This is a genomic window from Rhizobium zaerense, from assembly GCF_051810725.1.
Taxonomy (GTDB): domain Bacteria; phylum Pseudomonadota; class Alphaproteobacteria; order Rhizobiales; family Rhizobiaceae; genus Rhizobium; species Rhizobium leguminosarum_I.
This window is the reverse complement of sequence record NZ_JBPWQY020000002.1, coordinates 340784-396609: the sequence shown is the minus strand read 5'-3', so window position 1 is coordinate 396609 and position 55826 is coordinate 340784. Positions and strand designations below refer to the sequence as shown.

Here is a 55826-nt window from a genome sequence, read left to right as displayed (position 1 = left end):
CCTTTGCTCGCTCCTTTGCCCGCCGCGCTGGCGACCTCGCCGGGTTCGCCGAGCAGTACGGCTGCTCCGGCACCAGCCGCCGCCGTCAGGGCATTTGCCAATACGCCGCGACCGATATCGCTAGACAGCAATGCTTTCAGCATCGGCGACTTCCGGATTGTTTTCGGAATTTTGTAACCTGCGACCTTCCTGGGAATCCTGTTTTTCTTCGCCATAACTCAAACCTCCTTTAGTGGGGCTTAACATGCGCGCGCGCTCTTGGTTCCGATGGCGGATGCTGCTTGTCGTCCCTGTTGGATTGGAACCTCGAAACCCCTCGAATGTTTCGTCAGAAGTGAGAAAGGGTTCAGCGTAAATGGCATCCGAGATCGAGCGAAAATTTCTGGTCGTCGATGAAGGCTGGCGGGCTAATGTCGGCTCTCGTTTCGAAATCGCCGATCATCTGATCGCGCGTTTCGACAACGGCAAGGCGAGGATTCGCTTCTGCGGTGAACAGCCGATGCTGACGATCAAAGGGGCCAGACGCGGCCTGAAGCGCAGCGAGTATCATATTCCTTTGGCGGACGAGGACGCGCGAGCGATAGTCAAAGAATTCAGCAGCGGCCCAGCGCTGGAAAAGATTCGGAACGAAGTCGACGTCTGCGGTCTCATATGGCAGGTGGATGAATATCTGGGTTTACTTTCTGGCTTGGTCACAGCAGATGTTGAACTACCCGACGAGGACTACCCGCTTGTTCTGCCCGATTGGGCCGGTCCAGAAATTACCGCAGACCCAAGGTTCAGCTCAGGTTTTCTTGCCGATGCTGCTGCATCGGGGGGACTTGCGGCTCGGAATCTTGCTGAGCGCGAGACGGGACGGAATATCTCGAACCACTGATCTCACGGTACTGGGAGCTGATATCCGCACACGGCCAAATAGCTGGTTCAGACGGCGGCGGAGAGTTGATAGCGCCTAATGACGGGTCGCCGGTTCAATCCCAACAGGAACTCCTACGGGGCCGAGCGGCTCTCGCGGCTGGCCATCTCGACGGAAAGGATTTGCCGCCGGCCATCCCAATCAATGCCGACGGCGATCAACACCGCCTGGCTCCTGACGACGCCGGCCTCTCTGACCTTCTCATAACGGGCATCGAGGATGAGGTAGGGAAAGGGCTCTTGAAGCGGGCGGCAGGCAAAGGCCTTCAGGCTTTCATCGAGCCGCTTGTTGATCGCCGAGATCGATGAGGCCGAGAACGCATGCCCACACAGTTCTTCGGTGATCGCCTTGACCTTGCGCGTCGACGCCCCCTGCACATACATCTCGGCCGGCGTGGCGACCAGCGCCCGCTCCGAGCGCTGGTAGCGTTCGAACAGCTCGGTGGAGAAGTGCCCCGAGCGGTCCTGTCGTCGCTCTGCGCGAGAACTCAATGGAGCGGGATGTTGATGTGTCATCGATACGGTGCGGGACTGGTGCTCACAGCATCATTGCACCATCCGTAGCCGTTCCAGGTGGATGATGAGGTCCACAAGTTGCGCGAAGACATGAACGTTCGAATTTTCTGGGGAACATCGATAGGACCCAGAGGTTCGACGAGAGTTTCACAAGGAGATCTGATCATGGCTGAAAGACTTGAAGGTAAGGTTGCAATCATCACCGGTGCAGGTGCGGGCATTGGAGAGGCGATCGCCCATAAATTCGCAAGCGAAGGTGCAAGACTCGTTCTTGCCGGGCTGCCGAACGATCCGGTTGAAGACGTCGTTTCTGCCGTTTCGCGGCACAATGGCGAGGCGGTCGCTTGTACCGGCGATCTCTCCGAGGAGGCTCATGCCCGATCCTGCGTCGAGCAGGCGGTGCGGCAATATGGAAAGCTCGACATCCTCGTCAACAATGCCGGTATGTTCCTCGAGGTCGCGGAATGCCAGGACTATTCTATCCAGAATTTCGACCTGACGGTCGCCAACAATATCCGCTCCGTTTTCCTGATGACGAAATTCGCGCTTCCCCACCTGCAGAAAAGTCGCGGCGTGGTCTTGTCGGCCGGCTCTGAGGCTGGCGAAGTCGGTGAGCCGAACAATGCGCCTTATGGCGGCACAAAAGCATTCGTTCATGCCTTCATGCGTGGCGTTGCCTTCGAGCAGGGTAAATACGGTGTCCGAGCCAATTGCGTCTGCCCCGGACCAATCGATACGGCTTGGACCCACAAGGAAACGGGGCCGATGGACGAGCAGATGGAGGAGATGACACTCGCCGGAACGGTTCTCGGCCGTCGCGGCACACCCGAAGAGATCGCCAATGTCTATGCATTCCTGGCCTCCAACGAGGCAAGTTATGTGACCGGCGCGCTCTGGTTCGTCGACGGCGGGACCACGATCGCAAAAGGCGGGCCCGGCCGGCAGGTGCAGGATTTCGTCAAGGTGCAGCCGACGCCGACGCTCGATCTTTCGCACAGCCACGATGGTCTCAAGAACAAGCAGACCATAAACCGTCTGCAGTGATCTAATTTTGTAAGCGAATGGCGGAGGAATATATGCCTGGAGCCTCGCGACGGTGAGCAAGAAAGTCGAAGAATTCGTCGCGTGGTGGATTAGGACGCCCTGAGCAGCTCTTCTGCCGACCGTTCGGCGGCAGGGAAGCTAGTTGGCTTCCTTGTCCGCGCCGGGGCTGTCCTTTTGAAGGTAGAGCGCCAGCGAGCCGTCCGCGTCCTCCTTCACTGCACTATTCTCCGTCTGATCCGCAGGCTGGCGGCGAGCCAGGCTGAGGTCACCTCATGCGTCGGAAGATGACGGAACGGGCCGGAAGAAGAAACGTATGTTACAGTAGCGTACAGCCTTCACGGGGCGTATGAGGCGTTGGAGACCCTGAACTCGGCTTCGACATCCGTGGAGCTGGGCACTGGCAGTCCAGCCCGTCGAAGCGCTGCGATGATGCGCAGGCTGTCCTTCGGCGGCAGGTTTCTCTTCCGGTTCTCGGCCACGATGTTGGGCAGATAGTCGGGGCGCATTTTGATGAACACCTCGCCCTCGCGCTTCGCCTCCGCCAACAGCCCCGCCTCGGAGTAGATGACGGCCGCAACGCCATGGAAGAGCGGAAATTTCTGCAGGTCGGCTTTACGGATCAGCCGCACCGCCATCTCATGATCGTCGAGCATGCAGGCGATCAGGGCGCGCGTCCCAAAGTAATATCCGGCTCCGCCCGGATTGAGTTCGATCGCACGATCCAGCAGTTCCGCGCCGCGTTTCCATTGCCCGGAGAACGCGACTCGCGTTCCGAGCTCCCCGAGGAACTCGGTGTCGTTCGAGTTGGCGGAGAGCGCCGCTTCGCCGACCTCGAACGCCTCTTTCATCTCGTTGTTGAAGAATAGAGCCGTCATCAGCGCCTGCAGGGCGCGCGTGTTGTCGGGTTCGAGCAAGACCGCCCGCCGCGCCGAACCCAGCGCGCGCTCCATCGCGGGTCCCTTGTCGCTCTGCGGATTGAAATCGAACCGGCCCTCGTCGAGATGGATGAACGAGAGCATCGACCAAGCGGTCGCGTAGGCGGGGAAACGCGCAACAGCGTTCTGAAGACAGTCGCGCGCGATCAGATGCGTTTCCGGATTCAGCTCCTCGCGGTAGGCGTAGAAGCGCAGCGTGCAGTCATAGACGCCGACATCGTCCGGCGGCGGGTTGGCCGCCAACGATTTCGCGATGATGCCGTAAGGCTGGGCGATCGCCGTCGCCACCTTGTTCGCCACATCCGTCTGAATGAAGAAGAGCTCATGCGCGTTCAGGTTCTCGTCGTAGTCCTGCGACCACAAAATGGAACCGTCGGAGGTGTCGACGAGGCGCACGGTCACACGGATCTTGTCGCCCGCGACGCGGACCCCGCCTGCGACCAGATAACGAGCGCCAAGTCCCTCGCGCACCTGCGACGCCTCGACGCCGGGAGGCAGTGCCTTCGATGTCTCGCGGCCGAGGACGGTGATCTCCTTGAAGCGGGGCAGGGCGGTTAGAAGCTCCTCGGTCAGCCCGGCTGCATAGCGTGCAGCTTGCGAGCCATCGCCGAGGTCCGCGAAGGGCGCGATCACAAGGGTCGGCTCGCCCGGAATTCGCCCCCCGGAACGATCGGTGGCCGGCCCCGTCAGAACGCCCGCGTAGTAGCCAAGTCCCGCACAGACGAACACCACGAGCGCGGCCAGCATGGGCCAAGCGAGACGCCGTCCCGCGAAGGTCCGGTTCTCGACGACGTCTTCGTTCAGCGCATCCCCGGCCGCTTCTGTTGGCGCATGGTTCCACTTAAAGGTTGGCACATAACCGCCCTTGGGGATGTCGATACGGATTGGATCGCGCTGGCCTGCAACGAGATAGTAGCGTTCGATGACCCGGCGAAGACGTCCGGCCTCGATCCGGACGACCGGATCCTCCTGAGAGAAGCCTGCACTTCGGTTGAACACCTCGATGGCGATCGAATACGCCTTGAGACGCTGTGCCCGGCCTGCAAGCGTCTCCTCGGTGACATATTTCAGGAAGGCAGCGCCACGTCCGGCGCTGGGAAACTCGCCGCTCGACAGAATCCGTTCAAGTTGCGCCCTGACCTCCTCATGAGTCGGACAGGGGCGCTCGGCCCGGTCGTCACGCGTAGGCACCGAGGTGTGCATTGCATCCTCCACCCCGTCACACGGATGCGCGACAGTTACAGCTTGTATTGAAATCCCCTGATGCAACCTAACCCCCGGAGAGCGTTTCGTCTACCTGAAAGAAGTTTCAACTGCTATCGCTGCTTCCGGCACGCGTGGTCGGCCGGCGTCGCCGCGCAGTTCTTGACTGCGATCTTCTGCGTTCCGCCGTCTAGTCCGGTCAGACCGCCGACATGATTGGCGTAGTTGCTGCGAGTATCGGCGTCGACCACCGCGACGGGCGCGGTCAGTACGAGGCCCGCGGCGCTTCCGGCCGCCGCCGCGACGTTCGTCGTCCCCGCAAGGATGGTGTCGCCAAGGCCGACCCGGCTGTCGGTCAGCGTCTGCCCTTCAGACAGCCGCTGACCGATGAGTTGGACGACTTCAGGCGATTCCGCGAACTTGCTGTGATTGAGGTCGTCGCTGACCTTGATCTTGGTCAGATCAATCACGGACACCTTGTAGTCGGCGAGTTCGCTCTTGTACGGCGCGGTTTCTGGATCGATCGAACCGAGCCGCGGGATGTTCCCCCAGACCCGCCGCGAGAAGGCGAGCGCCTTGTCGTCGCGCGAGACGAAGAGCGTGAACTGCGGATGGGGGTCGCCCATATCCTCGATCTGCGACCGGAAGACGTCCACGTCGACGTCCGGAGCGGCGAGCATGACGTTCTTGAACTTCGCCGGAAGACCGCCGTTGCGGATCGCCATCTGCCGGAGCGCTTCCAGCGCCAGCCAGTTGCCCATCGAGTGGGCGAGCACGTTGACTTCCTTCACGCTCCCGTCTTTGGAGAGATACTGGAACAGCGTCTCGATCGCGTTGCGCGTGTAGTTGGTGCTCTCGCGGTCGTAACCGTAGGCGAGCAGGCTGCCGCGCGACGGCCAGGTCACGAGGACCGGCGTGCTGCGGACGTTGGAATCGTGGACGATCTGAGCGAAGCGGTAGACGCTGTCCTCGAAGCGATTGTTGAAGCCGTGGATGAAGACCAGGACGCTGTGGTCGCGGTTCCTTTTGACCGAGGCGTTCAGCCAGCCTTTCGCCCCCTCGAGACTGAGCTCGTCGGCCTTCAGCGTGGCGAAGTCGGTCTCCGGATTCGAAGGCAGCTTCTTGGGCCAGGCGACGTCGCCCTCCTTGCGGACCTTGGGCAGTGAAACTCTCATCTGCGCGAAGGACGGCGTCCGGGCGCGCTCTCCCGTGAACATCTCGCCCGGAACAGTCGACCGGGCGCGCGTGGTCGCGACCAGCATGTCGACGCGACTGGTATCCGGCACCGTGTCCGCAACGGGGGAGAGCACGTCCTTCGGATGTCCGCCGCAACCCGCGATCACGACCAGCGCGAGACATGGAAGAAGTCGCTGGAGAAGACCAGCAGTCAACGAACCAAACAAGCTCAAGTCCCCCATCGCCATTCCGGCTGCGTCACCGCTGTCTGTTTAAATCGATCGACGTGCTCGATGCTCTGACCGATCATTACGCGTTATCGTGGACAAACATCCCAGAAGCCTGTCTTCTTGGTGCTATCGGTATAGTACCAGCACATGCCGGACTTCGGTGGCGTCCCGGCGACCGAGGCCGCCGCGGCACCCGCGATGAAGCCGATGGCGGCTCCAGCCGCGATCGCACCCCGGCGGGCCAATAGCGGCGAGGATTCACGACGACGACGCCGCGCCTGACGGGCGCACGAGGGACGACGACGGCGCCACGATTACCAACGGCCGCACATCCTCTCGCTCCGCAGCCGACCGCCGCACTGCGGGCCTCGGCCGAGGTCGGAGCGAGCGCTGGCGCGGCCACCATCATCAGGATGGCCGCAGCCGTCGCGAGGTTCTGAATGTGCTTGATGAGGTTCATGAGTTCGGTCCTGGTTAAGGGCATGGGCGAAGCTTCGCCGATGGATTCCTGACAGGGCGGACCATGCCTCAATCACCGCGTTTCCCCTCGTATGTTACTGTACGTTACGGCCTGGCGACGACCACCGGGAATGGTACGCCGAGACGGATTGCCTTCGAGAAGTCGGGCGACAATCCATCTGCCCGCGCCCGCACGTCGATCTTGGCAATCTCCCGCAGGCGGGCCAGCGGCAACGACGTGTCGATGGCTCCCCGGTCATAGGCGTAGTTAGGAAGATAACCGTTGACGATCAGCCGCCAATCGAACGGCACCTTGTCTCCTGCGACCCGCATCAGCTTGGCGACGGTCGTCGTGCAGTTCGTCGTAATCGAGTTGTAGAACTGCGGCGTCCGGGCGAGCGCGTTGGCCTCGGCGACATACTCGAGCAGCAGGTTCCGCGCCTGTTCGGGACTGGCTCTCAGCCGGTAGATCTGGACATCCTCGCCACGCACGTTGGAGCGGACGCCGACGACGTCACGTTCGTCCGCAGCAACAACCACCAGTGGGTCGTTCTTGAAGAGATCGGCAAGGGGAGAAAAGCCGCCGCCGACCTTGTGGCGGACCTCGATCGACCAGGCGAGCTGTTCGCCGCCTTCGAAGCCGAAGCTGAAGATGACATGCGCGATCTTCGGCCCCGCCCAGTATGACATGAAGAGGTCGACGGTCCTCACCTTGCTGACATCGTAGGTTCGTGTCGTCCAGCGCTCCGTAAAGTCGGAATTGCTTCGCCACTCGAAGTCCCGGACATCGCTCAAGGTCAGCGAATTTCCGTCGACACGACCCGTCACCTGCCGGGCGACGTCCGGCGCCCATGCGGCGTTGGCTTCCGGCTTGATCGAGTTCCACCAGAAGAGAACCAGCGCGAAGACGACCGCGAACGAAAGGAGTGCTTTGACGCGCAGCCGGCTGGCAAGCGCCGCTGCAGAGAAAAGACCGAAGAGGAGGAAGACGCCAGCGCCGATTGCCCGCCCGCCATCAGGCAGGGACAGGCGATACCAGAGGGCCAAGGAGCCCCAGGCGGTCAAAGCCGCCACGATGACGGCGACCGCGAAGATCAAGATGGTCGCCATCAGTCGAGGCATGTTGTTCCTTTTCCGTAGCCGTCGAAGTACCGATGATGCGGAGATCGCGCTTTTATCTGGCGGCCGGGAATGGCACGACCTTGGCAAGATCCAACATGGTGTGAATTTCCTTGCCGAGCCAATCCCTGAGTTCGAGCGCCTCGGCGTAACGTTCGTCTCGCCCCGGAGCCGTAGACGACTCCCAATCCCGCACGAGCTGGTCCGCGATGGAAAAGTCGTGGCAAAGTTCCCGAAAGCTTTCATTGCGGGAGGTAAGCGCTTCGATCTCCAGCGCCTGCTCGGGAAACCTGCGCTTGGCGAACTCCGTGTCATATTGCATTGCATCGCTCCCGCCCAGGCGACGCGAAGGCTCCCGCACATCCGCGTAGTCGTCGTGAAGATGGCACAGTACCCGGCCGACACCATGTAGGTTACAGTAACACACCGCGAGTTTCTTGCGGTCGGCGACGCATGTGTGGTCCATTCGGTCATCGGCCCGGTGGCGGGCCAGCCATGCGAGGACCTTACCGTGAAACCCATCCTGATCTCCGTCACAGCGCTGCTGATGTCGACCGGACTGGCGAGCGCAGCCGAGCCGATCGTCGGAAACTGGAAGACGACGCTCGGCGACACCGCCGCGATCGAGCCGTGCGGCAGCGGTTTCTGCATCACTCTGAAGAGCGGCAAACATACGGGCGAGAAGATCGGCGCGTTCGAAGGCAACGGCGGCAGCTATTCCGGCAAGATCACCGATCCGGACGCGAAGAAGACCTATGACGGCACCATCAGCGTCTCCGGCGACACTGTCACCCTCAAAGGCTGTGTGATGAAGGTCGTCTGCGAGTCGCAGAAGTGGTCACGCCAATAGTCCGCGGGAACCAACGGATACGGTAACATACGGGGTGTTTCCGGCGTGACCGGCTACCCCTTGCGCCCGGATCATTTCCGGCCAACGCCGGAGCCATAGGAGATCGGGGACTGCTGCATGATTGAAATGAAAAGCATCTATTGCGGGTTGGCTCTGGCCCTGGCGGCGGCGCCCGCGGCCGCCGCCGACATGGCGGAACCCCGACCGGGCGTCGTCGACAGCGGCTGGAAGTTCCAGGTCACGTTCGACGGCTGGCTGGCGGGTTTGAATGGCGACATCGGCGTGCGCGGCCTACCGGCGGCGGCGGTCGACGTCTCGCCCATGGACGTGCTCGAGGATCTGGATGGGGTGTTCGCAGGATCCTTTCAAGCAGCAGGCGATAGCTGGCTTCTCTATGCGGATGTCATGTGGGCCAAGATTTCGACCGACGCCGACTTCGGCCCCTTCGGCGGAACGGCCGACTTCGAACAGACGCAGATCGTGGCGACGGCCCTCGTCGGCTACGAGCTGCCGGTCAACGTGGCTAACATGCAGCTCTACGCGACGGGCGGACTTCGCTACCAGCACAACAAGGTGGAACTCGGGATCGATCCCGTATTCTTCCCAGCGGTCGACCGCAGCGGTTCGCAAAGCTGGGCCGATCCGATCGTCGGGCTCACCATGCATTATGACGTCAACAGCAAATGGTTCGTGGACGTCATGGCCGATGTCGGCGGCTTCGGCGTCGCCTCGGACATCACGCTGCAGGGCACCGCGACGGTCGGCTATAACTGGACGGACACTCTCGCTTCGTCTCTCGGCTACAAGGCGCTCTACACCGACTACGAGGACGGCGGCTTCCAGTACGACGCCACCCAGCACGGCGTCTTCACGCGACTGGCGGTGAAGTTCTAGCCGGAGTCCGGCTGCGGCCCGCCGCAAGCTACGGCAGTGTAACCGTAACATACTTCCCTTCGCGCCGCCGAATGCACACAGATTGGCGACCTCATGACAAACGACCGACGGGGCGGTCGACAAGGAGAGAGCAATGAAACGCGCGACGAGACGGGTTTACACTACTGCCGCGGTGCTGCTGATGGGCTGGGGGGCCGCGTACGCCGAAGCACCGAAGACGAAGATGGCCACGCCGATACCGGATTCGATCGTCACGCCGGAAAGCGTCGACACCAGGATTGGCAAGCTGAATTTTTTCGACGGCTTTCCGGACGACGCCACTTCGGAGAAGGTCTATGACAATCTCGATTTCATGCGAGGCGTGGATGCTTTTCTCAATGCGATGCCCGGTGCATCCGTCGAAGCGATGCGGGTTGGACTGGCCAGCCAGGGCGCCGACAACAACCAGACGATCCTGATCTTCGAAAACCTCATGGACTCGCATTCGCTGTTCCTCACAGGCAACACCGAAAGCATCTACAATCTCATGTGGCTGGACACCAAAGCCGGTCCGCTGGTCATCGAGACGCCACCCAACATTCTGGGCATGATCGACAACCATTGGTTCGAATATGTCGGCGATGTCGGCAATGCCGGCCCGGACAAGGGCAAAGGTGGAAAATACTTGCTCTTGCCGCCGGGCTACGACGGCGTGATCCCCGAGGGTTATCACGTATTGCCGTCCTCGACCTACGGGAACCTGTTCTTCTGGCGCGGCTTCCTCGAAAACGGCAGCACGACGACGGCCGTCGAAAACACCAGGAAATTCGCCAAGGTCTATCCGCTTTCGGAAGCCGGCAATCCGCCGCCGATGAAGATCGTCAACGTCTCAGGCAAGGAGTTCAACACGATCCATGCCAATAATTTTCATTTCTACGAGGAAGTGAACGACATCGTCCAGTATGAGCCGAACGAAGCCTATCATCCGGAAGTGCTGGGACAGCTCGCCTCCATCGGCATCGTAAAGGGCAAGCCCTTCGCGCCAGATGCGCGTATGAAGAAGATCCTCACCGAAGCGGTGGCCGTCGGCAATGCGACGGCGCGCACCATCACCTTCAAGACGCGCATGAAGGACGCCTATTATTATCCGAACAGTGCCTGGTTCACCGGCTTTGTCGGTGGCAGCTACGAGTTTCTGCTGCAGCCCGGCGTTCGCTATCTGGATGCGCGCGTCCTGTTTCACTACTACGCGACGGGCATCACGCCGGCGATGGCGATAAAGCGCGTCGGCATCGGTTCGCAATATGCCGGCGCCACGACCGACAAGGACGGCAAGCCGTTCGATGGCGGCAAGACCTATAAGATTCACATGCCGCCAAACATTCCTGCAAAGGAATTCTGGTCGTTCGTGGCGTATGACAACCAGACGCGTTCGATGTTGCAGACGGACCGGCAATTCCCCAGCATCGGCAGCGACAAGAAGGACATCGTGATCAACGCGGACTCGTCCGTCGATGTCTGGTTCGGTCCGACCGCGCCGAAAGGCCATGAGGCCAATTGGGTCCAGACAGTGCCCGGCAAAGGTTGGAACGTCCTTCTTCGCCTCTATGGGCCGCTTGAGTCATGGTTCGACAAGACGTGGAAGCCAGGCGAGTTCGAACCGGTCGAGTGACGCTGGAATACCTGGTGAAGGGATCGCCATATGCGCCCGGCCTCCTGCTGGATTCACCTCCAACGCCGATCCGGCTGGTATGTCGGATCGGTATTGGCCGGAACTGCGCCGTACATGAGTGCGCCGGCGGCATTAGCCACGGCGGTTTGAGCATTCTGGCGCATGCGCTGTAGCAACGATTAGCAGGACTGCGAGGAGGCGGAGCTTGAATTCAAGATCAGGGCCGTCGGAGCCATGGATCTACGTGGGTCTCCTCGCCGCTCAGACCGCAGCGGCCTTGATCCTGTTCTGGATCGTGTTCCCTATCTTTCATGGCTTGGTCACAAACCTCGGTGAACGGCAGGCGCTGGATCTCTCGGACCAGGTCGGGATTGTTGCCAGCGCCGCACTGCTCCATTGCTGTTACTGGACACGGTTGAAATGGGTGCCGGTCACCTCGCCGTTTCACAGTGTCTTCGTGGCGCATCTGCTCTTCTTCGCCAGCCGGGTGAGTTTCTTCTTCGGCGGTGCGCTCTTCTCGGCCATCTTCTTCAGGCATCTGCCGGAACTCGACGCCTTTCCGCCGCTCGCCCAGGCGTTCGTGAAGAGCCTGTATTTCGCGGCGACGCTGTTCGGACTATTCTGCTACTCGCTCGAACTGGATCGCTTCGGGAGGGCCGTGGAGGATAGGCCGCCAGACCGCGGCGAGTAGCTTCCAAATCCATCGCTTCGGCGACGCGTTGAACGCCGTCTCGTACGGTCCGTGTAACCGTAACATACTTCCCTTCTCACCCCCGATAGCGCACCAAATGCGTGCGGAGAGTTTCTCTGACGATCAATCGTTCACGACGGGGGTAGCATGTCGACGAGAACCAGACTGTTAGGAGGGGCGTTGGTCGCGTTCCTGGCGCTCAGCGGTGCGGCCCGTGCCGACACCATCAGCTTTGCCGACGCGGTGAGCACGCTCGCCAACGACTGCGGATCCGACATCAAGAAGTTCTGCAAGGGCCTGAACCTCGGGAGCGGCCGCATCCAGAACTGCCTCGAATCCCATGCCGCAAAAGTCTCGCCGACCTGCACCTCGACACTGGCGAGCGTCACCACCTCGATCGGGCAGCGCCTTGCCGCCCAATCGTCGTTCACTGCGATCTGCAAGCATTACGTCGCGCAGTTCTGCAGTGGGGTGGTGGGCGAGGGCAATATTCTTTCCTGCCTGAACAACGCGACACGCGTGAACCAAGGCCAGTGCGGCCAGGCGATCACCGACGCCGGCTGGCGGTGAACGATGTTGAAGGGACATAGGACAATGAAGAGTTATCGACTTGCGACGATGTTTGCCGCCGGGCTGCTGCTGGCACCCGGCCACCCATTCGCCCAGGAACTGAGCGGCCCACAGGTGGTGCGCACGCTCGACAGATTGCAGGGCGGAGCTCCGGCCATCGACCTCGCGTTGCTTATGGAAGAAGCGGCGGCGAGCGCAGGCAAAGGCGCCGTAGCGCTTCCCGACTGGCAGAAACTTTCGAAGCTGTCGCAGCTCATCGTCGAGATCGACTTCGAGAACGACTCCGTCGCCATCGAACCGAAATCCTATCGCACCGTCGGCCTGATCGCCGACGCCCTGCATCATCCGAACCTGCGGCGCTACAAGTTCCTTGTCGTCGGACACACGAGCTCGACGGGTGACGCCAAGCACAATCTGGACCTCAGTCAGAAGCGGGCGAACGCAATTACGGAGGCGTTGTCGACAACATTCGCCATCGCCTCGGACCGTCTGTTCGCAATCGGCGTCGGCGAGGAGTGGCCCGTGGATCCAGCGAACCCGCAGGCCGCCGACAATCGGCGCGTCCAGCTCGTGAACCTCGGTCTCGTGAACTAGCAAACAGGAGAATTCTCCATGAAACGCCATATTCGGATCGGCACTCTCGCCGTAGCCTGCCTCGTGTCGTTCGCAGGAGCGGCGCAAGCCGAAGACGCGATCACCGCACCCGCCGCCAAGACTATTGGAGCGACCACGGCCACGAAGATGGTGCCGTCGCTCGCCGTCCTCAATTCCGGCGGGGCGACGCTGGTGGACGGCAAACTGACGATGACGGGAATTACCCCGAACTCCATCGTGTTCGCCGACCGTCCCGTACGATCGGCCGGACATGTTCTCACGACCGAGTTCATCAAGGAGTGGGACGAGGGCAAGGATAGCTTCGCCGTCGACCCGCCGAACGCGACGATCTCCGTCTTGAGCAGCGATGGCACCGCTGTTGAAGACGCGGTCGTGGTCCTGACCAAGCCCAAGCTGGACGGCGGCACCCTGACCTTTGACGTGCAGGTTCTCGAGGGCGACATCGCAAAGGCCAACGGTCCGGCTTCGCTGTTCATCGACATGTTCGTGGCGCGCGCCGGAATAGGGCGCGTCGGCGTGGTCGGCGTGGGTGCGGTCGGATTCCATGGCGGCTGGTATGCGCACCCTGCGGCCCGCTACGGCGCCGCTGTCGCGACGGGCGCGGCCATCGGCGCCGCGGCGGCCTCCGCGCCATATTACTATCACCCCCCTTGCGGCTACTACCCGTATCCGCCCTGCTACTGAAGTCGGGAGCGGCACATCGCAATGGAACAGGGGAGAAGCAGTCGAGGCAGATGGAAGTCGGCTGCGGGCGTTCTTGCCGCCGTCCTCGTGGCGTATCTGCTCATCTGCTACCTGGTGATGCCGGAGCTTTGGATCTTCCGCGACCGGAGCACTGTTGCCGATCTCAGCCGGATGGTCACCACGACCGGCGACGACATTCCGGGCGACCCGATCAACGTCGGCGTCGTTGGCCCGAAGCAGCAGGTGATCAAGGCCTTCGCCGCCTCGGGCTGGGATCCGGCCGACAGGATAACATTGCTCTCCTCGGTCGAAATCGGCCTGAGCGTGGCGCTTGATCGGCCGGATCTCGATGCGCCCGTCAGCCCGCTGTTCTTCGACGGCCGGAAGCAGGATCTGGCTTTCGAAAAACCAGTCGGACGAAGCGCGGACGAGCGCCACCACATACGCCTCTGGCAAACGGCGACCGTCGGCGCCGACGGCCAGCCCCTGTGGTTGGGCTCCGCCAGCTTCGACCGTGGCGTCGGCGTCAGCCACGACACCGGGCAGATCACCCACCATATTGGACCCGATCTCGACGCCGAGCGCGAACTGGTGATCGGCGACCTCAAGGCCGCCGATCAGATCTCCATGACCTACGAGCGCGCAGGCGTCGGTGCGACAAGAGATGGTCGGAACGGCGGCGGGGATCCGTACTTCACCGATGGTCGAATCCTTGTAGGGGTGCTGCGATCGGCCGAAAAGGCAGCAGCCTCCGACTCCCCGACGGCCATCATAGCCCGCGCCATTGTCGAGACCTATGGCGGCACCATCCGTGCCGACAACCGCCCGGAAGGCGGCGCGGTCTTTCGTGTGGCCCTGCCGCTTGCCCGCCGACAGGAGCGATCGAGATGAAACCGGTTATCCATATGGTCGATGACGACAAATCCTATCGGACGGCGACCGCAAGGCTGCTTTCCGCACATGGTCTGAGGGTCGAAGTCTATGAATCCGGAGACGAGTTTCTCGCCCGGCTTTCCGCTTGCGAGCCGGGTTGCGTTCTCCTCGACCTGCAAATGCCCGGCCAGTCCGGCCTGCAGATACAACGCCGCCTGCGCGAGCTGGCGCCGCACTTGCCGGTCGTGTTCCTCACGGGGGAAGGAGACATAAGGGCAAGCGTCGAGGCGATGAAGGCGGGTGCCGAGGATTTTCTGGAGAAGGGGTCGACCGCGGCGACATTGATGGAGGCGATCGATCGGGCGCTCATCCAATACGAAAGACAGCGGGCCGGACACGACCGTCTTCAAGCCCAGCAGGCCCTGGTGGCGGGCCTCAGTCCGCGTGAGGCCGAAGTGTTCCAGCTCGTCATTCGCGGCCGTCTCAACAAGCAGATCGCTTATGCACTCGGCATCTCCGAGCGGACGGTGAAGGTGCATCGCCACCAGGTCATGGAAAAGCTCGGCGTACGCTCGCTGGCCGAGGCGGTGTCGATCGCCGCAAGTATCGGTCTCATCGACTAGGATACGGCATCGCCGGTGGGGAGGGCCTTCAAAGTCGCTGCTGGCGATGATTTTGAATCGCGCACATGAGGAGCGCCATGACAGAGTGTCATGCACTCTGCGAGCAAATCGGCTTGCTGCTTCGCCGAAGCCATCCCAGGAATAGCGGTCCAGATCCGGCAAACTCCGATGAGTTCACGACATCGAGAAACGGATCGCGGCGCACGAAACCAAAAGTATCGAGAACCCGTCACTAGAAGCCGTCAGCCTACAGCGCGACGAACCCATTCTGTCTGCCTGGGCGCCCGACCGGGAGAACCATCTGCGGTTCCGTCTCCTCGATCAGTCGCCGGTACTCCTGCTCCGGCACGCCGTAGCACCCGCCTGCAATTTCGATCAGCTTGTTGCGATCCAGGATGCGGACGTTGCCGCGCGTCGATTTGATGGCGTGCATGCCTTCGAGAATGTGCAGCTCATTAGTGACGCCAGCCCGCCTGATGCCCAGCATCAGCGCCAGAAATTAGTGCGTCAGCGGCAGATGATTTCCATCGATGCGGTCGTGGCACATGAGCAGCCAGCGCGCGAGCCGCTGATGCACGTTAAATTTTGCGGCCGCAAGCGCGCTGTGGGCAAGCTGCAGTTCGCAGGTATGCACATAGCGCAGCAACAGTTGCCGCACCTGTGGATGATCAAGGATCGGAAGAAAATCTTCGGTCGCCACTTGAAGCCCGTGGCCCGGCACCTGCATGAAAGTCTTGTTCGGCGTGCGGTCGACGCCGAGGACGACCGGGTATCCGGCGATGCCCTCGCGTCCGATGTGGCGGATCTCGACGCTTCTGCCGTCCGAGCTTTCCGCAACCATCGAGGCGAGGCCGCTCTCGATAAAGCAGACGTGTTCTATCGGTTTGCGCGCTCGCACCAGCGAATGGTTGACGGGAAGCTCGATGGGCTCGAAAAGCGGCTCGAGAAGCTCGAAGGCGGCCTCCGGAAATCGCCGCAACAACCTGTTGCTCACCTGCCTCTGCTGCAATTCTGTCATGGCGTCGCCCTCGTCGAACGGGAGATGATATTCCTATCGTTCGGGAGCTTCAGGCTCTGTGCGATTTTGACATTATGGGCTTCTGAGCGCCTGCGCCCAAGGCGCTAGGTCAACTGAACCGCCGACCGGAAGGGAACCGTCGCGACCAACGTGCCGTCTTCCGTCATGATCTCAAACACGTCTCCGTCGACGGGATTGCCCATGCGGATCCGCTCCGCGACGATTTCGCGGGCGGCGGCGGTTGCTTCCTCGCGTGCCTGTTCGGGTGAGGCCAGGTCGATGCCCTCCAGATCTTCTTCGAAGACATCGTTCCTGCGGACATGCAGAAAGTATTTCGGCATGGTGTACTCCATCAAAGACGGCTGCCCAACCTCCCGAGCGACAAGTTGTTCCCCGGCTCACCGCCACTCAAAAGGGCTCCGATAGGCGTCGACGGCGGTCGCGGTGGCTCGGCGCCGTCAGCTTCTAACGCGGCGTCGGAGGTTCTCGAACTTGGAGCACTCGAGATGGATGACCAAGGCTCCGAAATGACGCCGTTAGGACGGCGAAATCACTTCGCGGCAGTGCTATCCCGCTTCGAGAATAGCGTCGTCTGGCCCTGTTGTTGGCGATTGCAATCGATCATGGATGAGGCCGATTCTGGAATATGAGGGGAATGCCTCTCCCTAGGTTGGCGGGAACTTCTTGAATCGACGACCGTTTCCAGTGATCGATATCATCAGGAGATATGAAGATGGCATCCACTCCCCGAGGTCGCGCTCAGGATCGCGCGAAGGTCGCTGGCGGACAAGATCACGAGGTTCGCTACGAGGCGAAGAAGGAAGGCGTAACAAAAGAATCGGTCAAGAAAGCCGTGAAGACTGCTGGGAATTCTCGCAAGAAGGTCGAGGCGGAAATCAGCCGGCACTGAGCCGTGAAGCTCGCGACGTACAACGTCAACGGCGTAAACGGCCGCCTCCAAGTCTTGTTGAGATGGCTTGATGAAGCCAGGCCGGACGTCGTCTGCCTCCAGGAGCTGAAGGCCCCGCAGGAGAAGTTCCCGATCAAAGCGATCGAGGCGGCCGGCTATGGGGCAGTCTGGCACGGCCAGAAGTCATGGAACGGCGTAGCCATCCTCACAATGGGGCAGGAGCCGCACCTCACCAGAAAGGGGCTGCCTGGCGAGCCGGAGGACGAGCACAGTCGGTACATCGAAGCGATCGTCGATGGCGTGGTGGTCGGCTGCCTGTACCTCCCGAACGGAAATCCCTATCCAGGCCCGAAGTTCGACTACAAGCTCCGCTGGTTCCGCCGTCTCCACGATTACGCGGCCGAACTGCTCGAGCTCGAGGTGCCTGTCGTCCTCGTCGGCGACTACAACGTCATGCCTACCGAGTTGGACGTCTATAAACCCGAACGCTGGACGAACGACGCCCTCTTCCGGGTCGAGGTCCGGGAGGCCTATAGGAAGCTTATCGACCAGGGCTGGACGGACGCGCTTCGCCATCTGCATCCGGACGAGCGCATCTACACGTTCTGGGACTACTTCCGAAACGCGTTCGTGCGCGACGCCGGCCTTCGCATCGACCACTTTCTCCTAAGTTCGGAGGCGGCCACACGGCTGACGAAGGCGGAGGTCGACAAGCACGTTCGCGGTTGGGAGCATACCAGTGACCACGCGCCCGTATGGATCGAGCTTCAGGACGAACTCGTCAAGAAGAGGAAGACGAAATGAGCCAGGAAGATTGGAAAGAAAGCTCCGCCTGAAGCTGGCGGACTCGCTGACAGCATTCTGGTGAACGGCACCAGGCGCGCTTCTAGGTGATCCGGGAGACGGGTAGGAGGCCTTCGCGAGGCGCTCGAACTCGATCCTGATCCGGCCAACGGCGAAGCGCCGCTGTCGAGGAACCCGCCAACGAATGGCCGGGTGCCACAGGACAAGGCGCCAGCTCAGTCGAAGTCGCCGATCTTCCCGCTCTGGAAGACTACCACGGGATCGCCTTCCTCGCCCACCACAGGGTGTCCCTCCCGTTTTACCACGAGTGCGCCCGCGTGCGACCTTGCAGCAGCCTTAGCTTCTTCGACGGCCTCCGCCTCTCCTCCGTCGTAGACCGTTGTCCATGCCCGGACCGGCCGCCCGCGATCATCGACATCGAATGCGAATATGCTGATGGAAGTGAACGCTCCGGGCATCGGCAAACTCATGCGATGCCGCGCTGGGGCTTCTCGACCTGCTCGTCGATTTCCGCCTTCACCTTCTTTCGGGCGTCGCCTTCGAACTTCGCGCGGATGCGTTCCGCTTCCTGGTCGGTCGCCTCGATGGGTTGACCGGAATCGTCCGGGAGGCCGGGACCGCTCTGGGCGATGGTGGAATCCTTCGGGCGGTCATTGAGTCCGTCTGTGATCTTTGACATCGGAAAACTCCTTTCGGAGCCTAACGACTACGAGGATCATTTGTTCGGTGAATCGTGAAAAGCTTGCCGAAATCCGTCTGAGGGAGGGAGGTAGACAACTGATACCGCAGATCTCGCGCTTCACCGGAAAGGCTTTCGAACTCATGGCCGGGATGCCCTCAAACGACGGGCCGGGTGCTCTGCGTTAAGGGGAATAAGGAAGGCCGGGGCGAAACCGCACCGACCTTTCCAATATCGCTTTCAACACCAGTGCCAGTACATCCGTGGTCAAAAGTAAAAAAGCGACTTCGGCAGTCGCGAACGCTCTCGTGGGGCACTCACCAGCAACGCCGATGACTTGAAGATAGTCGAGCACTGCGTCCGTTTCAAGGCATCGCATACGAAGCGGCCGGAGATTGCCTTGCTGTAGCAGCGACCCGCAAATTATGGCGAGGAGCTTAGCGGAACCGATATCGTCAGCTTCAACCTCTATCGATTGGCTGGCCTGCCCTGGGTCGATCCTGAAGCCGTGCGAAATGCCCTCCGCCAAGGTGATCGAGTTCTCGGTTTCGAGCCAAGCATAAAGAAGCCTCCGTCTCCAATGTGGCCGAAAAATGAGCACAGGATCCATATTGCATTGCAACATACGCACGGCTGCACTGCGATCTGAGCGCTGGCGGTCGGGGCAGCTCCTGGTATCTTTAGATCAACGAAGCAATGCACCTCCTCCCGCAGAGCTTCGTGTTTCAGGCGACCCATTCCTCCTCCCAAAGGGCGCCTGACGGAACAGCGGCACTCCTCCTCCCAGCCGTTGTTCAATTTTTTGGAAAAGCCTGCCGCACCTCCTCCCGCGGCAGGCTTTTTCGTTTCTCCGAGATATTCAAGTTCTGAGTTCAGGCGCTAAAGCAGAATGCCCTGTTCCACCGGTTCGCCGGATTTGGAAACGATCATCGATCCGTACGGCTCGCGCGACGAAATGATCAGGGCGTCGTTCGGTAGTGGACGGGCCAGTTCCTTGGCTTCATCCCATGGCGCCCGCATCCAGGTGTTCGTCTCTTCCTTCGTCAGCAACAGGACGGGCATGGCCTTGTCATGGATCGGCTTCACCAGGTCGTTGGGATCCGTGGTCAAGAAGCCATAGAGGTCGTCGGTGGTCAGCCCGTCCCTGACCCTTCGGACGCTCTGCCATTGCGGCACATGGAGACCGGCAAAAAACATAAGCGGTTTGGCTGCGTCGCGGGCGAACCAGGCATTGGGGACGTTTCCGCCATCCTCCTGGCTGGCCGGATCCGGTTCCGCGAAACTGGTGACCGGGACGAGACATCTGTTTCCGACGCCAAACCATCGCGTCCAGTGCGGAAAACTGAGCTTGCGCACGTTGGTAGTACCGCGGTCGGCTTCCATGCGGATCAGTTCTTCGAGATCTGACGGCTTGCCCTTGGCCGCAAGTTTCTCGGCCTTGACTTTCGCCGCCTTCTCAAGGGCGAAGCGCGGCGAGGGCAGTCCCCAGCGCGCATGGACCAGTTGCTTCTTGCCGTCGGCGGTGTTGCGGACGATCGGCCCCATCTGATCGGGGTTCATCTGGTAGGCGGGCATCAGGTTGATCAGGCTTTCGGCGTCCCGGGCCCATTTGGCGACCCAATCCTTGTCTTCCATGCGATAAAGATTGCACATTTTGAGCCATCTACTCCGCTTGAGCTCGAATGGCGGACAATCTAGCGGATGGCGCTGATTTCGCTAGTCGAGCCGGAAGACGTCGGCGTTGTCCTGCCGTTCTCGCAAGCCCTTGTAGGATGGATGGCGCAGTTTTCCGTCTGTCGTCCAGGCGCGAAACTCGATCTCAGCAATCAGGGTCGGTTCCACCCAGACAATATCGGCACTTCCGGAATAGGGCAGGGGCGGCTGCTTTCGCTTCCATCGCAGCGTGTCCAGCATCTTTCGCAGCCTGATGGTCTCGGCTTGCCCGAATCCAGTGCCGACGCTTCCGACGTGGATGAGCTCATCACCACGATACGCGGCGAGCACCAACGAGCCGAAGCCAGCAGCGAAGGTCGCCGACCTCTCATAGCCGACGATGAAGAACGCCTCGCTCTGGATGCATTTGACTTTCACCCAATCCCCGGTCCGGCCCGAACGATAGGGCCGATCGAGGTGCTTGCCGACGATGCCTTCCAGGCCGAGGCGGCAGACATGCTCCAGCAGGACAGTCGGTTCGGCATCGAGTGTTTCCGATAGCCGAATGGCGCCGGCTTCATCATTGTTTGCGACGTTTAACGTGTCCTCGAGAAGGTGTCGGCGCGAACGGTATTCGACACCGCGCAGATCGTGGCCGTCCAGATAGATAAGATCGAAAGCGTAGAGGACGGCGTTGGAGGCACGGTTGCCAGCCTGTTTGCCGGATGCGCCCAGCGATTGCTGCAGCAGCCCGAAATCCGGCCGCCCCTCTTCGTCAAGCACGACCGCCTCGCCATCAATGATCATCGTCGCCGGCCCAAGCGCTCGGGCCGCCTGCTCTATGGCCGGGAACCGATGCGTCCAGTCATGGCCGCCACGCGTGAGGATCCGGATCCCCTGCGGCTCGACGTGAACGGCAAGGCGATAGCCATCCCATTTCAGCTCCCAGCTCCACTCGCTTCCCTTTGGCGGATGAGACTTCAATTGCGCCAGCGCGGGCTCGACACGCTCGGGCATGGGATCGAACAGCAGCTGTGGCTGGGCTGGATTTCGCTTGGCCCGCGGCCGGGAACGGATCGGGTCCTCGGTGTCACGAAGGAGGGGTTTTGATTTCGGAAGCTTTGGCATCCCGACAGTTCAGCAGAAAAACCTTAAAGACACTGTGACGATGCCGACTTGCCCCCGCAATTCACACAAAGGGATTAGCGCTGGAAAACGCTCGTAAAAAAATCCACCGGCCGCTATCGGGCTGATTCCCATGGGTATTCTGCTGATTTCTAATGTTCAGGATAATATTCCCATTCCTCCGGTTGCTTGACTCTTTTAGTGGGCGGGAACAGAAAGAGAACATCTGCATTTGTTCGACATGATGTCGGCCGCCAACACGACCTTGAAGGGAGCCGTGAACGATGACTGCTGCCCGTGACAGGGTGATTTCCGATTTGCGCGAGCGCATTGCATCGCTGGAGGGCGTGTCAGCCAGAAGGGCTGGCTGTCTGTCCTTCGGCGTGCCGGAGATCGATGCGGTTCTGCCGGGAGGTGGCCTGGCCCATGGCGCCCTGCACGAATTTGCCGGCGGCGGGTCGGGTACAGTGGACGGGGCGGCGGCGGCGCTGTGTGCGGCGGGGATTGCAGCGCGGACCAAAGGTCCTATCGTCTGGTGCCTGACGCGCCCCGATCTGTTCTTTCCGGCGCTTGCCCAGGTCGGCCTCCACCCGGACAGGGTGATCTTCGTCGAATCCGACAAGGAGGAAGACGTTCTGGCAAACATGGAGGAAGGGCTGTCCTTTGGCGGGCTCGGCGCCGTCGTCGGTGAACTCGTTCGCCTGCCGATGGTCGGCTCGCGCCGGCTGCAGCTGGCGGCGGAGCGCACCGGCACGATGGCGCTTGCCGTCCGGCGCTGGCGGCGACAGACGGAGGCGAATGACTTTGGGCAGCCGACGGCGTCGACCACCCGATGGCGGGTGAGCGTCATGCCGTCGGAGGAATTGCCAGTGCCAGGTGTGGGGAGAGCCCAGTGGTTGCTGGAATTGATGCGCGTGAAAGCGGGTGAATGTGCTGAGTTTCTCGTGAGGGCGTGCGATGACAAGGGTTGTCTCGATCTATCTTCCGGATCTGCCGACGGATCGCATTCGTCGCGCCGATCCGTCTATTCCGCCTGAACAGGCGATCGCCGTGATTGCCAGGAGTGGCTCGAAACGCTGGGTATCGGCCGCCGACGCCGCCGCCAGGAAAGCCGGCGCTCATGTCGGCATGCCGGCGGCCAAAGCACAGGCGCTGTTCCGCGGCCTGATGCTGGTCGATGCGGATCCTGCAATGGATGCCGCAGCACTCGAACGCATTACCCTTTGGGCGCTAACGCTCTATTCGCCGATCGTCGCGGTCGATGGGATCGATGGCATCGTCATGGACACCGAGGGTGCCGATCACCTGCAGGGCGGCGAGCTCGCCATGGTGACGAAGATCGTCAATCAGTTCCTGGCCAAGAAGCTTACTTCACGTGTCGCCATTGCCGACAGCTGGGGTGCGTCCCACGCCTGTGCCCGTGCCATCAGCCGCGAAACGGTCATCGTGCCTTCAGGTGAGACCGTCCGCGCCGTCGAGAAGCTGCCGATATCGTTGCTGCGCCTTCCCGGGAAAATCGTCAGCGATCTGCGCACGCTCGGCTTCCAGACGATCGGCGAATTGGCCAACACGCCGCGCGCACCGCTGACGCTCCGTTTCGGTCCGGAGATTGGCCGGCGGCTGGACCAGATGTTGGGCCGCGTCTCCGAACCCATCAATCCGATCCGCACCGCGGAGCTGATTGAGGTGAGCCGCGCCTTTACCGAACCGATCGGGGCTGCCGAAACCATCAACAAATATGTCGGCCGGCTGGTGGTGCAACTGATCGAAGAGCTGCAAAGGCGCGGCCTTGGTGTTCGGCGCGCCGACCTGATCGTCGAAAAGGTCGACGGTACGCGGCAGGCAATCCGCGCCGGCACGGTGAAGCCGGTGCGCGATGTAGTCTGGCTGACGAAGCTGTTTCGCGACCGGACGGAAAAGATCGACCCCGGCTTCGGGATCGAGAAGCTCACCCTGGTTGCGGTCATAGTCGAGCCGCTGCAGGAGCGCCAGAAATCCTCCTCGCTGGTCGAGGAGGAAGTGAAGGACGTGACGCCGCTGATCGATATCTACGGCAACCGCGGCCAGCGTGTGTATCGAGTGGCACCCGTTGCCTCCGACGTGCCCGAGCGCGCCGTCCAGCGCATCAGTCCTGCTGCCGATCCGGTCGAGGTCACCTGGGTCAGTCATTGGCGCCGGCCGGTCCGGCTGCTCGCCCGTCCCGAGCTGATCGAGGCCATCGCCTTGCTGCCGGACCGGCCGCCGGTCTCGATCACCTGGCGCGGCAAGCGCCGGAAGGTCAAGCGCGCCGATGGTCCGGAACGGATTTTTGGCGAGTGGTGGCAGCGCGACGCTGAGATGGAGGCGGTGCGGGATTACTTCGTCATCGAAGACGAGGCCGGCGAACGTCTTTGGGTGTTTCGCTCCGGTGATGGCATCGATCCGGAAACCGGAAGCCACCGCTGGTTCTGCCATGGGATCTTCGCATGAGCTATGCCGAGCTGCAGGTCACGACCCATTTTTCCTTCCTGCGCGGCGCGAGCTCGGCGCAGGAACTGTTCGAGACCGCCAAGGCTCTCGGCATCGAAGCCCTCGGCGTTGTCGATCGCAATTCGCTTGCCGGGATTGTCAGGGCGCTTGAAGCATCGCGCGCCACCGGCTTACGCCTCGTTGTCGGTTGCCGGCTCGATCTCGCCGACGGCATGTCGGTGCTGGTCTACCCGACCGACCGGGCTGGCTATTCCCGGCTGACCCGGCTTATCACGCTCGGCAAATCACGCGGCGGCAAGAACAACTGCATCCTGCATTGGGATGATGTCATCGCATACAGCGACGGCATGATCGGCATTCTGGTGCCGGATCTGCCGGATGATGTCTGCGCGATCCAGCTGCGCAAAATGGCCGAGCTGTTTGGTGATCGGGCCTATGTGTCGCTCTGCCTGCGGCGCCGGCAGAACGACCAGCTGCGGCTGCATGAGATCTCCAATCTCGCGACACGATTCAAGGTGCGGACGGTCGTCACCAATGATGTCCTCTTCCATGAGCCAGGCCGCCGGCAGTTGCAGGACATCGTCACCTGCATCCGCACCCGCACGACGATCGACGAAGTCGGCTTCGAGCGCGAGCGCCACGCTGATCGCTATCTGAAGCCGCCGGAAGAAATGGAGCGCCTGTTTCCGCGATACCGGCAAGCCCTGGCGCGAACCATGGAGATTGTCCGTCGCTGCACTTTCTCGCTCGAGGAACTTACCTACCAATATCCGGAGGAGGCGATCGTGCCGGGCAAGGATGCCCAGGCTTCGCTGGAGCATTATGTCTGGCAATGCGTGCCCGATCGCTATCCCGAAGGACTGCCGCCCGATGTGTTGAAGGTCGTGAGGCACGAGCTCGACCTCATCCGCACCATGAAATACGCGCCCTATTTTCTGACCGTCTTCTCGATCGTCCGCTATGCGCGGTCTCAAGGTATCCTTTGCCAGGGCAGGGGCTCCGCCGCCAACAGCGCCGTCTGCTACATTCTCGGCATCACCAGTATCGACCCCTCGACCAACGATCTTCTGTTCGAGCGTTTCGTATCCCAGGAGCGCGACGAGCCGCCGGATATCGACGTTGATTTCGAGCACGAGCGGCGCGAAGAGGTGATCCAGTGGATCTATCGCACCTATTCCAGAGAAAAGGCCGCGCTCTGCGCCACCGTGACCCGCTACCGGGCGCGCGGCGCGATCCGCGATGTCGGCAAGGCGCTCGGCCTGCCGGAAGACGTGATCAAGGCGCTGTCGTCCGGCATGTGGGCCTGGTCGGAGGAGGTTTGCGATCGCAATGTCCGCGAGCTCAATCTCAATCCCGACGACCGGCGTCTCGTGCTGACTTTGAAGCTTGCGCAGCAATTGATGGGCGCCCCGCGGCATCTCGGCCAGCATCCCGGCGGGTTCGTCCTCACCCATGATCGGCTCGACGATCTCGTGCCGATCGAACCGGCAACGATGAAGGACCGTCAGATCATCGAATGGGACAAGGACGACGTCGAAGCCCTGAAATTCATGAAGGTGGACATCCTGGCGCTTGGGATGCTGACCTGCATGGCCAAGGCCTTCGGTCTGATCCGCGAACACAAGGACCGCGATCTCGACCTGTTCGACATCGAGCAGGAGGATCCTGCGACCTATGCGATGATCCGCAAGGCCGATACGCTCGGCGCCTTCCAGATCGAAAGCCGCGCCCAGATGGCGATGCTGCCGCGCCTGAAACCCCGAACCTTCTATGACCTCGTGGTGCAGGTCGCCATTGTCCGGCCAGGCCCGATCCAGGGAGACATGGTGCATCCCTATCTGCGGAGGCGCGAAGGCAAGGAGGCAGTCGAATATCCGACGCCCGAGCTTGAGGCGGTGCTCGGCAAGACGCTGGGCGTGCCGCTGTTTCAAGAGTCGGCAATGCGGGTCGCGATGGTTTGTGCCGGCTTTACCGGCGGCGAGGCCGACCAGCTGCGCAAGTCGATGGCGACCTTCAAGTTCACCGGCGGCGTCTCGCGTTTCAAGGACAAGCTGGTGTCCGGCATGGTGAGGAACGCCTACACGGCCGAATTCGCCGAGAAGACCTTTTCGCAGCTCGAAGGCTTTGGCTCCTATGGTTTCCCGGAGAGCCATGCGGCTTCGTTCGCGCTGATCGCCTATGCGTCGAGCTACATCAAGTGCCATTATCCGGAAGCCTTCTGCGCGGCGCTGATCAATTCGCAGCCAATGGGTTTTTACGCGCCGGCGCAGATTGTCGGCGACGCGAGAGCCCACGGCGTCGAGGTGCGGCCGGTCTGCATCAATCGGTCCCGGTGGGACTGTACGCTGGAGCGGATCGGCGATTCTGGCCGCCATGCTGTCCGGCTCGGTTTCCGGCAGGTGAAAGGATTGGCGGTCGCTGACGCGGCGCGCATCGTCGCCGCACGCATGGACAACGCCTTTGCCTCGGTTGACGATATGTGGCGACGATCCGGCGTGCCATCGGAGGCGCTCGTCCAGCTTGCCAAGGCCGACGCCTTTCTGCCGTCGCTGAAGCTTGAACGACGCGACGCGCTCTGGGCGATCAAGGCCTTGCGCGATGAACCATTGCCGTTGTTTGCGGCGGCTGCCGAACGGGAGATGGCTACAATCGCCGAGCAGCATGAGCCTGAAGTCGCGCTTCGACAGATGACGGACGGGCACAATGTTATCGAGGACTATAGCCATACCGGGCTGACATTGCGGCAGCATCCGATCGCCTTCCTGCGCAAGGATTTATCAGTGCGCAACATCATCACCTGTGCCGAGGCGATGGATTCGAGGGACGGGCGGTGGGTCTATACATCAGGTCTTGTCCTGGTTCGGCAAATGCCAGGATCGGCCAAGGGCGTCATGTTCATCACCATCGAAGACGAGACCGGGCCGGCCAATCTGGTTGTCTGGCCAACGCTGTTCGAAAAACGCCGGCGGGTCGTTTTAGGTTCTTCGATGATGGCCATCAATGGCCGGATTCAGCGGGAAGGGGAGGTGGTGCATCTTGTCGCCCAGCAACTGTTCGATCTGTCAGGCGATCTGACCGGCCTTGCCGATCGCGATGAGGAGTTCAAGCTGCCGCCCGGCCGAGGCGACGAGTTTGCCAGAGGCGGAGGGCCCGATCCGCGGGATCAGCCGAAGCCGGTTAACGCCGCGCGCGACTTGTTCGTGCCTGATCTTCATATCGATACGTTGAAGGTGAAGAGCAGGAATTTTCATTGACGGTCTGGTTTTTGGGCTGAACGCGCAAAAAGCAGCACCTCTTTCCCATAGTGGTGAGTGGTGAGTGGAGACGACGAACTCATGGCGGCCGAGCGTCGTTTCCGAGAAGGCATTGACAAACGTGCCGGCATGTCGCCACCTCGTTTCAACGCATGGAGAGTTGCGACTGGCATCTTTGAGAATTACGCTGAGCGTATGAGTTCCCTAGCCCCACGAGAACATGTTCCTTGCGCAGCGCTAACGGTCCTCTGGCTTTTCTAGGTCATCGTTCCGTCGCTTCGAGGTGCCCCTCTTCTTTGGCGCGAGGAACGTCATCTCGAGGGAATTGGGCGGCTCGGCGACGATAAGACATCGCACGAACTCTGCAATCACGGGAGAGGGCCAAATACGTCCTTACGAAACCCGTGGGACCAGCCTCATAGCAGAAGTGAAGCTTGGAACCGCGCTTGGAAAGCTTGTTGACCATTGAGGCCACCCAGGTCGGCTCCGAGGAGATGTCGCCCAAAAACCGCACTTCGCCGTTGCGGGATCCGTCGGCAATGGCCACCGAAATCTTTCACTTCGACGTATCCAAGCCAATGAAAATTACGCTATCGTCTGTCATGGTTCGCCCTCGCTAAGCTTGGGGCAAGGCTCCGGCCTATCCAGAGCAACCCCCGAAATCAGCTTACCGCGGGGGCGGGCCACTTTCTCCCCACGAACATGCGGTCTAAGGCGCCGGAGCGTCGCGGCGCGAAACTAGGATCATCATGTGGCGAAGGCAATGGTGATTGCGATGGGCCGTATATCATCGGCTGAGGCGCCGCGAGCAACTGGCTGTGAGATCGTGGTAGGCATAGACATGGCGTAGCCTCTGATGCCCCCCTTGTCAGTTCATGCGCACTCGCCGGCCAATGTGCGACAATCCGAAGCGTACATTTGATCGCACAGCTTTAAATCACCCGTATTCCAAAGATCGTGGATTGCCCGAACCAGGCCGATGTTATCTACTGGCGTCCTCCCTATAACAACTTCGATGTGCTGTCGGTGTCAGGCGAGTGCGCACAGCTTTTAGCGAAAACAATGATCGCGCACATAGCGTCGGTCTTCGGGCCTTCTCGGCGAGGAACGCCCCGGTCTGCTCGTGCTGCCCCTTGCCCGCGAAATTATTGCTGCCTCGCCGGTTATGTGCGGGGACTAACTGTTCGTCAATATTTGCGCGTCGCCCGTGCAGACTCGGCTTGCAATGCTGCCAGCAGATGCAATGCTCGGTCAGCTAAGCCCGTCGGCACAAAAATGTGATCGTGGTGATATGCTGCCACCATGTTGCACGGAATGCCAGCGTCTGCGAGACAGGCAGCGACGCCCGCCGTAAGGCCGACGCCGTCGAGCGCAGAATTCACGTTGAGGGTGATCTGGCGCATCGCAAGCGAAGTTTCGAACCCCGCTTCGTGGGCTTCTCCTTTCTCAAGGACCACTGCCAAGCCTTCCCTTTCTTGGAATGTCGCAATCGGATTCAGATCGTGAACTTTGCTCCCATCATTAGGTATCGAGCAGAACACATACTCGCCGTCTATGAGCGAGGGCGTCATGTTCGACAGCATTTCGAACTTGTCTCGCAAAACAGTAGTCATTTTTGGCGGCCTCCGTTGTCTATCATCAGGTGTCTTAGAGCCTGACCGAAAAAGAGTTGAGTGAAACCAGGCCGTTGTGATTCTGTTTGTTTGCTTAGGACGAACGGAGACCACAATGGGCTGGACTGATTTCACCCGTCGGCAATATGCCCGACGGGCAATGCGGTATGCAAGCGATCTGACGGACCGGGAATGGGGATTGATCTCGCCTTGCCTGCCTGAACCGAGGCGGCTGGGCAGGCCGCGCAGTACCGATCTTCGCGAGGTCGTAAATGCGTTGCTTTACATCGCCGCGACTGGGTGCCAATGGCGGATGCTGCCCAGGGATTTTCCGCCTTTTACAACTGTGCAGTCATACTTCTACGAATGGCGAGCGACAGGGCTGTGGGGTCGGATCAATCATCGTCTTGTAATGGCGACGCGTGAACTGGAAGGCCGGGAAGCCTCCCCGTCTGCGGGCGTGATCGACAGTCAAAGCGTAAAAACCACGGGATCACGCCTTCGGCAGTGTCGTAGCGCATAAGGGCGCTTGAGGAAAAGGTTGGCGCGGTCTTGATCATCCGACGCCATCAGTGCCGGCCCACCCCAATTGGAGAGCGTCACGCTGAGGAAGTGGGTCTACTCTTATGTTCGTTTTCAAGCTCTTTGGTCATGATTTTTCCTTTCCGACTTTGATGACGAAAGCACATGCATGAACTGATGAACAAAGGAGGAGACAGAGCATTTAGACGACGGGTGGCATATCCACGCAGCATCGGACTGGCCTACCGCCTCGATGGTTCGCCGCGTGCCGAGTCGCTCTGATCAAGTCCGCACAGGCTGTTGTGCGAGCGAGGATCGGACACGTTCTGCAGCCTGTGGAGTTGGAAGCCAAAGGTTAAGAGCGGGCGACCGGACCGTTGCGGTCGCTGTCGAAGATCCGCGTAACGCGGTGAGGGCAGATCGCTGTCCATTCAGCGACGAATGCTGTGGAAGGATTCGGGCACTAGCCACGATGGCGACGGCGCCGCCTGAACGGCCCCGGCTTGTCGCTTACACATTCGTCTGCAAGTCGCGTAATGATTCGTCAGCTTACAATGAATATCCGCACTGCGAGGCCTTGGGTTCATCGCCATCGAATCCCGGCGTAAATTTGTCTCATATGTACAAGGAACTGCCCCCATGGAACGAACTCGGAACGAGAGGCTGGATGATGCTGACTCAATTGGTCGCGGCCACTAACCAGCCTTCGCATGAACGGGTTCCCAATCCAGTCCCTCGAACAACGCCGATGTCAGATGCATCACTCAACGTGAATGACATTGTCGCCTCCACGACATTTTCTGAATTGGTGTGGCGTCAGCCCAATCCATGCTTACCCTTTGAAATTCAAGCCACATCTTCATTCCTCGATCCAGATCGCGGCTTGGCACAATTCTTGCGAACTAAGGATCGCCGACGGAAGCCGCCGGTGATCAACGACCGGATAACCGACGGTCGCTCAGAAAGGTAAGACCAATGACCGCACTTCCCAACTATCGAGAAGTTGAAGTGTCAAAATTCGCCAAGGCTTTGATGGCAGACAATGCCCTCCGCGAAGATGTGAAAACAAATACTACGGGCCTCGCATCGCTGGTGGCATGCGCCAGAAAGCATGGTTACGATTTCACAATCGATGACGCCAAGAACTACACAGCATCCGCGGATGCATTTGTCGAAGGAGAAATCATTGGCCAGCATCACGTGAGAGGCAACACCGTAATCACGAACGTCGCCGTTGAAGTAGTTGTAGTCGTTGCCGTCACCGTAACACTCTAGCGCTAAGGAGGGCTGTGGCCGCGCGGCGCGGCCCGCTTCGGGGTGCGGCGCGCGGCCTAATCTGAAACCTGTAGGAGGGCCTATAATGTCTGGAATAGCTACCGATTACTACCGGAACATCTTTGGTCGACGCACATCCGGACAGCTTCGCACGCTTTCGCATGTCAAGCGTTTCATGGAACGCCTGGTCGGCGACAAGGCATTCTTGCCCGCGCTTTTGGAGAACGTCGACAACTCCCGTTCTATTGCCGAGCGCTACGGTATCGACCTCGATCCAGTGGATATACTGCCGCTCTGGCACGAGAGCTACGCCAAGTACCGCGAAGAGCCGGAGCGCGTTGCGTGGCCGGTGGCGGCAGCGTGGCTTGAGTATCAGCAAGAATTGATCGACCATCGGGACATGCTGTGCGAAGAGAGCAAAATGGCGATGGTCGTCCCTCGTTTTCAGACATGGCGCAAGCGCCAAATCCTCCGCTGTGACAGCGAATTGGGAATGTCCCCAAAGTCGATCACGCACCCCGCCCTTGCTTTCGAACTGAGCGACGGCTGCACTGGGAAATGTTGGTTTTGCGGCGTGTCGGCGGGTCCTTTCAACGGACATTATGAATATAGCAAAGATCACGCCGCGCTTTGGCGCGGCGTGGTCGGCGTCGCGAGTGAGATGTTTGGCCCAGCAGCCCGCACCGGCTTCTGCTACTTTGCGACAGAGCCAATGGATAACCCGGACTACGACCGCTTTCTCCAGGACTACTATCAGATCACGAGCGCGCTGCCACAAACGACGACTGCCGCTCCACTCAAAGATCAGCCACTCACCAGGCGCGTTCTCGAACTGTTTAAGCGCTATCGTTGCGTGCCGAACCGTTTCTCCGTTCTGAACAGGGACCAACTTGATCAGATTCATGCAGCATTTTCGCCTGAGGACCTGATGGGCGTCGAGCTTATCCTGCAGGGAAAGGAGGCGGGGATCCCGAAAGCACTGGCAGGGCGGGCTCGCGAGCAGAAACTAACAGGAGAAAACAGCAACGACGCAGTCGCGGGATCGGATAGCAACCATACGACAATCGCCTGCGTTTCCGGTTTCCTCGTGAATATGCCGCGAGGAGAGATAAGGCTGGTGACGCCGGTACCGGGAAGCGAACGTTGGCCTCTCGGCTACCGCATTGTGGCAAAGCGGCTCTTTAAAACGGTAGACGAGTTTCGGGAGAGCATCCAGCGCATCATCGACGACCACATGCACGAGAGTCCACTTCCCAACCAGCTGATCCGCTTCCGCAGGGACTTGAAGTACGAAGCCGGAAAGCCTCACTTTCACCTCCGCTCACGCAACGTTCATTATACGGTAGGCGACAATGTCGCTCCGATCTCCCTCGGCGGTATAATCGCAAGTGGCGATCACACGACGGCGCAGCTGGTTGCTCGGGCCGTAACTGACGGATCGAACGCCCTTAGTCTCGCCAGTTGGCTGGACAACATTTTTATGCAAGGGTTGATCGAAGAGGACCTCGACGACCACTTTGCCTATCAGACCAGCGAGGACCCAGAATGAGCACTGGCGTACATATCATGCTAGTCAACGCCGCCGCTGGTCACGCGAGGATAAGGAACGACTTGTCGCGTCCTGCTTTGAGTCGGATGCGGTTATCTCGGAGGTTGCCAGCGCTGCTGGAATCGATGTCAGGAAGCCCCGGCCTGATCGCAGACCCGCCGGAAGCGTAGAGATATGACGATTGAGCTGGGCCGCGGTCGCCGTGTGCGCGTGGACAGCGACATCGACACGGAGGCGCTTGGCGCATTCTCGATTGTGTGCTGGGTCGGCGATGATCCCGGTTCCGAGTGGGGTGAAGGTCTGGTTGACAAACGGCCACACAGACATGCGCAAGGGATTTCTGGGTCTCTCGCCGAAGGTAAGAGACGCTGAAGCGATCCGATGTGCGGCCATCTGTTCGTCTTCCGCGGTCGTGGAGTGACCTGATTAAGGTCATATGGGTATGACGGCCAGGGAGCCTGCCTGTTCACAAAAAGCTAGAACGCGGAGGGCTTAATATGGCCGTCGGCAGGCTCGGTGGTGATCACGCCGGCGCAGCTCATTTATTTGCTAGAAGGGATCGGCAAAAAACCTGGCGGCCGACCTCGGCCGGATAAGCAAAAACACTGGAATGGCGGGGTTGAATATGATTCCAATGGCCCATGAACGATGCGGCTGAAAAGCTTCCTGACGACCTCACCAGCGCACTTGCGGCCTTGGAGGAGGAGCGTGCCCGGCCCATCACAGCCGAGGCGGAAGCAATGATCGCCAAGGCGGAAGCCGCCGGCAGCAAGAGCTGTCGCGGAATTCCGGTCATACCTCTGAGCCTGCACGGCGAGATGCGGTACTCACCGGATGCTTACTGAAGTTCTACTGGGCGGATTGCTCCCCTGCTTAGCTTTGGTCTTTCAGGCACTTAGGTCCTTCTACCTAGGTGTCGGTGGTTCGAATCCTGTGAAGACCGGTACGCTTTCGGTTCCACGTGGTTTGAACTTCCATTTTTGATGGCGCCACTACCTTGACGACCCGTAGATTCTAAAATCGATAACCCGGGTTTCCTGATGACTTACTGAGATTGCGGGTTCCCGCCTGCGCTGTGGCGATGATCCATTGCTTTGTTCTCAGTTCCGGATTTTCATGCCGCATCACGTCGGTCACGACCGCGACGCTATCCGCCCCGTGAGCAAGGGCGCCTCCGATGGTGACCAGAGGCAGGTCGCCGATGCGCGATTTCCATTCTCTTAGCCGCGGCAGACCTTGCGGTGCCCATTTCATCTGCTTGAGGATCGTCGTGTAGACCGGACCGAGTGCGATGCAATCATGCCTTGCTGCCAGTGCGGTCTTCAGCTCGCTTTCGTCGTGCGTTGAGAGGCCGAGTTTCAGGCCACTCGCTCGGATCGCGTCGAGGTCCGCTATCGCAAGATCCTCCTGGCCGAGATGGACGCAGTCGCAACCTTCCTCAATCGCAAGTCGCCAATGGTCGTTAATGACCAACTGACATTTGTGCTTAGCGCAGACTGCTACTGCGCGACGAATCTCGGCGCACAGTTCAATCTCCGGACGATCCTTGATGCGCAACTGCACCAGCTTGACGCCAAGGGGTACCAGCCGGGCAATCCAATCGGCGCTGTCGATGATCAGGTAGAACGGATCGAGCTTCATGTGAACACCGCCTTTCCGATCACCGGCGTCGAGGGTACCGCAATGTCGCGCGGCTCCATCAGGCCGGCGGTGAAGGCTTGATTGCCGGCGGCGGTTGCCGCGGCAAAGGCGGCTGCCATCGCCGCGGGATCGCCTGCGCCGGCAACGGCGGTGTTGAGCAGAACCGCATCGAAACCGAGCTCCATGACCGCAGTTGCATGCGACGGCCGGCCAATGCCGGCATCGACGATCAGCGACACGCCAGGGAAATGCGCCCGCATTGCTCTGAGCGCTGTCGGATTGAGCGGCCCGGCGGCACTGCCGATCGGTGCGCACCAAGGCATGAGCACCTTGCAGCCGGCCTCCAGCAGTCGTTCGGCCACGACCAGATCGTCCGTCGTGTACGGGAAGACTTCAAAACCTTCGCTGACGAGAATGCGAGCCGCCTCGACGAGACCGAAGACATCCGGCTGTAGCGTATCATGGTTGCCGATGACCTCGAGCTTGATCCAGTCGGTGGCGAACAGCTCGCGTGCCATCTTTGCGGTCAGGACCGCTTCGGCGACTGTGTGGCAACCTGCAGTGTTGGGGAGCATACGAACGCCGAGCGCGCGGATCATCTCGAAGAAGGCGCCCCCACTGCGGCCGCCAGACGTTTCACGACGAAGCGAGACGGTGACGATTTCCGTCGCCGATTGCCTGACGGCCTCGGAGAGGACGGCAGGAGAGGGGTAACGCGCTGTGCCGAGCAGCAGACGGGAGTTTATTTCGGCGCCGTAAAGCGTCAGCATCCGCCAGCCTCCCTGCATCGGCGACAGGATTTCGATCCTGTCATTGTCGTTGAGCGAACGATCGAACCGGTCTTCGCGATGGACCAGCTCACCGTTTACGGCTGTCGCCAGCCAGTCACCTTCGTATTCCATCAGGACTAAAAGCTCCGACAGCGTCTCAGCCGCGACATCCTGGGCCTCGCCGTTAACGATCAATTTCATGGGGCATTCCTCCCGTGGTATGTTGGTTGAAGACAAGTTCAGCCGCCTCGGCCGCCATGGATGGCGCGAGCAGAAAGCCGTGGCGGTAGAGGCCGTTGAGCGAGATCACCGTTCCCTGATGGCTTGCACGTGGAAGATTGTCCGGAAAGGCTGGGCGAATTCCGACACCCGTTTCGATTATGGTTGCATCGGCAAAGGCCGGAAATAGCGTGTATGCAGCGTTGAGCAGTTCCATCAGTGAACGGGCGACAATTGGCCCGCCGAATTCCGTCTCGATCATTGTCGCGCCGACCATGAACACACCGTCTCCACGCGGGACGATGTAGACGGGGAAACGCGGATGGAGCAGGCGGACCGGCCGGGAGAGATCCACGTCAAAGCTTCTAAGGTAAAGCATTTCGCCGCGGACGCCGCGTAACTCCTTTGCCTCGCCCATGCGCGCTGCGCCCGTGCAATCGACGACACTGTCGAAGCTCTCGTGTGGGCTCTCGCCCACGAAGGTGACCCCCTGAACCGTCAGCTTGGTGCGCAGCAGACACAACACTCGCCGGGGATCGAGATGGGCTTCGCGGCGAAAGAACAGCCCGTGCCGGAACCGCCCGCCAAGAGAGGGTTCCAGCGCCGCAATCGCCGGCTCTTCCAGCCATTCATAACCCGTCGTGCGGCAGGCAAAGCGTCGCAGTTCACCAAGATCGCGAGCCGAGGCGACCACGAGCGTTCCGTTGCGTCGCACCTCTCCCGGCACCATTGCCTCCCATTTGTCGGCGGCGGTGAGACCGCGCATGAGTACCGCGTCATCAGCACTCTCCCGCTCGCACCAGGGCGCCAACATTCCGCCCGCGAGCCACGAAGCAGCACGCCTGAAACCGCCATATGGATCGAGCACGGTAACCTCGGCATCTCGAGCGCGCAGTTCATACGCCACCGTCAGGCCGGCAACGCCGGCCCCTTTGACAAGCACACGCATCTCATTCGCCCGAATGTTGCAGGGCTTCTACCGGCATATAGAAGTCGCCGCCCTCGCGATAACGCGCTGCCATCGCATCCAGACCCTCCTTCTGCGCTTCGGCGCGGATATCGTGCGAAATCCGCATGGAGCTGAATTTCGGGCCGCACATGGAGCAGAAATGGGCCACCTTATGGGCTTCCTTCGGCAGCGTCTTGTCGTGGAAGCTGCGGGCGGTTTCTGGGTCCAGCGAGAGGTTGAACTGATCTTCCCAGCGGAATTCGAAACGGGCGCGGGAGAGCGCGTCGTCGCGCAGCTGTGCCGCCGGATGCCCCTTGGCGACATCTGCGGCGTGAGCCGCGATCTTGTAGGTGATGACGCCTACCTTCACGTCGTTGCGGTCGGGAAGCCCCAGATGCTCCTTGGGCGTGACGTAGCAGAGCATCGCGGTGCCGAACCAGCCGATCATGGCTGCGCCTATCCCAGAGGTGATGTGATCGTAGCCCGGCGCGATATCGGTCGTCAGCGGCCCGAGCGTGTAGAAAGGCGCCTCGCCGCAGACTTCGAGCTGCTTGTCCATGTTCTCCTTTATCTTGTGCATCGGCACATGGCCGGGGCCTTCGATCATCACTTGGCAGTCTTTCGCCCAGGCGATCTTGGTCAGCTCTCCCAGTGTTTCCAGTTCGGCGAACTGCGCCGCATCATTCGCGTCGGCGATCGAGCCGGGGCGCAGGCCATCGCCGAGCGAAAAGGAGACGTCATAGGCGCGGCAGATGTCGCAGATCTCCTCGAAATGCTCGTAGAGAAAGCTTTCTCGATGGTGATGGAGACACCACTTCGCCATGATCGAACCGCCGCGCGATACGATGCCCGTTACACGGTTGACGGTGAGCGGGATGTTGTGAAGCCGCACACCGGCATGGATGGTGAAATAGTCGACGCCCTGTTCGGCCTGTTCGATCAGCGTGTCGCGATACACCTCCCAGGTCAGGTTCTCGGCAATGCCCTCGACCTTCTCCAGCGCCTGATAGAGCGGCACGGTACTGATCGGCACCGGCGAATTGCGGATGATCCATTCGCGGATGTTGTGGATGTTGCGGCCGGTGGAGAGATCCATGACGGTATCGGCGCCCCAGCGGGCCGCCCAGGCCATCTTCTCAACCTCCTCCGCCATCGATGAGGTGACGGCGGAGTTGCCGATATTGGCGTTGATCTTCACCAGAAAATTGCGACCGATGATCATCGGTTCGGCTTCCGGATGGTTGATGTTGGCGGGGATGATCGCGCGTCCCGCCGCCACTTCCTGCCGGACGAATTCCGCCGTCACATGGTCCGGAATATGGGCGCCGAAGCTCTCGCCGTCGCGGATCATGGCGTCCGCCTGCGCCTTGCGGCCGAGGTTCTCGCGAACGGCGATGAATTCCATCTCGGGCGTGATGATGCCGGCGCGCGCATAGGAGAGCTGGGTGACGGCACTGCCATCCTTTGCGCGCAGCGGCTGGCGCAGCGCGGGGAATTCGGGCGTCAGCCTTTCGCCGCTGGCAAAGCCGTTGTCTTCGGGACGGACATGGCGGCCCCTATAGGCGTCGACGTCGCCGCGGGCGAGAACCCAGTCACGTCGCAGTGACGGCAGCCCCTGTTCGATACGGATCTCGGCGCCCTCGATCGTATAGGGTCCGGACGAGTCGTAGACGACAACGGGCGGCTGGGCCGATGTCGGATGCAGGCTGATTTCGCGCATCGGCACGCAAATGTCGGGATGGATGTCCCCCCGAATGTAGATCTTCCTGGATGCCGGCAAGGGGCCGGTGGTGACGGTTGGGGCGGCGGCGATACTCATGGTTTGAGGCTCCAAGTTTCGATTGGAGACCCAGTCCTCAGCCGGAATGATGAAAAGACGCCGGCACGGATTCCACGCGTGAATCCACTGCCTTCGAGCGCTTGCACCGTCCCTACGCCACTATGAACTGGATCAGGTTCAACGGGTCACTGCGCGCGATAGCAGTATCTCAGCCCCTTGCCGGGACCCCCCTGGTGAATGCCAAAAAGGGTAGAGGCTTGCCGAGGGGACTGGCAAGCGACAATCTGCGATGGCTTGGGGTCAGGTTACACTCAGGCTATCGTGCGTGGTCGCCGTGATCAAACGAATCGACAAGTCGATCGCCCGACCGGCACGCTTCCGCAAGCCAGTGCGCCTTTGTCGCATGCAGTGGCTGTCGATTTTTATCCCGCCCAGTTCAGCAAGTATACCGAGTTACCGAAGCGCTATTGAGAAAGCAGGCGCGGAACTGGAAAGTCTAGTACTTTGTCCGTGTAGCTTTCGACCAAGGCGCTAAACGGCGTGCCGTCCTGAAGTTTCAGTACAGCACGATGTTCGAGCAGGAACGGCGGCAGGCTAAGGGAACTTGTTTGATGCGCTATTAAGCCCTCCATGTCCCAGCCTTCGGATAGAGGGGACCAGAGCAACTTGGCAGACAGGTTTGTGCGAGTGAAATTAAGAGCCTGAACGGCGCTGCCAAACGCGATGTCGCTGGTCTTCAACGTCTGATTCACCTCTGAAGTTAATTTTGCGGGTACATACCAATTGTCGGCTTCCGACAAGACGCGGTCGCCGCAGACCAGGCGGACGCGGCGATAAGCGATCAGCTCACCGGGTCCGACGGTCAGAAGTTCACGGATGTGCTCATCGGCCGGCTTGTCTTGCCCGCCCACACGCTGCGCTACAATCTTGGAACCTTCCGGTGCAAGCTTGTGCGCGGCGCACCAGCGATCAAGGGTCAACGTAGCACTGGCGTTACTCAGGAGATTGGCATTCAAGGTCTGAAGGACCGCAAGCGCTTCCACTCGAGATGTCGGCGAGTTCAGCCACTGAGACCCTATAGACGGTTCTTGCGCAATTGCGATCTGGGTGCCCAGCACGATGGCAGTCGCTGCAAGTGCGGCGATGCGAATGCGTTTCGAAGAACAAAATGACACGGAGAACGGATCCTTTCTGCAGTAAATTTGATGGGCGAACCCTGCGCGTCAAATTTCGTTGATTTTGGTAGGCGACCGCGCGTTGTCAGCGTATTTGATACCGGCCGCAAGATTTGAACTGCGCCTTACGGGTACCGTTTAACGGTCGGGTTCCCGATAGACTTTCTTACCATCTTCCGATGTTCCTGCCGTGCTGGTTCACACCTGTTGAAGCCTGTGTGCCCGGGCCGTCCTTTGCTTGCGTCGCATCAAGGTCGTTCATGATATCCTCCATCCGCTCGCCGACCTGTTGTTGGAGTTTGCAAGCGTTGGCCACCGAGCCGGCGCTTCCAACCTGGAATATGGAAACCCGATAGACGTGGATTTCAAATGAGGAACATGGCGGCCGGTCCGAATCTTTTTCATCATATATCGTAACTCTCGCTTAACGGTTCAGCGCCTTTGTCGCCCCTCCCTCGTTGCGGAATGTTCATATAGCTGGAGCGGATAAAATAGCTCGCAACCGACAGCAAAATCGAGGAGCAATTGTTGGAAAAAGGTCTTCTTCGGCGACGCAGAGCCCTCCTTCCGGTCGAGTGACAATTGTAGACCAGGCAGCGACACGCCGTCGATGGTTGCCAGCCGCAGATGCGAATAGCCAAGACGCTTGGCTGATGTCTTTTGGTGATCCATGTCGTCGTGCTCCTTGTGCAAGCCTCCCGACGATGACGTCGCCGGCAAGATTTCAGGATTCATCGGAAAGACTTTTCCTGTTGCACTATCGTAACTCATCATGAAAACGACGAACAACGCAACAGATGTGTGTGATATATGTTAAAGTATATCTCTTCAAATTTGTCAGCTCTTACTTTCCGCTTCGAAAACGCGTAAGTTGGGGAATACGTTGTAATATATGTTACTATATATATCGCGCTTCATATCTTGGCGGCCGGATGAAATGGCAGATCTCTAACGGGTACGGCAAACGCTCGCTGGTCGAAACGGCACGATACAAGTCCATCCTCGGGCGGCGTCTGCGGGCGAGGTCGCGGCCCGGTCAGCAGACGAAGGCGTCATCAGCTGCGCCGTTCTCAACCCATGCTTGACTGCGCACGCCCAAATCCGTGGGCCGCAAGGCACTACGGTATGATCAGCCGTTTCAAAAGACCGGCAAGGATATGAGCAAGGTCGTCGTGGGCGGCGTCGACGCCACGCAGGACGCGGAGTTTGCTCGCATCCTGTGTGGCGCTGGAAGATCCACAATCTCCAAGGTGCCAAGACTATGAACGACCCCTGAGCTCAGGCCGCGCTTGATCCCGATGCGCCGTTCTTCGGCGATCTCTTCAAGACGACGGCCGATCAACAGCGCCCGGCAGGTTTCGCACACGCTCTGGCCAAACCTGCCGGCCATGAGCGTATCACGCCGAGGCAATTCTCGAATGTTTGTCCATCGCTCGCCGCTTGGAAATGATCAGTACACCACTTCCCACGAGCCCCCTTCCGGGGCGAACGCTCCTGCCAGATCGGAAGCTGCTTGTGGGCCTTCGTGAGTGTGCGCCGCAGCTGTGAGCTTGGGTTACCTCTCGTCCGCTTCCGCCCTGGTCGCGTCAGACCTGTACTCCGCTGCACAAACTGATAGAAAGAGCGCCCGCGGAGATCGAAGAAACTGTCCGTTGCCGGACGCGGTCGGCAGCGGTGGAACTAGAAAACGGATGCACGTTTTCCGGCCGCCAAAAGGAGCCCTAAACGACATGAACATGGTCTCGAAGATTGCGAAATCCCCAGCTGCCCCGTCCGTTGGCGCTCTGCTTGCAGAAGCTCGCCTGGCTCGCGGCTATTCGCTGGACGACGTCGCAGAAACCACTGGTTTGACTGTGGCCGAGGTGACAGCTCTAGAGAACGACGCGGATTTCGACGCGTCGAGGATCCGAAGGACCGCATCCGCTCTAAGGATTCTAGAAAAGATATGCGATGCGCCGCGCTGACATCGTTGAACAGCTTCTTCCACCGCTGCAACTCTTGAAGGAAGATGGGTGCAGAAACTCACGGGTCGCGCTTCAACGGGATGCTGTTCTAACTCCGGCGCAGTTTTTAAAACTTCTTGGGCCACGGACGGCAACCACAAAAGTCTCCATGGAAAGACGATCACCGATTGGGGTGGGGAGAAAACATGGGAACCGAACAGCTGTTACGATTGATCGTCCAGTAAGCTTCTTGAAGGACTCGCTCAATAGGAATGAATGACGTGACGATAGTTGACGACTTGATCGTGCTTGCCACTCGCATGGGGGCGGCCTCGGGGTAGTGTCAGCAGATGCGTGCCGCCGATGAAGACGTCGAGGCGATCGTCGAACAGACACACCCGCAGCCGGTGGCCGATCAGGCGGGAAGGCACGGTGTAGAAGAGCTTGCGCAACGCGAAGCCGCCGGTGCTCGATACGGTGACGATGACCTCTTCGAAGTCGGTGGTGCGACGATCGGCAAGAGCTTGCAGATGCGTGCGCTTGGCATCGATGCGCTTGCCATGTGCGGCATTGCGACGGCTGACGATCTCATCGATGAAGGCGCGATAGGATCCGAGGTCGCCAAAGTCCCTGGTTCCGCGCATCAGCAGAGCATCGCGGATCGCATTCTTGAGATGGCCGTGGAAACTTTCGATCGAGCCGTTCTCGTGCGCGACGCCCTTGTTGTTGCGCGTCGGTGTCATGCGGCAATGAGCGCACAGTTCGTCGTAGCGCTGCGTCAGATCGACCTTGGCGTCGGCATCGAGGTTGCGGAAGGCGGCCGAACCGACCGCAGGGCGTTCTGCAACCCCTCGGCCAGAGCGACGAAGCTCTCTCCACCCAGGACGACATGGGCATGCTCGAAGCCCGACCAGACCAGCCGGAAGTAATAAAGCAGATGATCGAGCGATTGGCCGGCGATCGTCACGCCGAGGCTGCCCATGTCGGTAAAATCCGACAGTCCTAACCGACCGGGTTCGTGCATCTGACGGAAGATCACTTCCTGCTCCTGACCGTGAACAGCCCGCCATGATCGAATACGACGCTCAATCGTACGGCGAACACCTTCTGACAACTCTGGATGAGGCCGCAGCATCTCGTTGTAAACGGCGACTGCTCGGATGCCGGGCGCGGCCTTGAGAAGCGGAACAATCTCGGCGTCGAAGATGTGCTCAAGGGGATCGGGGCGACGCCGGTCGCGCGGCGGCTTGGTCTGCGATGGGAGACGCTGTGTTGTCGGTACTTCATAAAAAGCGTAACCGGTGTGTGGATCGCACCTTGCTAAGAAATTCAGGTTTATGTCGGACCTGGATATGCTGCGATTACGAGCATTCGTGATATTCCGATGGTGGTTGAATGAGATTTCGGATTGGGGCCGATGCATCTTGTCGCGATGAAAATTGTTGGCACCGTCTTCCGAGTTGAAGGGAGTCCGTGGGATTACAACAACAATTCGCGACCTTTGGCTTCAGGCCTTGGTGGTTTTGCAACTTGTGAAGTCGTCTTGCACGAGCCAAATGGTTTGATAACGACAACACCGCAGTTAGCCGAATTGCACTTCCCGCGTATCGTTCAGTTTGGAGATGCGGCCGAAGAAATCGATCTCTTCGATGGTTCCAAGCTGGTCATGAAATTCCGCCCGTTGGCCCTCGCCGACTTGTAGGCCATTGCGGCGAGAGCGTAATCGGCAGTGAGGTGGAGTTCGGGCAGACTGTGATCTTCGACCGCCTTCATTCAACGAGGTAGTTGCAAGGTAGGAGGCTGTTGATGTCGCTCTGCTTATGGCCGTTGACGATTCTGGTGAGCATGGCCGTCAGATAGGCAAGCGGATCGACAGTGTTGAGCTTGCAGGTCTCGATGAGCGAAGCGATGGTTGCCCAGTTCTCCGCTCCTGCATCGTGTCCGGCGAAGAGAGCATTCTTCCGATTCAACGCAATCGGCCTGATGGTCCGCTCGACGGTATTGTTATCGATCTCGATGCGGCCGTCGACCAGGAAGACACAAAGACCATCCCAGTATTTGGCGATGTAGGAAAGCGCTTCGCCGAGCGGCGATTTGCCAGCGACGCGGGCGCGATGATGCGTCAGCCAGGTCCGCATGTCCGCAATCAATGGCGCTGATCGTAGCTGCCGCGCCGTTAAGCGAGCCTCTGCCGAGAGACCGCGCAGCTCTGACTCGATCCGATAGAGTTCGCCGACCCGCCTCACGCCTTCCTCGGCAATCGGTGCCGATCCGTTGCGCGTGATCTCGACCAGTTTGCGACGTGCATGGGCCCAACAGTATGCAAGTTGGATGGCGTGACCGACACGATCCGGCGCGATCAGTCGATTATATCCGGCGTATCCATCGACCTGAAGGAGGCCCGCAAATCCTTGCAATATCCGCTCGGCATGCACCCCACCGCGACCAGGAGCATAAGTGAAAGCAACACCGGGCGGCGCTCCTCCACCCCATGGTCGGTAGTCGCGGGCCAGCGCCCAGAAATATCCGGTTTTGGTTTTGCGGGAGCCGGGATCAAGGACCGGTGCGCGGGTCTCGTCCATGAACAGCTTGGTCGACCGCTTCAGGTCTGCGATCAGAGTGTCAAAGACTGGGCGCAGTTCGAATGCTGCCCGACCGACCCAGTCGGCGAGAGTGGATCGGTCAAGATTGACGCCCTGGCGGCTCATGATCTGGGCCTGCCGAAAAAGTGGCAGGTGATCGGCGTATTTGGAGACCAACACATGCGCGATAGTCGCCTTGGTTGGTAGTCCAGCGTGAATCAATCGTGCAGGCGCGGGAGCTTGGTGTACGCCGTCGGTGCAGGCCCGGCAGGCATATTTGGGTCGACGAGTGACGATGACGCGAAACTGCGCCGGAATGACATCCAGCCGCTCGGACACGTCCTCGCCGATGCAATGCAAGCCTCCGCCACAGCAGCAGATCATGCTTTGCGGTTCAATGATCTCTTCGACACGAGGAAGATGGGCGGGAAGAGAACCCCGATTGGCTGCACGTGGTTTGGGCTGCGGTTTACCTGGAGCGCTATCAGCCTCGTCCTCGGCATGGACTGCCGCCATGGCCGTTTCCAGGTCTTCGAGGGCGAGGTCAAATTGCTCGGGATTGGCCTTCTCGGATTTGCGGCCAAAGGCTGCCTGTTTGAAGGCGGCGACCAGTTTCTCCAACCGTTCAATCCGCTCATCCTTTCGGACTTCACGAAGCTGCGACGCGATCAGCATCGCCTTTAGGGCAGCAATATCGTCTGGAAGATCGACCGCGTCCAACATGGAGGGAGTTTATCAAATTCTGCCTCGTCTCGCCGCTCGGATTTGTCGCCCGAGTCATCGTGTCGCACCTATTCTATTGCCGTTGGGGCTTTTGCCTCAACCGAATGAACCCGCCGCCAGTCGAGGCCCGCAAACAGCGCCTCGAACTGGGCATGTCCCAAAGTCATCAGACCGTCGCGAATATCTGGCCAAGTAAACGTGTGCTCCTCCAGTCGTTTATAGGCCATCACCAGACCACTGCCGTCCCAATAGATTAGCTTCAACCGATCCGCTTTGCGTGACCGGAATACGAAGACCGTTCCTGTGAACGGGTCCTTGCGCAGTTCGTTCTTGACCAGCGCCGCCAAGCCGTCGTGACCCTTGCGGAATCGACAGGCTTGGTCGCCACCATGATCCGAACGCGGTTCGATGGAAAGATCATGCCGGAGCCGCACAAGCACGGGCGACAGCGGCGATCCGGGTTGCAGATGCGCCCTCTTCCAGACGGATAGTAACGGACCCAACGATGATCTCGGGGCGGTTGGCTTTTTTGATCGGCGACTCCGAAATAGGTGGTTCGACAACTACCGCTGCGAACTCCACCGCATCCTCGGGTGCTGGCAGAACCAGCTTTCCCTGCCGTGCCATCGTCCGCCAGGTGGAGAGGTGGTTCGGCTTCAGGCCATGTCGCTCTGCGACTTCATTCACCAACGCGCCGGGCCGAAGGCTCTCCGAAACGATCTGCGCCTTGACCTTGTCCGGCCAATGTCGATGCGGCTCACGTCCAGACTTCCTGGTCGTGAGAACCTCCAATGTACTCTCCATGGAGAAACTCCCGTTGCTCGTCCATGCATAGGCGATCACAGATCAGCGCGGCGAGGACAACGTGGGAACGGGACACCGGTTACTAAAAAGCCTCGTCTGATGATCGGTTAAATGGCGACCCGGCACAAAGTTGATTCTCCATTCTCAGAAAATCACCGACGCTACGGGGCCCAACCGCGATCATGAGACGCCGAAAAATTGCACCGCGGCGGGGGTGTAACTCCGGTCGGGCTACGCCCTCCCTTCGTCACACCCCCGCCGCCGAGTCTCATCCTGATTGACGCTGAGTCTCAACTTGTTTGTCGCCGCGCATTCTGCTGCGCGCTAGACTGTCATGGAAGCGTTCCTGTCAAATTCCAGACCGTCCCGCTGTCCATGCTCTGACGGAGCACCGAGATGGTGCCGTTGGCCGCTCCCCTTTGATTGGCGGGATCCGTCGTGTGTTGCACGGAATTGAAGATCATTGCAGCAGCGACCGTACGTCCACCCATCTGGACTTGGATGTTCGCATCACCCGCCGCGGTTCGTCCCTGTATGTCGACACGGGCAACGCCCACGGTATGCAGTGTGCCAGCCCCACGTGCCAGATCGGCGAAAGTGATTTGTGCAATGGCAGCGCTACAGTCATTCCGCTGCTCATGGTTCGGGGTAACTCTTCTCCGAATTGCGTTGTTGGTGTTCGTCTTGGTCAACGGCATGATGAACTCCTTCGTGCTTCCTGATGATGTATGACGCCAACGAAACGCTTAGGTTCAGTTTTGGACATCTTTAATCTCCAGATCGCCTCGAGCTCAGAAAGCCTTGGCCGTGCGTGAAGCATGATACGTCTTCGGCGCCGCTCCGACATCGACATCCTCGTCGCGGATGCCGGCGAGCACGTCCACCCCCTTTTGGAACTTGCCGACATTCTCGGCGAGTTGCCAGTCCCGCCACTTCCCGCCATAGTTTGTGTCCCTTCATGTGTTCAGCCCAATGAGGTTATCCCGCAACGCGGATGCCGCGGCCGTTCCGCTGCCTCGCAATAGCTTTCAAGATTCGTGCCAACCAAGATGATACAGCCGACGAACAATTATTTGCTGCTATTTCAACTTCCTAGCGGAAAATACGTGATTGGGCGAAGACGAATGCGTTTCGCGAAGCCGACAAAGCTGACGACAATGTCGTAAGTTGGACGTGAAGAATCTCGGTTAATCGGGCCGTCCGGGACTGCGACTAACGATCCGTGCAGAAGAAATTGAGCGGAGATCGCATTGTCTTGAATTTTCTAGGGGGAGGCCGATTGCTGATTTTTGTTGCAAAGCAGGAGCATCTGACGCGGCAACCACCGGGGTGCTTCCCCAGCTTTTCTTTCAAAGATCACCCGCAAGTACCCGGATTTCCGCAAGCGGCTCGGCCGGTCGATACCGCCCGAATAAATCGCGCTCGGCGTCTGAGGATCAGAGTACGCTTGCGGATCATCGTCTGATAAATGCGCCGCGGCGTAACTCCATTCATCACATCTCTGCACGCCGTGCCACACCCTGACTGACGCTGAGGGTCACCCGTTCATCGTCGACAACGTTGGCTCCCACAAAAGCGACAGGCCAATCAATTGGTCAAAGAAAAAAAGCGCCCGGCTCCTCGTCTTGCCCGCCATTCGCCCGACCTCAATCCAATCGAAATTGGTTTTCCAAGTTCAAAGGTCTTGCTGCAACGAGTAGCCCGAATTTTTGAATCCATCACCTAAGGCCTCGGTGGGGTCGTCAGCCTCTTCTCCATGCAATCGCTCGCCATATGGGTCGTAGAGAGTTGTGCACTTCGTGCGACGAGCGCCGGGGCCGGCGAAAACGCGAAGTAGTCACAAGAATCAGTCACAATGAGCGGCGTCAACGGAACTATATCCCGACGGCTTCGATTCGATCGTTTTGTCACGGGTGCGTCCATAAGTGGTTTTCTGCGATTGGAGCCGCGTGTGAGCCGAATACTCAAAAAGGATAGACCGAATGGACCGCAGTCGTTATCTGAAAGGCTTGTTGCGATGCTGAAGACGTCGCTGAAAAATTACCACAGACACCAGAGGCTTCTTTAAAGTGAAAAAAGTGCAGCGCAGCTTTGCCGTCGAGTACAAATCAGGTCGGCGAAAACTGAATTCCAAACCGAACTCGATTTGGGGAGACACCGATCTCAAGTCCGTTGCTCAAGGTCTGCAGGACGAGGCAATGCCATTTATGTCACTAGCTCCTCAGGCAAAAAGTAGCGAGATGCTTGTATCCGGAGAAGAACAGGCCGGGCCGTTATTGACACTGCCGATTGAGCAGGAGACAAATGCATCGGCTTTACAGGAGACCATAATGGCCGACGAAAACGATACGATGACCAATGCTAACACGCCGGCCGCCGCGGCGCCCGATGTACCGAAGAAGGTGCGCAAACCTCGCGCCAAGAAGGTGGTCCCTGCAACGGCCCCAGTCACCGTTTCGGCGGAACCGGCAGTTGCTTCGGGTGCCGCAGCTGGAAAACAGAAAAGAGGACGTAAGGCAAAGCCTGACGAAGGTACGCCGAGTGCCAAGCGCGCGCCTGTCAAACGTGCTTCGAAGGCTGTGTCGACAGCGGCGGCACCGTCGGTGGCGGCAGTTGATGAGATCGCGGATCTTCTGCAGCTCGAAGAGGAAAACCAGAGACTGCGCAAGCTGCTGGCGGAGAAGCTCCGCGCTGAAAATGCCGATCTGCGAAAGCGACTGAACCTCGGTTGATCGGCAGCAGACGGTCAAGCGCTGGCCGCATTCTCATGCTTATTGAAGTGAATATTTTGGCGGCGGATCCTTCTGCCGCCAACGTTTTTGCTCGCAGTTTGCATACGCAGTAGAATTCGAGGTCGAATAAAATGGCGTCTCCATGGAAACTTCTTGCTGGGCTGGTGTCACGGCGACGCCAGCAGAAGCAAGAACACGGCTCGACCGATGATGTGAAGCCGGACGTATCATCCATCGCCGAGCTGACTGAAACGCCGGCCGACAATCGGTTGAACGCCGTGGATCGTGCGGCCAACGAAAAGCCCTTCATTCACGAAGAACGCGAGGCGGTGTCAGCGGACCCGCATCATGCCGAGGAAGCGGTAAGCATTGTTGACGATACGGCAGATGTCGAAAGCGCCAGGCCCGTGGAAGCGGCTGACCCGGCTTTGTCCAATGAGGCCGATACAGCCGCGCATGCAGCACCAAAAGTCTTTCGAGTTGGCGAAGGTCAAACGCGAAAGCGGGGCATGCGGGGCAAGAAACCGAAAACTATTGCAGTCGTTGTCCCACCTTCTCCAAGCGCTCCCACCGCTTTTGACGATGCAATCGATCTCGACGAAGAAATCAGGCTTCTCCGGGGGCAGTTGGCACGCAAGCTTCAAATGCAAAATGCGCAATTGAAGAGGATGCTGGAGCGGTTCGAACGCTGAAGCTGTCATAAACCCATGCTCCGGACCTTGGGCATGAGCGGCGTGTCAAACGCATTTCCTAGCTTGGACACTTGGAGGGAAAGCCCAAAGGGGCCTTTATCGCGGTTCAGCGGCGCCTCCTCCTCGGTCAGACATTGGTTTTTTCTATAGTATGGAACATTTGCGTAGCCGAACACGGAGAACGACGCATTGCGGCAGCAGCAGCTCCCGCGATCTTGGCAAGGGACTCAGAAGCCCGCGACCTTGGCGAGCGCCCGCTTCTCGCGGCGGCGCTGGACCGAAGAGGCGATGTTCATTGCCTCCCGGTATTTCGCAACCGTGCGGCGGGCGAGATCGACGCCGCCCTTCTTCAGCATGTCGACGATATCGTCGTCGGAAAGCACCGCCTCCGGGCTCTCCTGCAGGATCAGCGCGCGGATCTTGTGACGCACGGCCTCGGCCGAATGGCTGTCGCCGCCGGCGACGGCGCTGATCGAGACGGTGAAGAAATATTTGAGTTCGAAGAGGCCGCGCGGCGTTAGCATATATTTGTTCGACGTGACGCGGCTGACGGTGGATTCATGCATCTTGATCGCTTCGGCGACCGTTTTCAGGTTGAGCGGGCGCAGGTGATCGACGCCGTGCAGCAGGAAGGCGTCCTGCTGGCGGACGATTTCGCTTGCCACCTTCATGATGGTTTTTGCCCGCTGGTCGAGGCTGCGGGTCAGCCAGTTGGCGCTCTGCAGGCAATCGGAGAGGAAGGCGTGGTCCTCGCCGTTCTTCGTCACACGGGAAAAATAGGACTGGTTGACCAGCACGCGCGGCAGCGTATCCGGATTGAGCTCGACCAGCCAGCCGCCGTCCGACGCGGATCTGACGACTACATCCGGCGTGATCGCTTCGGAAACACCCGCTTCGAAGCCGCTGCCGGGCTTAGGATTGAGCTGACGGATCTCGCCGAGCATATCGAGAAGATCTTCCTCGTCGACGCCGCAGAGCCGCTTCAGCGTGGCAAAATCGCGCCGGGCCAGCAGTTCGAGGTTTTCGACCAGAGCCTGCATGGCCGGGTCGTATCGGTCCTTCTGCCTAAGCTGGATCGCCAGGCATTCGGCGAGGCTGCGGGCAAAAACACCCGGCGGATCAAGGCTCTGCAGGGTGGCAAGCACGTGCTCGGCCTGTGCGAGACTCGTGCCCAGCCTCTCGCCCGCCTCGACAATATCGGCCTGCAGATAACCGCAGTCGTCGAGCTGGTCGACGAAATTCTGCGCGATCAGCCGGTCGGCCATGTCAGGCAGGACGAAGGGGATCTGCTGAGCGAGATGATCGCGCAGCGACACCTGGCCGGCGACGAAATCGTCGAGATCGTAGTCGGCGCCCTCGCCGCTGCCCGGCATCGACTTCCACTGGCTGATAAGTTCCGGCGCATCGAGGCGCTGCGGGGCACCGTCATCAGGAAAGACATTGGTGTAATTGGCGTCGAGTTCGTCGTTCAGCCGGCTGGTGCTGGCGCTGCCGCCATTGTCATACCAGTCGCTGGAGAGCGCGTCGGCGCGGTTGTCGTAGCCATCGTCGGAGCCGGCATCCTCGGGCTGATGAGCATACTCTCCATCTTCGGCATCGCCGCGTTCGCCGCCCGCCTCGCCGTCATTCGACGGAAATTCGAGCAGCGGGTTCTTCTCCACTTCCAGGGCGATGAACTGGTTGAGTTCGAAATGAGTCATCTGCAGCAACTGGATGGATTGCATCAGTTGCGGTGTCATCACCAGGGACTGGGTCTGGCGCAGGAAAAGATTGGCGGATTGTTTCACGATAAAGTTCCACTTAATTCGCGGGGCCATGCCTGATCTTCTCAAGTCGCGACAGTTGCTTCGGCGACGCAAAGAAATCACAGAGAGGTAGGTCGCGGCTCGATGCACACTTCAATGCCTCCTATCTCTGGTCGTCGGCTTTCGACGTGGTGTTTCCAGTAACCACTGCCTCCGAAGCAGATCGGGTGCCCCAGAAGGAGCTTCGCGTCGCATTTCCGGATTTACTTTCACGCAAAGCTGCCATGCTGCCTTCTCCGTGCGTTCGACCGATGCGATTGTCTCGCACCGGACCACGTCGGCGGCTTTTACCGCTCGGAACGGAATTCAAGACTCGTGCACTGGACGATGATCGACGGCGATATGAGTCTGGCAGTTCTTGGGGCAGACGCGGGCGCACGCTCCGCAGCCGATACAGCGGCCGGGATAATCAATGACCATGATCACGCGACTGAGCTCACCATTAAAGTCGTCTTCGCCATCGCAAACACCGAGCATGTCACCTGCCTCATCGATGCCGTGGGGATGCATGACCTCGCGTGAGCAAACCTTGAAGCAGCGACCGCAGCCGATGCACATCGCAGGGTTGATCGAATTCAGATATTCCGGCATCCATCGGGACCCGTCGCGAGTCACGGATGAGCTTGTCATAGATTCCTCCGATTTATCGTGTTCTGCCGATGACAAAGGCGCTGAGGAAGGCCCGCCAATTGTCAGACAAACGCGAGTTGGCAGCTGTCTAACGCCGCAATCTTTACCCCAGTGCGGTCCTCCACCTTCGCTTCTGTCTCTTCCGATCTTGTACTTTCGAACCCAGCGGCTTCCACGAGGGTCCTCGAGTCGCATGTCGCGTCAAATCGTCTGACCGATTCAAACTGCGCTGTCAGTCCCTTCATATCTTGTGTGGCGATGGCAATTCGCGAAGTGCCCACCTGCCGTTTCGTCCGCGTTGATGAAGTCCGCCATTGAAGAGCGAGACGCGACGAATTGATCTCATTATCGCGATTCCCGCCTATCGGTTGAGTCAAGTGGGCCGGGGTTCGGAGGGTGGTTAGCCTGAATGATGTTCGCGAAGTCGAAGATCACGTCGCGGGTTCCCCGGTATAATACTGTAAGCTTGTGCTGGCTGCCGAAGCGGTCGAACATGGGGAAACCCACCCGCATCAGCGGAACGCCGAGACGTCTGGCAGCTTCTCGGCCGTGCGAGTGCGTGACGATAAGATCGGCCATTGCGGCGAGACTTTCCAGATCACTGAGATCGCCGACTTTGACGGTTTTCGCCGGTACCATCTCGAGCGCCTTCGAAGTGCCGGTCGTGGTGACCGCGGCCGCAATTTCCGCACCCATGGCAGTAAAAAAGTTGGAGAGCTGGAAAAGTTGATCGGGCTCCGAAGCGATTGCGATCTTCTTGCCTGCCATATGGGAATGTCCGTCGAGCATGGCATCCTGCAACTGCATTCGGTTGCGGCGGACATTGAGCGGTGTCTGTTTGCGTGACATAGCGGCAAGCACGCGAATGAAGCGATCGACGTTTTCTAGGCCCGTCAGCGATCTAAACAGCACGTACGGCACACCGGTCAGTCTCTGCAGCGCTTCAGCCGGTCGCCGCATATGCTCACCGATTGCGATACACTGCATCGTCGCACCGAGATCGCAGATCTCCTGCAATTTCGTGCCGCCATTCGTTATCGGCATCCATTCTTCGGGGATGGAGCCGTCGAGCGCTCCGGATACGTCGGGCAGAATAACCGGGTCGAGGCCGAAACTTACGGCCGTTTCGCGCAGATGTTCTATGTCAGCAACCGTTAAGTTCCAGCCAGGCAGTATCGCGATCTTCCTCGGATTGCGATACTGCTTGTCAGGTCGCGCTATTGCCTCGATCACGGCGGTAACAGCTTTAGACCAACCCTCCTCTATGGCGCCGTCAAAGTCAGGCGTGTTGGCGACTACCACTTCGGTGCCCACAAGTTCTATCGCCCGCCTGCGTTTGATGTTTTCGACGTCACCGACGACATCCTCGTCGCGGGCCTCTACCGATGCGGTCGTGCATATCCCGATCAGCCGTGGCCTTGTGCGGGCTTTGAGGCTGAGAATTGCCTCTTCGAGACGATCCGCGCCGCCGACGATTATCGCGGCTTCGTTCATCGCCGTGGTTTGCAGCGGTATCGCTTCATTGAAGTGCCTCACGAGCAGTGCGAGCGCGAAGCTCGTACATCCCTGGCTGCCATGGAGCAGAGGTATTGCGCCGTCGACGCCCAGATAGGCGAAGGCAGCACCAAGCGGCTGAGACGACTTCAGGGGGTTGACCGCCGCCGACTTGGTTTGAGATACGACGCGTGCCATAGTACGACCTCAACATTTTTTGCGAGTGATCTCGCGGTTTTGGTTCGACGCGCTTACGCTTCCCTTTTCGCTCGCTTTTCAACGACCAAGGCCGGCTCCCATGGCGCCGGCTCGCGCACCTGCGGCCACACCGGATTGTGGATTGCCAGGTCAATTTGTCGAGCAAGTTGCACCATACCCTCATAGCCAGCGTAAGCGTGATGACGCTCCTGGTTGATGTCAAGCCAGGGCAGTTTTGCTTTTAGCGCTATATACTGGGTGCGTCCGCCCGACAGCATGATGTCAGCCTTTCTCTCGAGTAGAAGCGAGAAAAGCTCGCGCGGCGACATCGACTCGAACAGGAGGTTCTCCTCCTTCAGGGTCTGTTTCACTCGCTCCCTATCTTCGAGCGTCGATTTCTTGACTGATGTGCCGACGATCTCCATGCCCATCTCCATCAAGGCATGGACGACCGACCAGGATTTCACGCCGCCTGTATTTAGAAGCACGCGCTTGCCCTCAAGGCGAGGTCGGTACGCTTCCAGCCTCTTCCACACCTTTTCCTCTTCTTCCGCTACAAGGATTTCCGTGCGATGCAAAAGCGAGGGGTCAGCACCCTTCTTTACAAGCAGATCGGCGATCCGCCGGAGCGCCTCCGAGGTGCCGGAGATGCCATAGAAGGAGCCCTCGAAAAACGGAATGTCCCAGCGTTCCTGCATCTTACGTGCCAACGTAACGAACGCTGTCGAACACACCGTCATCGCCGCGCGTGAGCGGTGGGCGGAGGCGACTTGCAGATATCGCGCGTCTCCGGGAATACAGGCGCGGACGCGGATGCCGAGCCTATGCAAGAGCGGCTTCACCTGCCAGAATTCACCCGAGAGGTTAAATTCGCCGAGTATGTTGATGTCGCAAAGACCCGGTTCATCGGGCTCCACGGTACCTATGACATGCTTGAGCAGCGCCTCGCCCGCTAGCTTGTTGCCGAGGTTTTTAGATCCGATAAAACCTGGCGCATTGACCGGCACCACCGGTAAAGCAAATTCGTCCGTCGCTCGCTTGCAAACAACATCGATGTCGTCACCGATCATCGCTGTAACGCAGGTTGAATAGACGAAGATTGCCGCGGGCGCATACCCATCCGTGATTTCCCGGATCGCTTTAAAGAGCTTCCGTTCACTGCGTCCCATTACAATGTCGATTTCCGTAAGATCAGTCGTGAAGCTCGTGCGCCAAAGTGTTGGACCTGACGACGCAGCGCCACGGTTGTCCCAGGAATTTCCCTCGCAGGCGAGCGGACCGTGAATCAGATGTGCGACATCGGTGATCGGCTGCAGTGCGACCTTGGCGCCGTCGAAAGCGCAACCGCCGACGGCCGTTCCCGGGGCCATTGGCCCCGCGCAATTCCTTCGGCGCTCCTTAGGACCCTTGCTGCCGCTCCTTTCACTCGCTAGTTCGTGGAAGGCATCTTTGATTTTGGCGTTGAGCGCGGACATTCGTCTGCCTTCATATCTGGTTGAGTGAAAGGCCGCCTGACCGGCCGCCTCTCTTAGCGAGTGAGGTCATACGAATAGTCTGTCACACCCGCGTGAATTGTTTCGCGATCGAGGTTGTCGAAGATCTTGTCGAGGATCGCCGTTAAAAGACGCAGTCCGCCCTGGTAGCCCATGAGGGGGAATCGATGATGATGGTGCCGGTCAAAAATTGGAAACGTCAGCCGAACCAGTGGGGTACCGGTGTCCCGTTCGAGATACTTCCCATAAGAATTGCCGATCAGGAGATCCACGGGCTCAGTGAAAAGTAGCGAGCGCATTGCCCAAAGATCTTTGCCTGGCCAAACCTGTGCATTCTTCCCGAAGGGCGAGGATGCGAGGAGTTCCTTCATCTCGGCTTCCCAAGCCGAGGTGCCGTTTGTGGCGAGGCAGTGGGTTGGCTCGCCGCCGGTCTCCATGATGAAGCGCGCCATCGCATAAACGAAATCTGGATCGCCGTAAATCGCGTATTTTTTTCCATATAGCCAAGCTTGGCTGTCCGCCATCGCATCGATGAGTCGACCGCGCTCCAGGCGGATCGCCTCGGGAATTTCTCTGCTGGAAATCTCCGATATCAACATCAGAAGTTCGTCGGTAGCTTCGACGCCGAGAGGGTAGCGGAAGGAGATCGTCGCTTGTCCAACATCTCTGCAGTAATCTAACGTCTTGCGAGTGTTGTAATGCTGCAGGGACAATGTCCACTCCGCGTCCAACGCCGCCTTCACGTCATTGATTTTGGTCCCGCCATCATACATCCGAAATTCGCCATCGGAGGGCGTATCAAACTGATCTGATGCGTCCTGGATAAACATGTAAGTCACTTGCATCAAGTCGAGCAGGCGTTTTAATTCGCGATTGTTCCCAACGCAGAAGCCATCAAATCCAGGAATGATGTTGATAGAAGCGGTGGCTTCACTTCGCGCGGCGCCCTTCCAGAAATTCTCCAGCACACCTTTTACCATGCTGTCGTAGCCATCGACATGGCTGCCGACAAAGGCAGGCGTGTGGGCGAAGGGGACATCGAAATCGCGCGGGACCGAACCTTCACTTTTGGCGTTTTCGATAAAACCATGCAGATCATCTCCGATGACCTCGGCCATACATGTGGTCGACACCGCGATCATCTTCGGGTTATAGAGTTTGTATGTGTTGGCGAGACCGTCGACCATGTTTTTCAAGCCGCCAAATACAGCGGCGTCTTCCGTCATCGATGACGAGACCACCGATGACGGCTCCTTGAAATGGCGCGATAGGTGCGATCTGTAGTAGGCAACGCAACCTTGGCTGCCATGGACGAACGACATCGTTCGCTCGAATCCCGCCGCTGCGAAGACCGCGCCGAGGGGCTGGCAGGCTTTGGCTGGATTGACGACAAGGGCTTGGCGGGCCAAGTTTTTCTCGCGGTATTCCCAGCTCTTCGTGAATTCGCGCTGGTCCGACACGACCTGATCCGGGTGTGGGCACTCGAATTTCAGCTTTTTTTGGCCAACATCTTCCTGTATTCCGGCTCGCAGAATAGGGGCGCGTGGTCGAGAGTTTTCTCAGCTGACTGCGGCATAGGGTCACCTCTTTCGATCTGGCCGCGGCTCAAGGGCGGTCCAGAAACATGCGTCGCTTAAGCCGTTGCGCGTTTTTTACGCGCGAACGCTATGTTCTCACCCAGCAACCGCCGCCAAAGCGCGGTCATTTTTCCAGGGCGCGTCGTAGAGACCCCAAACTGGATTGTTGATGGCCATGTCCATGTCCCGAGCGAAAATCGCGAAGCCGTCATAACCGTGATACGGACCAGAATAGTCCCATGAGTGCATCTGACGGAATGGAATGCCCATTTTCTGCACTGGGTATTTTTCTTTAACGCCGGACCCGACGAGATCGGGCCGAATTCCCTCAATGAATTTCTCAAGTTCATAGCCAGTCACATCGTCGTAGATCAGCGTGCCTTCTTTTACATAATGGCCAGTGCGCTGATAGTCGTCGCCGTGACCGAATTCGTAGCCGGTTCCTACGATTTCCATCCCGAGGTCCTCATAGGCGGTGACGACGTGACGAGGACGCAATCCCCCGACGTAGAGCATCACCCGTTTGCCGGAAAGGCGCTGCCAGTATTTGTCGATTACGGCCCAAACGAGGGGTTGGTATCTGGCTATGACCTTTTCGGCTTTTTCTTGGATCTCCGGCCCGAAGTGCTTGGCTATGTCGCGCAGCGAGGCATCGATTTGGGAGTGTCCAAAGAAATTGTACTCCATCCAAGGGATGCCA

51 protein-coding genes, 11 pseudogenes and 1 riboswitch (2 of these 63 running past the window's edge) are annotated in these 55826 nt (G+C 59.5%); of the genes and pseudogenes, 28 read left to right on the top strand and 34 right to left on the bottom strand.

What is annotated here, in order from left to right; all coding sequences use genetic code 11:
* Positions 1-215: the 5' portion of a hypothetical protein gene (locus tag ACS4RR_RS26280; protein ID WP_456190254.1), read on the bottom strand. Its footprint begins 148 nt before the window's first position; the window shows 215 of its 363 coding nt (coding positions 1-215); the start codon lies at positions 213-215; the stop codon falls past the left edge of the window.
* A gap of 140 nt (positions 216-355) precedes the next feature.
* On the opposite strand from ACS4RR_RS26280, the gene ACS4RR_RS26275 reads away from it, so the two are divergent.
* On the top strand, positions 356-877 hold the full coding sequence (locus ACS4RR_RS26275; protein ID WP_456190253.1) for a CYTH domain-containing protein: 522 nt from the start codon (positions 356-358) through the stop codon (positions 875-877).
* Positions 878-996: 119 nt separating this feature from the next.
* Here ACS4RR_RS26275 and ACS4RR_RS26270 read toward each other — a convergent pair.
* A pseudogene (locus ACS4RR_RS26270) lies at positions 997-1383 on the bottom strand (transposase); the annotation flags it as partial.
* A gap of 213 nt (positions 1384-1596) precedes the next feature.
* Between ACS4RR_RS26270 and ACS4RR_RS26265 the strand changes: the two are divergent.
* Positions 1597-2475, top strand: coding sequence for an SDR family NAD(P)-dependent oxidoreductase (locus tag ACS4RR_RS26265; protein ID WP_456190252.1), 879 nt, complete (start codon positions 1597-1599; stop codon positions 2473-2475).
* 335 nt (positions 2476-2810) lie between these two features.
* Here the strand turns inward: ACS4RR_RS26265 and ACS4RR_RS26260 are convergent, their stop codons facing one another.
* The 5 genes and pseudogenes from ACS4RR_RS26260 to ACS4RR_RS26240 all read right to left on the bottom strand — a co-directional run bounded on the left by ACS4RR_RS26260 (position 2811) and on the right by ACS4RR_RS26240 (position 7919).
* On the bottom strand, positions 2811-4613 hold the full coding sequence (locus tag ACS4RR_RS26260) for an adenylate cyclase (RefSeq protein WP_456190251.1): 1803 nt from the start codon (positions 4611-4613) through the stop codon (positions 2811-2813).
* Between the two features lie 113 nt (positions 4614-4726).
* Positions 4727-6031: an alpha/beta hydrolase gene (locus ACS4RR_RS26255; protein WP_456190371.1), complete on the bottom strand. Its 1305-nt coding sequence runs from the start codon at positions 6029-6031 to the stop codon at positions 4727-4729.
* Positions 6032-6105: 74 nt separating this feature from the next.
* Positions 6106-6479, bottom strand: a pseudogene (locus ACS4RR_RS26250) (hypothetical protein).
* Positions 6480-6583: 104 nt separating this feature from the next.
* Positions 6584-7600 (bottom strand): Lnb N-terminal periplasmic domain-containing protein, encoded by a 1017-nt coding sequence (locus ACS4RR_RS26245; RefSeq protein WP_456190250.1) that lies wholly within the window; start codon positions 7598-7600, stop codon positions 6584-6586.
* Positions 7601-7652: 52 nt separating this feature from the next.
* The gene (locus tag ACS4RR_RS26240; protein WP_456190249.1) at positions 7653-7919 is read right to left on the bottom strand and encodes a hypothetical protein; all 267 of its coding nucleotides are present in this window, start codon (positions 7917-7919) and stop codon (positions 7653-7655) included.
* Between the two features lie 225 nt (positions 7920-8144).
* Between ACS4RR_RS26240 and ACS4RR_RS26235 the strand changes: the two genes are divergently transcribed.
* The 9 genes from ACS4RR_RS26235 to ACS4RR_RS26195 all read left to right on the top strand — a co-directional run bounded on the left by ACS4RR_RS26235 (position 8145) and on the right by ACS4RR_RS26195 (position 15048).
* Entirely contained in the window at positions 8145-8447 is a 303-nt protein-coding gene (locus tag ACS4RR_RS26235) for a DUF2147 domain-containing protein (protein ID WP_456190370.1), read from the top strand.
* Between the two features lie 117 nt (positions 8448-8564).
* Positions 8565-9341: a hypothetical protein gene (locus ACS4RR_RS26230; RefSeq protein ID WP_456190248.1), complete on the top strand. Its 777-nt coding sequence runs from the start codon at positions 8565-8567 to the stop codon at positions 9339-9341.
* A 133-nt stretch (positions 9342-9474) separates the two neighbouring features.
* Entirely contained in the window at positions 9475-10992 is a 1518-nt protein-coding gene (locus ACS4RR_RS26225; RefSeq protein WP_456190247.1) for a DUF1254 domain-containing protein, read from the top strand.
* 205 nt (positions 10993-11197) lie between these two features.
* Positions 11198-11683, top strand: coding sequence for a hypothetical protein (locus tag ACS4RR_RS26220; protein WP_456190246.1), 486 nt, complete (start codon positions 11198-11200; stop codon positions 11681-11683).
* A 147-nt stretch (positions 11684-11830) separates the two neighbouring features.
* Positions 11831-12253, top strand: a complete 423-nt coding sequence (locus tag ACS4RR_RS26215; RefSeq protein WP_456190245.1) for a cysteine rich repeat-containing protein — start codon at positions 11831-11833, stop codon at positions 12251-12253.
* A 24-nt stretch (positions 12254-12277) separates the two neighbouring features.
* The gene (locus ACS4RR_RS26210; protein WP_456190244.1) at positions 12278-12847 is read left to right on the top strand and encodes an OmpA family protein; all 570 of its coding nucleotides are present in this window, start codon (positions 12278-12280) and stop codon (positions 12845-12847) included.
* 18 nt (positions 12848-12865) lie between these two features.
* Complete coding sequence (locus ACS4RR_RS26205; RefSeq protein WP_456190243.1) at positions 12866-13552, top strand: hypothetical protein; 687 nt, start codon at positions 12866-12868, stop codon at positions 13550-13552.
* A 21-nt stretch (positions 13553-13573) separates the two neighbouring features.
* On the top strand, positions 13574-14443 hold the full coding sequence (locus ACS4RR_RS26200; RefSeq protein WP_456190242.1) for an LssY C-terminal domain-containing protein: 870 nt from the start codon (positions 13574-13576) through the stop codon (positions 14441-14443).
* Complete coding sequence (locus ACS4RR_RS26195) at positions 14440-15048, top strand: response regulator transcription factor (RefSeq protein WP_456190241.1); 609 nt, start codon at positions 14440-14442, stop codon at positions 15046-15048. The genes ACS4RR_RS26200 and ACS4RR_RS26195 overlap by 4 nt, the downstream gene beginning before the upstream one ends.
* 247 nt (positions 15049-15295) lie before the next feature.
* On the opposite strand, the pseudogene ACS4RR_RS26190 reads toward ACS4RR_RS26195, so the two are convergent.
* Together ACS4RR_RS26190 and ACS4RR_RS26185 are read right to left on the bottom strand one after the other, a co-directional pair.
* A pseudogene (locus ACS4RR_RS26190) lies at positions 15296-16066 on the bottom strand (Crp/Fnr family transcriptional regulator).
* 104 nt (positions 16067-16170) lie between these two features.
* On the bottom strand, positions 16171-16407 hold the full coding sequence (locus tag ACS4RR_RS26185) for a DUF6894 family protein (RefSeq protein WP_456190240.1): 237 nt from the start codon (positions 16405-16407) through the stop codon (positions 16171-16173).
* 392 nt (positions 16408-16799) lie between these two features.
* On the opposite strand from ACS4RR_RS26185, the gene ACS4RR_RS26180 reads away from it, so the two are divergent.
* Positions 16800-16976, top strand: coding sequence for a DUF3606 domain-containing protein (locus ACS4RR_RS26180; protein ID WP_456190239.1), 177 nt, complete (start codon positions 16800-16802; stop codon positions 16974-16976).
* A gap of 3 nt (positions 16977-16979) precedes the next feature.
* Positions 16980-17780 (top strand): exodeoxyribonuclease III, encoded by an 801-nt coding sequence (gene xth / locus ACS4RR_RS26175; RefSeq protein ID WP_456190238.1) that lies wholly within the window; start codon positions 16980-16982, stop codon positions 17778-17780.
* A gap of 215 nt (positions 17781-17995) precedes the next feature.
* On the opposite strand, the gene ACS4RR_RS26170 is transcribed toward xth, so the two are convergent.
* From ACS4RR_RS26170 to ligD, 4 genes are all read right to left on the bottom strand, one after another.
* Positions 17996-18238: a hypothetical protein gene (locus ACS4RR_RS26170; RefSeq protein WP_456190237.1), complete on the bottom strand. Its 243-nt coding sequence runs from the start codon at positions 18236-18238 to the stop codon at positions 17996-17998.
* An 8-nt stretch (positions 18239-18246) separates the two neighbouring features.
* On the bottom strand, positions 18247-18459 hold the full coding sequence (locus ACS4RR_RS26165) for a hypothetical protein (RefSeq protein ID WP_456190236.1): 213 nt from the start codon (positions 18457-18459) through the stop codon (positions 18247-18249).
* 879 nt (positions 18460-19338) lie between these two features.
* Entirely contained in the window at positions 19339-20112 is a 774-nt protein-coding gene (locus ACS4RR_RS26160) for an SOS response-associated peptidase family protein (RefSeq protein ID WP_456190235.1), read from the bottom strand.
* Positions 20113-20175: 63 nt separating this feature from the next.
* A complete protein-coding gene (gene ligD / locus ACS4RR_RS26155; protein WP_456190234.1) occupies positions 20176-21240 on the bottom strand; it encodes a non-homologous end-joining DNA ligase in 1065 nt (354 codons plus the stop codon).
* 281 nt (positions 21241-21521) lie between these two features.
* On the opposite strand from ligD, the gene ACS4RR_RS26150 reads away from it, so the two are divergent.
* Genes ACS4RR_RS26150 through ACS4RR_RS26140 form a run of 3 tightly spaced genes read left to right on the top strand, consistent with a single transcriptional unit; the run spans position 21522 to position 26960 of the window.
* Positions 21522-22274: an ImuA family protein gene (locus ACS4RR_RS26150; protein ID WP_456190233.1), complete on the top strand. Its 753-nt coding sequence runs from the start codon at positions 21522-21524 to the stop codon at positions 22272-22274.
* On the top strand, positions 22195-23706 hold the full coding sequence (locus tag ACS4RR_RS26145) for a Y-family DNA polymerase (RefSeq protein WP_456190232.1): 1512 nt from the start codon (positions 22195-22197) through the stop codon (positions 23704-23706). The genes ACS4RR_RS26150 and ACS4RR_RS26145 overlap by 80 nt, the downstream gene beginning before the upstream one ends.
* The gene (locus tag ACS4RR_RS26140; RefSeq protein ID WP_456190231.1) at positions 23703-26960 is read left to right on the top strand and encodes an error-prone DNA polymerase; all 3258 of its coding nucleotides are present in this window, start codon (positions 23703-23705) and stop codon (positions 26958-26960) included. Before ACS4RR_RS26145 ends, ACS4RR_RS26140 begins: the two co-directional genes overlap by 4 nt.
* A 346-nt stretch (positions 26961-27306) precedes the next feature.
* Here ACS4RR_RS26140 and ACS4RR_RS26135 read toward each other — a convergent pair.
* Positions 27307-27513, bottom strand: a pseudogene (locus ACS4RR_RS26135) (IS110 family transposase); the annotation flags it as partial.
* Positions 27514-28147: 634 nt separating this feature from the next.
* A complete protein-coding gene (locus tag ACS4RR_RS26130) occupies positions 28148-28573 on the bottom strand; it encodes an ACT domain-containing protein (protein WP_003551151.1) in 426 nt (141 codons plus the stop codon).
* A gap of 115 nt (positions 28574-28688) precedes the next feature.
* Here ACS4RR_RS26130 and ACS4RR_RS26125 point away from each other — a divergent pair.
* The 7 genes and pseudogenes from ACS4RR_RS26125 to ACS4RR_RS26095 all read left to right on the top strand — a co-directional run.
* Positions 28689-29069: pseudogene (locus ACS4RR_RS26125) on the top strand (IS5 family transposase); the annotation flags it as partial.
* A 693-nt stretch (positions 29070-29762) separates the two neighbouring features.
* Positions 29763-30065: a hypothetical protein gene (locus tag ACS4RR_RS26120; protein ID WP_456190230.1), complete on the top strand. Its 303-nt coding sequence runs from the start codon at positions 29763-29765 to the stop codon at positions 30063-30065.
* A 5-nt stretch (positions 30066-30070) separates the two neighbouring features.
* A complete protein-coding gene (locus ACS4RR_RS26115) occupies positions 30071-30370 on the top strand; it encodes a Nif11-like leader peptide family natural product precursor (RefSeq protein WP_456190229.1) in 300 nt (99 codons plus the stop codon).
* A gap of 85 nt (positions 30371-30455) precedes the next feature.
* Positions 30456-31919 (top strand): radical SAM family RiPP maturation amino acid epimerase, encoded by a 1464-nt coding sequence (locus ACS4RR_RS26110; protein WP_456190228.1) that lies wholly within the window; start codon positions 30456-30458, stop codon positions 31917-31919.
* A complete protein-coding gene (locus ACS4RR_RS26105) occupies positions 31888-32097 on the top strand; it encodes a transposase (protein ID WP_080635935.1) in 210 nt (69 codons plus the stop codon). Before ACS4RR_RS26110 ends, ACS4RR_RS26105 begins: the two co-directional genes overlap by 32 nt.
* Before the next feature lie 93 nt (positions 32098-32190).
* Positions 32191-32564, top strand: a pseudogene (gene tnpB, locus ACS4RR_RS26100) (IS66 family insertion sequence element accessory protein TnpB).
* Entirely contained in the window at positions 32561-32764 is a 204-nt protein-coding gene (locus ACS4RR_RS26095) for a hypothetical protein (RefSeq protein WP_017991546.1), read from the top strand. Before tnpB (ACS4RR_RS26100) ends, ACS4RR_RS26095 begins: the two are co-directional and overlap by 4 nt.
* Positions 32765-32933: 169 nt before the next feature.
* On the opposite strand, the gene ACS4RR_RS26090 is transcribed toward ACS4RR_RS26095, so the two are convergent.
* The 7 genes and pseudogenes from ACS4RR_RS26090 to ACS4RR_RS26060 all read right to left on the bottom strand — a co-directional run bounded on the left by ACS4RR_RS26090 (position 32934) and on the right by ACS4RR_RS26060 (position 39188).
* Positions 32934-33560 carry a thiamine phosphate synthase gene (locus ACS4RR_RS26090; protein WP_222336233.1) on the bottom strand — a complete coding sequence of 209 codons (627 nt, stop codon included), beginning with the start codon at positions 33558-33560 and terminating at the stop codon, positions 32934-32936.
* Positions 33557-34330 (bottom strand): thiazole synthase, encoded by a 774-nt coding sequence (locus tag ACS4RR_RS26085; RefSeq protein ID WP_456190369.1) that lies wholly within the window; start codon positions 34328-34330, stop codon positions 33557-33559. The genes ACS4RR_RS26090 and ACS4RR_RS26085 overlap by 4 nt, the downstream gene beginning before the upstream one ends.
* A gap of 66 nt (positions 34331-34396) precedes the next feature.
* A pseudogene (locus tag ACS4RR_RS26080) lies at positions 34397-34462 on the bottom strand (sulfur carrier protein ThiS); the annotation flags it as partial.
* A gap of 52 nt (positions 34463-34514) precedes the next feature.
* Positions 34515-35498, bottom strand: coding sequence for a glycine oxidase ThiO (thiO, locus tag ACS4RR_RS26075; RefSeq protein ID WP_456190227.1), 984 nt, complete (start codon positions 35496-35498; stop codon positions 34515-34517).
* Position 35499: 1 nt separating this feature from the next.
* Positions 35500-37317: a phosphomethylpyrimidine synthase ThiC gene (gene thiC, locus ACS4RR_RS26070; protein WP_456190226.1), complete on the bottom strand. Its 1818-nt coding sequence runs from the start codon at positions 37315-37317 to the stop codon at positions 35500-35502.
* A 91-nt stretch (positions 37318-37408) separates the two neighbouring features.
* Positions 37409-37520: riboswitch (TPP riboswitch) on the bottom strand.
* A 222-nt stretch (positions 37521-37742) separates the two neighbouring features.
* The gene (locus ACS4RR_RS26065) at positions 37743-38453 is read right to left on the bottom strand and encodes a hypothetical protein (RefSeq protein WP_456190225.1); all 711 of its coding nucleotides are present in this window, start codon (positions 38451-38453) and stop codon (positions 37743-37745) included.
* Between the two features lie 432 nt (positions 38454-38885).
* Positions 38886-39188, bottom strand: coding sequence for a hypothetical protein (locus ACS4RR_RS26060; RefSeq protein WP_017991543.1), 303 nt, complete (start codon positions 39186-39188; stop codon positions 38886-38888).
* Between the two features lie 191 nt (positions 39189-39379).
* Between ACS4RR_RS26060 and ACS4RR_RS26055 the strand changes: the two are divergent.
* Positions 39380-39614: pseudogene (locus ACS4RR_RS26055) on the top strand (hypothetical protein); the annotation flags it as partial.
* Between the two features lie 569 nt (positions 39615-40183).
* Positions 40184-40417 (top strand): helix-turn-helix domain-containing protein, encoded by a 234-nt coding sequence (locus tag ACS4RR_RS26050; protein ID WP_168283876.1) that lies wholly within the window; start codon positions 40184-40186, stop codon positions 40415-40417.
* Between the two features lie 248 nt (positions 40418-40665).
* Here the strand turns inward: ACS4RR_RS26050 and ACS4RR_RS26045 are convergent.
* Positions 40666-41819, bottom strand: a pseudogene (locus ACS4RR_RS26045) (IS21 family transposase); the annotation flags it as partial.
* Here ACS4RR_RS26045 and ACS4RR_RS26040 point away from each other — a divergent pair.
* Positions 41814-42098, top strand: coding sequence for a hypothetical protein (locus ACS4RR_RS26040; RefSeq protein WP_131646161.1), 285 nt, complete (start codon positions 41814-41816; stop codon positions 42096-42098). The pseudogene ACS4RR_RS26045 and the gene ACS4RR_RS26040 overlap by 6 nt on opposite strands.
* A gap of 67 nt (positions 42099-42165) precedes the next feature.
* Here the strand turns inward: ACS4RR_RS26040 and tnpC are convergent, their stop codons facing one another.
* From tnpC to ACS4RR_RS26020, 4 genes and pseudogenes are all read right to left on the bottom strand, one after another.
* Positions 42166-43701 (bottom strand): IS66 family transposase, encoded by a 1536-nt coding sequence (gene tnpC, locus ACS4RR_RS26035; protein WP_456190224.1) that lies wholly within the window; start codon positions 43699-43701, stop codon positions 42166-42168.
* A gap of 68 nt (positions 43702-43769) precedes the next feature.
* Positions 43770-44122 (bottom strand): annotated as a pseudogene (gene tnpB / locus ACS4RR_RS26030) (IS66 family insertion sequence element accessory protein TnpB).
* Positions 44119-44493, bottom strand: coding sequence for an IS66-like element accessory protein TnpA (tnpA, locus tag ACS4RR_RS26025; protein WP_206105710.1), 375 nt, complete (start codon positions 44491-44493; stop codon positions 44119-44121). Before tnpA ends, tnpB (ACS4RR_RS26030) begins: the two are co-directional and overlap by 4 nt.
* 344 nt (positions 44494-44837) lie before the next feature.
* Positions 44838-45203 carry a hypothetical protein gene (locus ACS4RR_RS26020; RefSeq protein ID WP_456190223.1) on the bottom strand — a complete coding sequence of 122 codons (366 nt, stop codon included), beginning with the start codon at positions 45201-45203 and terminating at the stop codon, positions 44838-44840.
* 1371 nt (positions 45204-46574) lie between these two features.
* Between ACS4RR_RS26020 and ACS4RR_RS26015 the strand changes: the two genes are divergently transcribed.
* A complete protein-coding gene (locus ACS4RR_RS26015; protein ID WP_168266910.1) occupies positions 46575-47237 on the top strand; it encodes a transcriptional regulator in 663 nt (220 codons plus the stop codon).
* A gap of 131 nt (positions 47238-47368) precedes the next feature.
* A complete protein-coding gene (locus ACS4RR_RS26010; protein WP_168342224.1) occupies positions 47369-47929 on the top strand; it encodes a hypothetical protein in 561 nt (186 codons plus the stop codon).
* Between the two features lie 227 nt (positions 47930-48156).
* Here ACS4RR_RS26010 and rpoN read toward each other — a convergent pair whose 3' ends face one another.
* From rpoN to nifD, 7 genes and pseudogenes are all read right to left on the bottom strand, one after another.
* On the bottom strand, positions 48157-49716 hold the full coding sequence (gene rpoN / locus ACS4RR_RS26005; protein ID WP_456190368.1) for an RNA polymerase factor sigma-54: 1560 nt from the start codon (positions 49714-49716) through the stop codon (positions 48157-48159).
* Positions 49717-50040: 324 nt separating this feature from the next.
* Positions 50041-50364, bottom strand: coding sequence for a ferredoxin III, nif-specific (gene fdxB / locus ACS4RR_RS26000; RefSeq protein ID WP_168263637.1), 324 nt, complete (start codon positions 50362-50364; stop codon positions 50041-50043).
* 345 nt (positions 50365-50709) lie between these two features.
* A complete protein-coding gene (nifN, locus tag ACS4RR_RS25995) occupies positions 50710-52056 on the bottom strand; it encodes a nitrogenase iron-molybdenum cofactor biosynthesis protein NifN (RefSeq protein WP_456190222.1) in 1347 nt (448 codons plus the stop codon).
* A gap of 53 nt (positions 52057-52109) precedes the next feature.
* Positions 52110-53531 (bottom strand): nitrogenase iron-molybdenum cofactor biosynthesis protein NifE, encoded by a 1422-nt coding sequence (gene nifE, locus ACS4RR_RS25990; RefSeq protein WP_456190221.1) that lies wholly within the window; start codon positions 53529-53531, stop codon positions 52110-52112.
* Between the two features lie 53 nt (positions 53532-53584).
* Positions 53585-55009 (bottom strand): nitrogenase molybdenum-iron protein subunit beta, encoded by a 1425-nt coding sequence (gene nifK / locus ACS4RR_RS25985; protein ID WP_456190220.1) that lies wholly within the window; start codon positions 55007-55009, stop codon positions 53585-53587.
* Positions 55010-55018: 9 nt separating this feature from the next.
* A pseudogene (locus ACS4RR_RS25980) lies at positions 55019-55069 on the bottom strand (hypothetical protein); the annotation flags it as partial.
* 153 nt (positions 55070-55222) lie between these two features.
* Positions 55223-55826, bottom strand: the 3' end of a protein-coding gene (gene nifD, locus ACS4RR_RS25975; RefSeq protein WP_456190219.1) for a nitrogenase molybdenum-iron protein alpha chain. The gene runs 893 nt beyond the window's last position; 604 of the gene's 1497 nt are visible here — the last part of the coding sequence; the start codon falls outside the window, past its right edge — the gene reads right to left on this strand; it ends in the stop codon at positions 55223-55225.

Excerpts from the sequence above, each read along its gene's own strand:
- ACS4RR_RS26275 (WP_456190253.1), top strand. The coding sequence starts at position 356 with ATGGCATCCGAGATCGAGCGAAAATTTCTGGTCGTCGATGAAGGCTGG.
- ACS4RR_RS26265 (WP_456190252.1), top strand. The coding sequence starts at position 1,597 with ATGGCTGAAAGACTTGAAGGTAAGGTTGCAATCATCACCGGTGCAGGT.
- ACS4RR_RS26260 (WP_456190251.1), bottom strand. The coding sequence starts at position 4,613 with ATGCACACCTCGGTGCCTACGCGTGACGACCGGGCCGAGCGCCCCTGT.
- ACS4RR_RS26255 (WP_456190371.1), bottom strand. The coding sequence starts at position 6,031 with ATGGGGGACTTGAGCTTGTTTGGTTCGTTGACTGCTGGTCTTCTCCAG.
- ACS4RR_RS26245 (WP_456190250.1), bottom strand. The coding sequence starts at position 7,600 with ATGCCTCGACTGATGGCGACCATCTTGATCTTCGCGGTCGCCGTCATC.
- ACS4RR_RS26240 (WP_456190249.1), bottom strand. The coding sequence starts at position 7,919 with ATGCAATATGACACGGAGTTCGCCAAGCGCAGGTTTCCCGAGCAGGCG.
- ACS4RR_RS26235 (WP_456190370.1), top strand. The coding sequence starts at position 8,145 with ATGTCGACCGGACTGGCGAGCGCAGCCGAGCCGATCGTCGGAAACTGG.
- ACS4RR_RS26230 (WP_456190248.1), top strand. The coding sequence starts at position 8,565 with ATGATTGAAATGAAAAGCATCTATTGCGGGTTGGCTCTGGCCCTGGCG.
- ACS4RR_RS26225 (WP_456190247.1), top strand. The coding sequence starts at position 9,475 with ATGAAACGCGCGACGAGACGGGTTTACACTACTGCCGCGGTGCTGCTG.
- ACS4RR_RS26215 (WP_456190245.1), top strand. The coding sequence starts at position 11,831 with ATGTCGACGAGAACCAGACTGTTAGGAGGGGCGTTGGTCGCGTTCCTG.
- ACS4RR_RS26210 (WP_456190244.1), top strand. The coding sequence starts at position 12,278 with ATGAAGAGTTATCGACTTGCGACGATGTTTGCCGCCGGGCTGCTGCTG.
- ACS4RR_RS26205 (WP_456190243.1), top strand. The coding sequence starts at position 12,866 with ATGAAACGCCATATTCGGATCGGCACTCTCGCCGTAGCCTGCCTCGTG.
- ACS4RR_RS26200 (WP_456190242.1), top strand. The coding sequence starts at position 13,574 with ATGGAACAGGGGAGAAGCAGTCGAGGCAGATGGAAGTCGGCTGCGGGC.
- ACS4RR_RS26195 (WP_456190241.1), top strand. The coding sequence starts at position 14,440 with ATGAAACCGGTTATCCATATGGTCGATGACGACAAATCCTATCGGACG.
- ACS4RR_RS26185 (WP_456190240.1), bottom strand. The coding sequence starts at position 16,407 with ATGCCGAAATACTTTCTGCATGTCCGCAGGAACGATGTCTTCGAAGAA.
- ACS4RR_RS26180 (WP_456190239.1), top strand. The coding sequence starts at position 16,800 with ATGGCATCCACTCCCCGAGGTCGCGCTCAGGATCGCGCGAAGGTCGCT.
- ACS4RR_RS26170 (WP_456190237.1), bottom strand. The coding sequence starts at position 18,238 with ATGCCCGGAGCGTTCACTTCCATCAGCATATTCGCATTCGATGTCGAT.
- ACS4RR_RS26165 (WP_456190236.1), bottom strand. The coding sequence starts at position 18,459 with ATGTCAAAGATCACAGACGGACTCAATGACCGCCCGAAGGATTCCACC.
- ACS4RR_RS26160 (WP_456190235.1), bottom strand. The coding sequence starts at position 20,112 with ATGTGCAATCTTTATCGCATGGAAGACAAGGATTGGGTCGCCAAATGG.
- ligD (WP_456190234.1), bottom strand. The coding sequence starts at position 21,240 with ATGCCAAAGCTTCCGAAATCAAAACCCCTCCTTCGTGACACCGAGGAC.
- ACS4RR_RS26150 (WP_456190233.1), top strand. The coding sequence starts at position 21,522 with ATGACTGCTGCCCGTGACAGGGTGATTTCCGATTTGCGCGAGCGCATT.
- ACS4RR_RS26145 (WP_456190232.1), top strand. The coding sequence starts at position 22,195 with ATGACAAGGGTTGTCTCGATCTATCTTCCGGATCTGCCGACGGATCGC.
- ACS4RR_RS26140 (WP_456190231.1), top strand. The coding sequence starts at position 23,703 with ATGAGCTATGCCGAGCTGCAGGTCACGACCCATTTTTCCTTCCTGCGC.
- ACS4RR_RS26130 (WP_003551151.1), bottom strand. The coding sequence starts at position 28,573 with ATGACTACTGTTTTGCGAGACAAGTTCGAAATGCTGTCGAACATGACG.
- ACS4RR_RS26120 (WP_456190230.1), top strand. The coding sequence starts at position 29,763 with ATGATGCTGACTCAATTGGTCGCGGCCACTAACCAGCCTTCGCATGAA.
- ACS4RR_RS26115 (WP_456190229.1), top strand. The coding sequence starts at position 30,071 with ATGACCGCACTTCCCAACTATCGAGAAGTTGAAGTGTCAAAATTCGCC.
- ACS4RR_RS26110 (WP_456190228.1), top strand. The coding sequence starts at position 30,456 with ATGTCTGGAATAGCTACCGATTACTACCGGAACATCTTTGGTCGACGC.
- ACS4RR_RS26095 (WP_017991546.1), top strand. The coding sequence starts at position 32,561 with ATGAACGATGCGGCTGAAAAGCTTCCTGACGACCTCACCAGCGCACTT.
- ACS4RR_RS26090 (WP_222336233.1), bottom strand. The coding sequence starts at position 33,560 with ATGAAGCTCGATCCGTTCTACCTGATCATCGACAGCGCCGATTGGATT.
- ACS4RR_RS26085 (WP_456190369.1), bottom strand. The coding sequence starts at position 34,330 with ATGCTGACGCTTTACGGCGCCGAAATAAACTCCCGTCTGCTGCTCGGC.
- thiO (WP_456190227.1), bottom strand. The coding sequence starts at position 35,498 with ATGCGTGTGCTTGTCAAAGGGGCCGGCGTTGCCGGCCTGACGGTGGCG.
- thiC (WP_456190226.1), bottom strand. The coding sequence starts at position 37,317 with ATGAGTATCGCCGCCGCCCCAACCGTCACCACCGGCCCCTTGCCGGCA.
- ACS4RR_RS26060 (WP_017991543.1), bottom strand. The coding sequence starts at position 39,188 with ATGAATCCTGAAATCTTGCCGGCGACGTCATCGTCGGGAGGCTTGCAC.
- ACS4RR_RS26050 (WP_168283876.1), top strand. The coding sequence starts at position 40,184 with ATGAACATGGTCTCGAAGATTGCGAAATCCCCAGCTGCCCCGTCCGTT.
- ACS4RR_RS26040 (WP_131646161.1), top strand. The coding sequence starts at position 41,814 with ATGCATCTTGTCGCGATGAAAATTGTTGGCACCGTCTTCCGAGTTGAA.
- tnpC (WP_456190224.1), bottom strand. The coding sequence starts at position 43,701 with ATGTTGGACGCGGTCGATCTTCCAGACGATATTGCTGCCCTAAAGGCG.
- ACS4RR_RS26020 (WP_456190223.1), bottom strand. The coding sequence starts at position 45,203 with ATGCCGTTGACCAAGACGAACACCAACAACGCAATTCGGAGAAGAGTT.
- ACS4RR_RS26010 (WP_168342224.1), top strand. The coding sequence starts at position 47,369 with ATGGCGTCTCCATGGAAACTTCTTGCTGGGCTGGTGTCACGGCGACGC.
- fdxB (WP_168263637.1), bottom strand. The coding sequence starts at position 50,364 with ATGACAAGCTCATCCGTGACTCGCGACGGGTCCCGATGGATGCCGGAA.
- nifN (WP_456190222.1), bottom strand. The coding sequence starts at position 52,056 with ATGGCACGCGTCGTATCTCAAACCAAGTCGGCGGCGGTCAACCCCCTG.
- nifE (WP_456190221.1), bottom strand. The coding sequence starts at position 53,531 with ATGTCCGCGCTCAACGCCAAAATCAAAGATGCCTTCCACGAACTAGCG.